Source organism: Massilia phyllosphaerae (assembly GCF_034659755.1).
In the GTDB taxonomy this organism is placed as follows: Bacteria; Pseudomonadota; Gammaproteobacteria; order Burkholderiales; family Burkholderiaceae_D; genus Telluria; species Telluria phyllosphaerae.
In genome coordinates this window covers 1-54,385 of sequence record NZ_JAXSQX010000008.1, presented here as the reverse complement: position 1 = coordinate 54,385, position 54,385 = coordinate 1, and the positions used below count along the sequence as shown (strand labels likewise).

The following is a 54,385-nucleotide window of genomic DNA, read 5'->3' as shown; positions in this document are numbered from 1 at the left end:
CCCCGGTCCGGGTCACTGGAGGGGTGCAAGTCCTTCGGACCCTTGTAGATCGTGTTTGGAGGATGCTTGCCCTGGTGCTGCTCGCTCTTGTCGGATGGGGTTTCCCCTTGCCGGTGCTCGTAGGACGGACCCCTTGCCTCCTTGACCCTGCTGCCTGAGTCATTGCCGGATTTGCCCGTGTCGTTTGCCGTGCCTTTGCTGCCAGAACCTGTCTTCGCGCCCATGTCTGTACTCCTAGAAAGTTGCTTGCCAACGCACCCCGTCTACAGCGAAACCCCGAAGTGACAGGCGTGATCTTGGGGAGCTTCGGTCGATTGCAAGACCGTTTTCGGTACGCGACGACCCGTCCGGAACGCTTCCGGTATCGTTGCGGACGTGCCCGGACAATCCAATCGAACACGTCTTGCTCATGCGTTTCGTGTATATGTCTTCTATAAGATAGATGTGTTGACTGGCGAAGAGGCGCAGGAATACACTCGCCGCCGATTTGGGCATCGATCTCTTCCCTGGTATCCGCCAGGCGTCGGATTGTCATGATAGACCAATCATTTTTGAGAGTAGAACCTAATGAGAGCAGAGAATACGTCCTCGACATTCAAGGTGGCGTCAGCGGTTTTCAATGTGCTGAACCCGATACCTTTCGGTCTTTTCGTGGCGGTGATGATTTTTGATTTCGTCTATGCCAATACCGCCGAGGTGCTGTGGGTGAAAAGCGCGGCCTGGCTGGTCAGCCTGGGCCTGATTGTCGCCATCGTGCCGCGCTTGATCAATCTCGGTTTTGTCTGGTTCGGCAAGCGCCGCGCCGCGCCGGCCGTGAAGCTCGACTTCTGGCTGAACCTGGTTGCTATCGTCACGGCGCTCGTCAACGCGTTCGTGCATAGCCGGGACTCTTATGCGGCGATTCCAGACGCGCTGTGGCTGTCCGTTGCGACGGTGGTCTTGATGGCGATCGGCCGCATCGTGCTGGCTTGGCAAAATATCAGTTTCAAGGAGTTCGGCCATGAATAAGAATAAACATGGTTTGTTGGGTGTGGTGGGCATGGCGGTGGTGTCGTCGCTGGTGCTGAGCGCTTGCGACAATAGCGCGAAGGTGGATATTTCCAAGCAAATCGGCGCCAATCCGGAGATGCCCGGCGCGCAGAACTTCCTGGTGCCGCCGATGCAGGTTCCCGGCGGTGTCGGCTGGAAGGAAGGGCAGGCGCCCAAGGTCGTTGCCGGTCTGGGCATCGAAAAGATCGCCTCCGGACTGCTGCATCCGCGCCAGCTCCTGGCCCTGCCGAATGGCGACATCCTGGTGGTGGAATCGAATGGCCCGGGACAGGAAGCCGTCACGACGCCGAAACAGCTGATTGCCGGTGTCGTCAAAGGCCGTTCCGGCAAGGGCGGCAAGGGCGGCAATCGCATTACCCTGCTGCGCAAGAAAGAGGGTGCTGCCGGTGAATGGGAAAAACACGTCTTCCTCGAAAAACTGCACTCGCCCTTCGGCGTGCAGCTGATCGGCGATACGCTGTATGTTGCCAATACCGGCAATATCATGAAGTATCACTATAATACCGGCGATACCAAGATTACCGATCCGGGCACCGAGCTGGCCGACCTGCCGGATACGGTCAACCACCACTGGACCAAGGCCATGGTGGCAAGTGCGGATGGCAAGAAACTCTACGTCGGCTCGGGTTCCAACAGCAACATCGCCGAAAACAGCATGGCGGTCGAATACCGCCGCGCTGCCGTGCTCGAGGTGGATGTCGAAAGCGGCGCCAGCCGTATCTTCGCTTCGGGCCTGCGCAATCCGACCGGCCTGCAGTTCGAACCGACGAGCGGGAAACTCTGGGCCATCGTCAACGAGCGCGACGAGATCGGCGCGGATCTGGTGCCGGATTACATGACGTCGGTGCAGGAACACGGTTTCTACGGCTGGCCTTACAGCTATTACGGCCAGCACGTCGATACCCGCATCAAGCAACAGCGTCCGGACCTGGTCGCGAAAGCCATCAAGCCGGACTTCGCGCTGGGCTCGCACGTCGCCGCCCTGGGACTGTGGTTCTACACCGGGACCGGCCTGCCAGAGAAATACCGCGGCGGTGCCTTCGTGAGCGAACACGGCAGCTGGGACCGCACGCCCCTGAGCGGTTACCAGGTGGTGTATGTGCCGTTTGCGAATGGCAAGCCCACCGGTAGTGCCGAGCCGATCGTGACCGGTTTCCATTCGGCCGACGAAAAAGACCTGTACGGTGCCCCGGTGGGATTGACCCAGGATGCAGCGGGTGCGCTGCTCATCGCGGATGACGTCGGTAATGTGATCTGGCGCGTGTCGGCCAAGCAATAACAGCTGGTTGCGCACACAGGAAAGCCCGGCATGGCGGTTGACGCCCATGCCGGGCTTTTTGATATCCAATCAGCGTCAAATGTCGCGCGCATGAGCATATGGGTTCGTCCTTTCGCATCCCATACACTGATGAGCGCCATGGGCCTGCAGCACCTTGGTACTAAAGAAATGGTTTAATATTAAAAATATTTCTTGGGGTGTTATATGGCGGAACTTCTTCACTACTTGGACAATGCCGAAAAGGTATTTGTCTTTGACCAGGTCTATCCTCTGAGTGCCGCCACCGAGCAGGCCAATCAGAAAAAATTGAATGCGTTCGGGATGCTGGCGAAATTGAATCCGTTCAAACGTCCCAAGGAAGATACTGTCCTCCTGTCGAAGCACGTCTTGCGTTATGAGCCGTTCTGGCATGTGGTGACGACGCGTTCGGTCGATTACTCACGCGAGCTGACCTACCCTGTAGAGATCGGTAATGCGTATGCAAAAAAAATCCTGATCAATGGTAAGGAGTATTCGATAGCAGAGCAGGGCAATAAACGCTCGATCAACCTGCAGGGCGTCGAGTTCTCCCATAGGAAGCTCAATTACGAAGATCATCTGGATGGGCTATTGCGCGACTTGAAAAAGGGCGCCCTGGCGAATTACATCAACAAATACAAGGTGCAGGAGCATACCGTACTGGAACTGCCCGAAGCGATCGCCCCGCAACTACGTTTGCCGATGCTGCTGCAGAAGATTCGCCAGACGCTGGACGCAGAAGTCATCAATGCCCACGAGTTCCAGGAAGACATCGTTACGATCGAGAAAATCTATCTCTATTACCGGCCCGTGTTTGCATTCGAATTTGCCTGGACCACCGAGGACAAGGTAGGCGTGATCGAAGTTGACGGCCTGACGGGCGAAGTGATCGAAAATGGCCAGTGGTTCAAGGAAAAACTACAGGCGATCACTACCCGGGAAATGCTGTTCGAAATGGGCTCGGAACTGGCGGGCGCTTTCGTGCCCGGCGGTGGAACGGCTATAAAAGTGATCGAAAAGATTACCGCCAGCTGATGCATGAGGTGGCGTGCAAGCTGGTCGTCGAGAGGTGAGCGCGACCGGCCATAAAACCGGGCACAAGAAATACCCCTCGCAAACAAGAACGCCCACTTGCATGCGTGGGCGTTGTATGAACGATGTCCTTCGATCACGCGCGGTCGCACGGCCACCAGCCCGGTTTGGCCAACCCGTTCAGGCCGGAGCACCTGCCTGACGGCTCGGCGTGGCTTTGATGAACGCCGGATGGCTGTCGCAGGCTTCCATGATTCGGTCGATCGTCGGTATATTCGGGATCGTGATCTTAAAAATCCTCACCATTTCCACAATGCTGGCCAGGCAGATATCGGCCATCGTCGGCGTATCGCCGTGACAAAACACGCCGGTCTGCGGCTCGCTGGCGAGACGTTGCTCGAGAGCGGCCAGGCCGGTCCCAAACCACTGGATCTGCCATGCACGCCAAGCCGTGTCGTCCATGCCGGCAGCGGTCGTCAAGTATTTTTTAACGCGCCCCGTGATCAGCGGATGGGTATCGGCAGCCAGCATCGAGGCAATCGAGCGAACCCGGGCGCGCCCATGCAGGTCCTGCGGCAGCAATGGCGGCGCCGGCTGGAATTCGTCCAGGAACTCGAGGATCGCCAGCGACTGCGTCAGCGGCGCATGTCCGCTCTCCACCAGGGCCGGGATCGCACCAAGTGGATTGATCTTCAAGAATTCCTCGTCGTGCTGTTCACCGGCATCGATATTGACGAGCCGTTCGTGCGCTGTCAGCCCCTTCAAATTGAGGGCGACGCGCACCCGGTAAGTGGCCGACGTGCGCCAGTAAGCATACAGTTCGAAAGTGGATGGCGTAGTCATGGATGATTTCCGTTAAGGTTGGAGCCCGGTCCCACCCCGGGCACAAGGATTTTTAATCCGCGGGCGATCGAACAGCCTACCAGGCCAGGCCGGTGGATTGGGGAAGCTGCAGGATCGAGGATTGTTCAGGACGGTCGCCATGGCCTTCGTCTGTGAGTCCGGCTGCAGCGTGGGCGCGCGTACCGCCAAGTGCGCTCAAGATCAGCGCTGCGGTCTCCGTCGGCGCATCCCAGTGCGGAAAATGGCCACAGCGATCGAACCAGTGCAGTCGAGCGTCCGGGAACAGGGCCAGCGCGCGCCTGGCTTGACGCGGAAAGCAGACCCGGTCACGCCGTCCCCAGCCGATGATGAGCGGATGCGCGATGCTGTTGCGAGGCGCGCCTTGTTGCTCCTCGCCATACGCGAGCTGGGCCAGCAGTTCATCGAAGGCCGGCGAGGCCACATAACTGCACAATTCATCGCTCACGATGTCCGGCGCCAGCTTTGTGGGCCGGGCAGAAAATTGTGCCAGCAACAAAGCGCGACCAAGCGGGTTGGCGCAGACTGCCGGCAATACCGGGCGCAGCAGCCGCAGCAGCCGGATCGACAGGTAGATCGAGCTGAAGAATGCGTGACGTTCCCATCCCTGCCAGAAACCGCCTGGATTGAGCGCGACCACGCCGCCGACGATCCCACCGCGCCGCGCCAACTCCAGCGCCAGCCGCGCGCCCATCGAACTGCCGACTGCATCGATGCCGCTCAAGCCATTCGCATGCAGGAAGGCGGCGGTCTCATCCGCCAGGGTGCGGATCGAGGTTTCACCGGCCAGCCTTGGTGTCTGGCCAAAGCCGGGCAGGTCCACCGCGATGACGTCGCGCCTCGTCGCCAGATCGGCCAGAATGGGATGCCAGCTCTGCCAATGGCCGCCAAGGCCGTGAAGCAGTAGCAAAGGCTTGCCGGTGCCGCAACGAATGTAATGCATGGTCGATCCTCCCATCGCACGGGCGTGCGTGTGCTGCCAGCGTACCGCAGCGGGCATAACGGTTGCGTTCGTTAGGAATTCCTGGGGGAGAGGACAAGAGGACCGCGGTATCCACAAACAAAAACGCCAACCGGTGAGGGTTGGCGTTCTGTACGGAATATTCTTGGTGGCCCGGGGCGGAATCGAACCACCGACACAAGGATTTTCAATCCTCTGCTCTACCAACTGAGCTACCAGGCCAAGGCGGCGAATTGTAGCACAGACTTATGAGGTGTCCATAATTTTGTTCCTGACAGCACCATAGTGCGCTGCCGGCACTGCAGCGCGTGCGCCATGCCGCCGGGGTCGCTATAGTCGACATGTCGCTCCAAGAGGCGCAGTGGCGCCAGAAAGCATTCATGACATTGTTTTCCGATTTGCCGGGCGACGAAGGCCTGCCCGGTCCCAGGCGCCGCCTGGCGATGATCGCCCTGACGACGGCGACGGCCATGACGGTGCTGGATGGCAGCATGCTGAACGTCGCGCTGCCGCAGATCGCCCGCGCCCTCGATGCGCCCGCCGGCGGCGCGCTGTGGGTGGCCAACGCTTACCTGCTGGCGGTCGCCATGACGCTGGCGATCTTCGCCGCGCTGGCGGAGCGGCTCGGCTACCGCCGCCTGTTCGCCGGCGGCCTGGCCGTGTTCACGCTGGCGTCGCTGGGTTGCGCACTGTCGTCGTCGCTGGCGATGCTGACGGCGCTGCGCGTGCTGCAGGGGATTGGCGGGGCGGCATGCCTGAGCATCGGGCCGGCGATCCTGCGCACCATCTTCCCGAACCGCCTGCTGGGGCGCATCCTGGGCCTGAACGCGCTGCTGGTCGCCGCCAGCACGGCGGTCGGCCCCACGCTGGGCGGTGCGCTGCTGTCCTGGCTCGGCTGGCCCTGGCTGTTCGCGATCAACGTGCCGCTGGGCGCCATCGCGCTGGCGCTGGGGCGGGCGGTGCCCGACAACCCGCAGCCGGCGTCGGCGCGTTTCGACAGCGCCGGCGCCGTGCTGTCGGCGGCCGCCATGGGCGCCTTCATCATGGCGGCCGATGCCTGCGCCCACCTGGGCACCGCGGACCGGGCGCGCCAGGCATTGGTCATCTATGGATCCATCGCGGTCGCCGCCGGCTGGGCTTTCGTCTGGCGCCAGCGCCGTGCGGCTGCCCCGCTGGTCCCGCTGGACATGTTCGCCTCCAGGCGGTTTTCCATGGCTGCGCTGACCTCGGTGGCGTCCTTCGTCGGACAGGGCATCACCTTCGTCGCCTTGCCCTTCCTGTTCCAGACCGTGTACGGCGATTCCGCCCTGCATTCGGCGCTGCTGTTCACGCCCTGGCCGATCGGCATCATGCTGGCCGCGCCGCATGCCGGCCGGCTCGCCGACCGCTATCCGGCGGCGATCCTGTCGTCGATCGGGCTGGCGCTGCTGGCGGCCGGACTGCTGTCGCTGGCGCTGCTGCCGATGGAAGCGCAAGCCTGGGACATCGCCTGGCGCAACCTGCTGTGCGGGATCGGTTTCGGTTTCTTCCAGAGTCCGAACAACCGCGAGATGCTGTCGAACGTGGCGCGCGCACGCAGCGGCGCGGCGTCCGGCATCCTGGCCATCATGCGCACCTTCGGCCAGTGCTGCGGCACCGCGGTGGTGGGGATCGTGCTGTCGACCTTCGACCGCGACCTGGGCGGAGGCGCGGCCGGCATGCATGCGATCCGGCTCTGCCTTGCGATTGCGGTGGCGTCGACCGTCATGGCGCTGTGCATCAGCGTCGGCCGCATCCGCCACGCGCGCGCCTGAAGCGCAGCCGAGCCTTCAGCCGCGCGCCTTGGCGCGCTCCGCATGCTGCCGGTCCAGCGCCAGGCGCGCTTCCTTGCGGCCCTTGGCTTCCTCGTGGCGGCGCTGCTCGTCCGGCGTGAACGGGCGCAGCGGCGGCACCGGCACCGGCTGCTTGTCCTCGCCGACCGCCACCATCGTGAAGAAGCAGCTGTTCACGTGGCGCACTTCCTGGGTGCGGATATTCTCCGCCAGCACCTTGATGCCGATTTCCATCGAGGTGCGGCCGGTATAGTTGACGGCCGCCAGGAAGGTGACCAGCTCGCCGACCAGGATCGGCTGGCGGAAGGTGACCTGGTCGACGCTCATGGTGACGACGTAGGTGGCGGCGTAGCGGCTGGCGCAGGCGTAGGCCACCTGGTCCAGCAGTTTGAGAATGTGGCCGCCGTGGACGTTGCCGGAAAAGTTCGCGGTGTCCGGCGTCATCAGGACCGTCATCGTGAGTTGGTGGGCGGGCAGGGTCATGGCAGGCTCGTCAAACAATAATGGGTGGAAAGAAGACAGTCTAACGCGTCATGACCCTCCCGCGTCAGAACTCTTCCCAGTCGCCGCTGCCGGCCACCGCTTCCCTGCGCACTGCCGTCTTGCGGGGCGCAGCCGGGGCAGCGGCCGCCGCAGCCGTAGCGGGGGCAGGGCGGACTGCCGCCAGGGCAGGTGCGGTCTTGACCGGTACCGCCGTACGTGCCACCGGCTGTGGCGCAGGCGCCACGCCATCGATCTGGAACAGCGCCACCACCCGCGCCAGCTGGCTGGCCTGCTCCTGCATCGAACGCGTGGCGGCAGCCGATGCCTCGACCAGCGCGGCGTTCTGCTGGGTGGTGCCGTCCATCTGCACGATCGCCTGGTTGACCTGGGCGATGCCGCTGGCCTGCTCGCGGCTGGAGCTGACGATCTCGTTCATGATGCCTGATACGCGCGCGATGCCGTCGACGATGCCTTGCATGGTGTCGCCGGCCTGGCCGGCCAGCGTCGAGCCTTGCGCGACGCGCCGGGTCGAGGCGTCGATCAGGTCCTTGATTTCCTTGGCGGCGCCGGCCGAGCGCTGGGCCAGCGCGCGCACTTCGGCAGCGACGACGGCGAAGCCGCGGCCCTGTTCGCCGGCGCGGGCCGCTTCCACCGCGGCGTTCAGCGCCAGGATGTTGGTCTGGAAGGCGATGCCGTCGATGACCGAAATGATGTCGACGATGCGTGCCGACGAGGCGTCGATCGCGCCCATGGTGTCGACCAGCTGGCCGACCATGGCGCCGCCCTGGCGTGCGACGTCGGCGGCATCCGCCGCCAGGCGGTTGGCCTGCTCGGCGCTGGAAGCGCTGTGGCCGACGGTCTGGGTCAGCTCTTCCATCGAGGAGGCGGTTTCTTCCAGCGCCGACGCCTGGCTTTCGGTGCGCTGCGACAGGTCTTGGGTTTCGCCCGCCATGGTGGCGATCGAGGCGCCGATGCTGGTGGCGCCGTGGCGCACCTGGCCGACGATATCGGCGAGGCTGGCGCGCATGCGTTCCAGCGTCGCCATCAGGCTGTCCTGGTCGCCGGCGCGCAGCGGTACCGCCACGCGCAGGTTGCCGGCGGCGATCTCGCTGGCCACGGCGGCGGCACTGGACGGTTCGCCGCCCAGGCGGCGGAACAGGGCACGCACGAACACGGCGCCTGCCAGAACGCTGAACACCAGCGTCGCCACGCACAGGGCGATCAGGATGTCGCTGCTGCGGTTGGCGCTGGCGAGCACGGTGGCCACGCGGGCATCGATCGCACGCTGCTGCATGCTCAGCAGTTCGTTTGCCTTGGCAACGTAAGTGTCTGCCGCCGGCGTATAAGCCTGGTCGAACAGGGCGCGCGCTTCCTCGTCCTTGCCTTCGGCCTTGAGGGCGGCAACCTGGTTGCGCACCTCGGTGTACTTCTGGCGCAGGGCGGCGATCTGGCCGAGCATCGCGCGCTCTTCCGGGGTGTCGAGCAGCTCGCCGACTTTCTTGAGCATCTCGCCCACGCGCGCCGTCGATTCCCTGGCTTCTTCCGCATACAGCTTGCCCAGGCCGGGATCGGCCGCGCGCGTGATCACGGCGGTGCGCTTGACGCCGACCGAGGTGTTCGTCAACCAGCTGGAGATGAGCCTTTCGGTCGCCAGCGGGCGCTCGGTGAGTGCCCGGGTATCGTTTGCCAGCACCTGCAGGCGCCAGATCGCGACCGCGGTCGAGACGAATGAGAGAACGATAATGATGGCGAACGTCAGCCTGAGCTGGCTGCGGACGCTGGACGTACGGGAAGAGGACACGGTAGTTCCTTGTGGATGCGAGAAGAGCACCGGATCGGCGCAATAGCCAATCATTTTGAACAGAATAATTCCTTAAAGCAATCTATCGTCCTTAATTACAACACTTCGTCGCTTATCGGCTTCTGCTAGGATGCCGCCATGGCTCTGCTACTTGTCCCCGGCTTCATGGCCGACGAAACCCTGTGGAACGACATGAGCGCCGCGCTGGCGCGCTTCGGTCCGATCCTGCATGCCGACCTGCGCCACGACACCTCGGTCGAGGCGATGGCGCGCCGTGCGCTGGCGGCGGCGCCGCCATCCTTCCTGCTGGTCGGCTTTTCGATGGGCGGCTACATCGCGCGTGACATCGCCCGCCTGGCGCCGGCATACGGCAAGCGGGTGGCAGCGCTGGTACTGGTGGCCACCTCGACCCGGCCCGATACCCCGGCCATGCGCCAGCGCAAGGGCGCGGTCGGGCATGCCGCGCCCTCGGTCGCCTTCAGCGGCTTGAGCCGCATCGCGGTGGCCAGCTCACTGCATCCGAAGGACAAGCACAACGAGGCGATGATCGAGCGCGTGCGCGCGATGGGCGTGCGCCTGGGCGGCGAGGTGTTCCGGCGCCAGTCGGTGCTGGAGCGGCCGGGCGACATCGACCGCCTGGATCAGATTCGCTGCCCGACGCTGGTGGTCGCGGCGGCCCAGGATCAGCTGCGCAGCCTGGAAGAGGCCCGGGAGCTGCAGGCCGGCATCCCGGACGCCACCCTGGCCGTCATCGAAGACAGCGGCCACATGATCCCGATCGAGGCACCGCAGCGCCTGCTCGAGGTGATCGTGCCCTGGCTGTCAAGCCACGCGGACTGATGCGGACGGCGCTCATCATGCAGCGCCGCGTGCGTTGACCGGCAGGCGGAACCGGAAGCAGGCGCCGCGCGGCTGGCCCGGCTCGTAGCCGATCTGGCCGCCGTGCGCACGCACGATCGCCAAACTGATCGACAAGCCCATGCCGGTGCTGTTCGGCTTGGTGCTGAACAGGCTGCCGAAGATGCGTGCCTGGTTCTGCTGCGCGATGCCGGGGCCGTTGTCGGCGACGCTGATCTCGACTTCGTCGGTGCCGACGTGGCCGGCCTGTACCGCTACCACGGCGTGCAGTTCGAGCGCACCGACAGCGTGTACGGCCACCCGCTGTATTCCAGCGATGTGCTGGGCCCGATGGCGGCCAGGGATGGCGCGCTCTGGGGCGGCTACCGCTTCGGGGGCGTGACCGTGCTGTGCCCCGGCGGCGCCCGCATCTACATGGAAGCCGACGGATTGCGGGGCGGTTCCATCTTCCACATCGAGGCCGCGCCCGACGGCACGGTCTGAGTGGCGGCGCGCGACGGTATCGCCAGCCTGGCCAGCCTGCTCCTGGGCGCATTCACGCCGGGCGTGGTCACGCTCGTCATCGGCCGGCTGCACGAACTGCTGGCACACGACCACGATGCGCAGCATGCGGCCTGGAGCCGCTCGACCACGATGTTCGCGCTGTCCCAGGCCGTGTCGGGCTATGGCTTTTCCTGGCTGTTCGCGCACAGCGGCGGCGATTACCGCGCGATCTACCTTGTGGCGGTCGCGGCCTTTGCGCTGGCCCTGCTGGCCGACCTCGCGGTGTCGCGGTCGAGGCGGCCGGCAGGATGAAGCTTATGCCCGGTTCAGGATGCGGTTGATCGCAGCCGACACGCCCTGGCCGTAGGCCGGATCGGCCTTCAGGAAGTGGCCGATCTGGCGGTCCTGGATCGCGGCGTCGGCCTGGCTCAGGGCCCCGGCGATGTTCTCGATCAGGTTGCGCCTGCCCTCATCCGTCAACAGGCGGAACAGGTTGCCGGCCTGGGTGTAGTGGTCGTCGGTGGCGCGGGTGTCGTAGCGGCCCGCCGTGCCTTCCAGCTGCCAGCCGGCGTCGCCGTGGCCGAAACCGCCGGCGGCCGGCATCGCGCCGTTCTGGACCGGGTCATAGTTGGGCGCCGCGCCGCCGTTGAAGAGCGCCATCGCGCCGTCGCGCTGCTGGTTGTGGAACGGGCAGCGCGGACGGTTCACCGGCAGGTGCTGGTGGTTGGTGCCGACGCGGTACAGCTGGGCGTCGTGGTAGGCGAACAGGCGCGCCTGCAGCATCTTGTCCGGGCTGTAGCCCAGGCCCGGCACGATGTTCGACGGCGACAGCGCGGCCTGCTCGACGTCCTGGTGGTAGTTGTCCGGGTTGCGGTTCAGTTCCAGGATGCCGACCGGGATGCGCGGGAACTCGCCCTGCGGCCAGACTTTCGTCAGGTCGAACGCGTCCCAGCCGGTCCTGGCTTCCCAGGCGGCGCGCTGGGCGTCGTTCATCACCTGCATCTCGACGCTCCAGCGCGGGAAATCGCCGCGCGCAATCGCGTTGAACAGATCGCGCTGGGCGTAGTCCGGGTCGGTGCCGGCCAGGCGCACCGCGTCGGCAGCGCTGAGGTTCTTGATGCCCTGCTGGGTCTTGAAATGCCATTTCACCCAGTGGCGCTCGCCGTCGGCATTGATCAGGCTGTAGGTGTGGCTGCCGAAGCCGTCCATGTGGCGGTAGCCGTCCGGGGTGCCGCGGTCCGAGAACAGGATCGTTACCTGGTGCAGGCTTTCCGGCGCGCGGCTCCAGAAGTCCCACATCATCTGGGCGGACTTCAGGTTGGTCTGCGGATCGCGTTTCTGGGTATGGATGAAGTCGGGGAACTTGATGCCGTCCTTCAGGAAGAAGGTCGGGGTGTTGTTGCCGACCAGGTCCCAGTTGCCGTCTTCGGTGTAGAAGCGCAGCGCGAAGCCGCGCGGATCGCGCTCGGTATCGGCCGATCCCTTTTCGCCGCCCACGGTCGAGAAGCGCAGGAAGGTCTCGGTCTGCTTGGCAACCACATTGAATAACTTGGCGCTGGTGTAGCGGCTGATGTCGTGCGTCACGATGAAGGTGCCGTAGGCGCCCGAACCTTTTGCATGGACCACGCGCTCGGGGATGCGCTCGCGATTGAAGTGCTGCAGTTTTTCGATCAGGTGGAAATCCTGCAGCAGGACCGGACCGCGCGGGCCGGCGGTGATCGAGTTCTGGTTGTCGACGACGGGGATACCGGAAGCGGTAGTGAGCTTGTTCATGTTCGTCTCTTTCATTGACTGGTCTATTGGCTATCGATTTGTTTTAATTGATAGCTTTGGTCTATAGATGCCATGGTAGAGCTTCTGGTCTATCGGGGCAAACTATCAATTTATATGGCTGAGATAGGTAAAACCAATTTACTTAGGGAATCACATTTGTGTAATGTGTTTCTCAAATTCATCATTTATTAGTATAGAGAAATTGATATGCATGCCGTGCCGACCCCATCCAGCGCCCTGAAACTATCGGAACTGATTGCTGCGCTCAGCTATGCCCTCGACATCACCGAGGGCCAGCCGCCCGGCCATTGCGTGCGCTGCTGCTGGATCGGCATGCACATCGGGCGCCGCATCGGCTTGCCGGAAGCGCAGTTGTGGGAGCTTTACTACACTTTGCTGCTGAAAGACCTGGGCTGCAGCAGCAATGCGGCGCGCATTTGCGAGCTCTACCTCACTGACGACCTCGACTTCAAGCGCGACTACAAGACGGTCGGCGACAGCCTGCCGCAGGTGCTCGGCTTCGTGCTCAAGCACACCGGTTTGAAAGCGGGATTGGCCGAGCGCTTCCGCAGCGTGATGACCATCCTGCGCGACGGTCCGGAAATCGCGCGCGACCTGGTGGCCACGCGCTGCCAGCGTGGCGCCGAGATCGCCAGCCTGCTGCGCTTTCCGCAGGGTGTTTCCGACGGCATCTATTCGCTGGACGAGCATTTCAACGGCAACGGCAAGCCGGCGCGCCTGGCCGGCGAGGCGATCCCCATGTCTTCGCGCATCTCGCTGCTGGCCCAGGTGATCGACGTCTTCCATACCGAAGGCGGGCGCGCCGCGGCACTGGAGGAAGTCCAGGCGCGTAGCGGCCAATGGTTCGATCCGGCGCTGGTGGATGCCTTCGGCCAGGTGGCGCAGTCGGCCGATTTCTGGGCGGTGCTGGCCGGGTCTGGCATCGACGGCGCCGTGGCTGCCATCCATCCGGACGGGCAGGGCCGCGAGCATGCGCTGGACGAGGATTACCTGGACGATATCGCCACCGCCTTCGGCCAGGTGGTCGATGCCAAGAGCCCGTACACCAGCGGCCACAGCGCGCGGGTGGCGCTGTACACCGACATGATCGGCGAAGCACTGGGCCTGTCGAGCCAGCGCCGCCGCTGGCTCAAGCGCGGCGCGCTGCTGCACGATGTCGGCAAGCTGGGCGTCAGCAACAGCGTGCTGGACAAGGCCGGTGCCCTCGACCGCGCCGAGTGGGATGCGGTCAAGCTGCACGCGGAATTTACCGAGACCATCCTCGGCCGTATCGAACCCTTCCGCGAACTGGCGGCGATTGCGGCCGCCCACCACGAGCGCCTCGACGGCAACGGCTACCCGCGCGGACTGACGGCGGAGGACATCCGCATCGAGACCCGCATCATCACCACTGCCGACATCTTCGACGCCATCACCGCAGTGCGCCCCTACCGCGGCGCGATCCCGATCCCGCAGGCGCTCGAGATGATGCGCAAGACGGTGGGCAGCGTGCTCGACCCGGAATGCTTCGAGGCGCTGGTGCGTGCGGTGGAACGTGTACCATTTGCCGAGGCCGCCTGAGGCCAGGGCGCCACAACTGTCAACTTATTACCCCAACGTGCCGCCAACCTTGCAATATTGATGCCGTGCAACATCTTTTGATAGGTATGATATTGCTTTAAGTCATCAAATTTTGATGTTATGGCAGGTTTGCCCGCTATGAATCCACCGCCGTCGCCGTCTTGCACGCTCAAGTTGTCGGAACTGATCGCCTCGCTCAGTTACGCCCTCGACATCACCGAAGGCCAGTCGCCCGGCCATTGCCTGCGCTGCTGCTGGGTCGGCATGCACATCGGCCGCCAGGCCGGGCTTAGCGACAGGGAATTGTGGGAGCTCTACTACGTGGTGCTGCTCAAGGACCTGGGCTGCAGCAGCAATGCCGCGCGCATCTGCGAGATGTACCTCACTGATGACCGCAATTTCAAGCGCGACTGGATGCTGGTCGACGACAGCCTGCACAAGGTGCTCGGCTTCGTGCTCAAGCACACCGGCCTGAAGGCCGGGCTGGCCGAGCGCTTCCGCAACGTGATGCGCATCGTGCGCGACGGCCGTGACCTGCAGGACGAATTCGTCGCCACCCGCTGCCAGCGCGGCGCCGAGATCGCGCGCCTGCTGCGCTTCCCGGAAGCGGTATCGCAGGGCATCTACAGCCTGGACGAGCATTTCAACGGCAACGGCAAGCCGGAACGGCTGCAAGGCGAAGACATTCCACTGTATTCGCGCATCGCGCTGATGGCGCAGGTGGTCGACGTGTTCCACACCGAAAGCGGGCGCGAGGCCGCGCTGAAGGAGGTGCGCAGCCGCGCCGGCCAGTGGTTCGACCCGCGCCTGGTGGCGGCCTTCGAGCAGGTCGCCGCCGCGGACACGTTCTGGCACACGCTGGGCGCTCCCGACATCGAGCGCGCCGTGACCGCGCTGCCGGCGGCCGCCCTCGACCGCCAGTACGTCCTCGACGACGACTACCTGGACGACATCGCCACCGCCTTCGGCCAGGTGGTCGATGCCAAGAGCCCCTACACGGGCGGCCACAGCGCGCGCGTCGCGCTGTACACCGACATGATCGCCGAATCGCTGGGACTCTCGGAAGAACGGCGCCGCTGGCTCAAGCGTGGCGCGCTGCTGCACGACGTCGGCAAGCTGGGCGTCAGCAACAGCGTGCTGGACAAGGCCGGCAAGCTCGATCCGGACGAGTGGGAAGCGGTCAAGGAACACGCGCGCTACACCGAGACCATCCTCGGCAGCATCGGCGCCTTCCGCGAACTGGCGGCCATCGCCGGCGCCCACCACGAAAAACTGGACGGCACCGGCTACCCGCGCGGCCTCAGCGCCGACCAGATTCCGATCGAGACGCGCATCATCACCACCGCCGACATCTTCGACGCGATCACGGCCGAGCGTCCCTACCGCGGCGCGATCCCGATCCCGCAGGCGCTGGAGATCATGCGCAAGACGGTCGGCACGGCGCTCGATGCCGATTGCTTCGAGGCGCTGGTGCGGGCGGTGGAAGCGGTGCCGTTTCCAGCAGCGGCCTGAGGGCAGGTGCGCGCGTGGTAGCGCGCATGCCAAGGAAATAGACAGACTATCGACAAGAAAAAAGGCGCCGTCCCTGGCAGGGATGGCGCCTTTTTTTATCGTTGGGGCGAGGAGGGGATCTCGCCAAGCCCCGCACGTTGCGGGGTGATCGTAAAACTTATACGACGGTCAGGGTCACGTCGATGTTGCCGCGGGTCGCGTTCGAGTACGGGCAGACGACGTGGGCGGCCTCGACCAGTTCCTGCGCAGCGGCGCGGTCCATGCCCGGCAGGCTCACGGCCAGTTCCACGGCCAGGCCGAAGCCGTTGGGGATCGGGCCGATTTCAACGCTGGCGTCGACGGCGGTATCGGCCGGCACCGCGATTTTCTTCTGGCCGGCCACGAACTTCAGGGCGCCGATGAAGCAGGCCGAGTAACCGGCCGCGAACAGCTGTTCCGGGTTGGTCGCGCCACCCTTGCCGCCCATTTCCTTCGGCGGCTGCAGGGTCACGTCGAGCAGGCCGTCGTCGGTGGTCGCACGGCCTTCGCGGCCGCCGGTGGTGTGGGCTTTGGCGGTGTACAGGACTTTGTCGAGCTTGGTGGTCATGGCGTTACCCTTTCAATAATTGAAGAATTGTGTCGTGATTCTAGTGGAGGTGCCAACGATGTGGCGCTTCCATGGGTAGAACTATAGCGCACAATTAAATAGCGCGCTATTTATTATTTTTGATGACAGCGATAGCCGGGATCGATGCGGTGTATCAGCCGGGTTGAATGCAGCCTGGCTCAGCGCGGCCGCGCGAACACCTGGGTCCAGTAGGGCGTGCGGTTCTCGTTCTCCGGATTGATCGCATACGCCGCCCCCATCTCGGTGAAATTCGGGTTCATGATGTTGGCGCAATGGCCCGGACTATCGAGCCAGGCCGCCACCGCTTCCTGCGGCGTGCGGTTGCCGGAGGCGATGTTCTCGCCCACCGTGCGCCAGGTGTAGCCGGCGCGGGTGGCGCGGTCGGCCGGCTCGCTGCCGTCTTTTTCCTGGTGGCTGAAATAATGGCCCTCGGCCATGTTGGTGCTGTGGGCCAGCGCGGCCAGGCCCAGGCGCCTATTCCACACGACCGGCGGCGCCGCCGCGAACGACTGCGTGCCGCAGCTGCGCGGCTGCGCCCGCGCGCGGTTGACGCCGTCGAGGATCTCGGCCCCGGCGGTTTCCCAGCCGGGCAGCTCGGGCAGGATCAGCGGATGCGCCAGCACCACCTGCCAGGCGTCGCCGCGGCGCGCGGTGCCGATCGCGGCCAGGCCCGGGTCGAGCAGCGTGACGCAGTATTTCTGGCGCAGCACCGCCATCGCCGCCGGCGCATCCCTGGGGCCGGTCAGCGAGATCGCTTCGGCACGGTCGGCGCGGTAGCCCAGGCGCTGCAGCGCCGATTCGAGGAAGGTGCCGGTGCCGACTTCCACGCGCGCCAGCGCGGTTTCCGGCACCAGCGGCGGCGCCGCGGGACGGCCATCGCAACCGGCGGGCGCGGCGCGGTAGGCGTTCACCAGGTCGGCCAGTTCGTCGGCATGCGCCGGGGTGGGGGCCAGCAGCGCGGCGGCGGCGCCGAACAGGACGAGGCTGGCGATGGCAGGGGGCAGGAAGGCGGGAAGGGGAATAGCGCGCGACATGCATAGGCAGGTGGGGGCGCCCGCCCTACCCACAATGAATCCTTGGCAAGGGGTGGGGATTAATTTAGCATTCCCTGCTTCATTGATGAGGAGACATTGTATGAAGCCTACCCTGGGCAGCGCCCTGATTGCCGGCCTGTTCGCCGGCGCAGCCTTTGCCGCTCCGACGGCTGCGTTGCCAACTGCGGTGGCCGCCACTGCGGTGGCCGCCACTGCGGTGGCCGCCACTGCGGTGGCCGCCACTGCGGTGTCTGCCGCCACCCCGGCGGCCCCCTCCGGCGCGACTGCCGCCGCGCCGGTGTCCGGCGTCGACAAGAGCGCGCTCGACGCGGCGGTGCGTCCGCAGGACGACTTTTTCCGTTATTCGCAGGGCACCTGGCTGAAGGACGTCGAGATCCCGAACGACCGCTCGAGCTGGGGCGCTTTTAACATCGCACAGGAAAACGTCGAAGGCCAGATCCGCACGCTGATCGAGGGGGCGGCGCAGGACAAGGCGGCGAAGACCGGTTCCGACAACCAGAAGATGGGCGATTACTACGCCAGCTACGTCGACCAGGCGCAGCGCAATGCGCTCGGCGCGACGCCCCTGAAGGCCGAGCTGGCGCGCATCGCCGCGTTGAATGACAAGCGGGGCCTGGGCGCGCTGGCCGCGCATGCCGGCCGCATCGGCGCCGGCAGCCCAATCGCCATGAGCGTGGGCCAGGACAGCAAGCAGTCGACGCGCTACCTGGTCGATATTTCGCAGTCGGGCCTGGGCATGCCGAACCGCGATTTCTATATCCAGACCGGCGACGCCAAGCTGATGGACACCCGCGCCAAATACCAGGCGCACGTCGAAAAACTGCTGGCGCTGGCCGGCCAGCCCGACCCGGCCGGCCAGGCCGCGCGCATCGTGGCGCTCGAAACCGCGATCGCCATGGCCCAGTGGAGCGCGGTGCAGAACCGCGACCCGGTCAAGACCTACAACAAGGTGACGATCGCCGGGCTGAAGGCGCTGGCGCCCGGCTTCGACTGGGATGGCTGGATGAAGGAACAGGGCATTGCCGGCAAGGTGAGCGAGGTCAACGTCAGCCAGCCGACTTATATCCAGGCGCTGGACGGGATCGTCGCCGCCACCCCGGTCGACACCTGGAAATCCTATTTCACGTTCCGCCTGTTGAGCACTTACGCACCTTACCTGTCGCAGCCCTTCGTGGACGAGAGCTTCGCCTTCCGCGGCAGCGTGCTGTCGGGCGCCAAGGTCAACCGTCCGGTCGAGAAGCTGGCGATCGCCCAGATCAACCGCGACCTCGGCGAAGTCGTCGGCAAGGTCTATGTGAAAAACTACTTCCCTGCCGAGCGCAAGGCACAGGTCCAGGACATGGTGAACAACTTCCTGCTGGCCTACAAGGAGCGCATCGAGACCCTCGACTGGATGAGCCCCGAGACCAAGAAGCAGGCGCAGGCCAAGCTGGCCAAGATTTCGGTCAAGGTGGGTTATCCGGACCAGTGGCGCGATTATGCGGCGCTGGTCATCAAGCGCAGCGACCTCGCCGGCAACGTGATGCGTTCGCGCGAGTTCGCCCACCAGTACGGCGTGAACAAGCTGGGCCAGCCGGTCAACCGCGGCGAATGGCACATGACGCCGCAGACCGTGAACGCCTACTACAGCCCGGAGATGAACGAAGTCGTGTTCCCGGCCGCGCGCCTGCAGTCGCCGCTCTACGATGCGAATGCCGAGCCGGCCATCAACTACGGCGCGGTCGGCATCTCGATCGGCCACGAGATCAGCCACGCCTTCGACGACCAGGGCGCCCAGTACGACGGCGACGGCAATTTGCGCAACTGGTGGACGAAAGAAGACGGCGAGAAATTCGCCGCCAAGGGCAAGGTGCTGGTGTCGCAATACAACGGCTACAGCCCGGTCGACGGCTACCACCTGAACGGCGAGCTGACGCTGGGCGAGAACATCGCCGACAACGCCGGCGCCATCATGGCCAGCCGCGCCTACCGGATCTCGCTGAAGGGCAAGCCGGCGCCGGTGATCGACGGCTACAGCGCCGAACAGCGCATCTTCATGGGCATGGCCCAGGCGCGCCGCGGCAAGGCGCGCGACGCCGCCCTGATCGCACAGGTGAAATCGGACCCGCATTCGCCATCCGAATTCCGCGTCAACGGCAGCCTGCGCAACCACCCCGGCTATTACGAGGCCTTCGACGTCAAGCCGGGCGACAAAATGTACCTGGCACCGGAACAGCGCGTGATCTTCTGGTAACCGGCAGCGCCGATGTGAGCGACGCCAGCCTGGAGGCTGGCGTTTTTCATTCCGCGCATCCTGTTGGCGCATCTCGTTAGCTTTAAGATTGGCTTCATCCATTCAACGTAAGGTCGGCCGGCATGCGTATCCTGCTCGTAGAAGACGACATTTCCCTCGGCGACACCATCCAGGCCTGGCTGCGCCTGGACGGTCACGCCGTCGATTGGGTCGAGCGCGGCGATTCGGCCGACACCGCCCTCATGACCCACCATTACGACTGCGTGCTGCTCGACCGCGGCTTGCCCGGCCTGAGCGGCGATGCCCTGCTCGCCAGCCTGCGCACGGCCGGCAACGCCGTGCCCGTGATCCTGATTACCGCCTTCAATGCGCTGGCGGACCGCATCGAAGGACTCGACCTGGGCGCCGACGATTACCTGGTCAAGCCCTTCGAGCTGGAAGAGATGTCGGCGCGCATCCGGGCCGCGGCACGGCGCGGCGTCAACCGGGCCAGCAATGCGCTGGCGCACGGCGCCATCGCGCTCGATCCCGACACCAGGCAGGTCACCCTGGCCGGCCAGGCGGTGGCGCTGACCGCGCGCGAATACCATGTGCTGTACGCGCTGCTGCTGCGCAGGAATGCGATCGTGACCCGCGCCCAGATCGAGGAAACGCTGTACGGCTGGGGAGACGAGGTCGAGAGCAATACGATCGAGGTGTATATCCACAACCTGCGCAAGAAACTGGGCGGCGACAGCATCGTCACCGTGCGCGGCCTTGGCTACCGCATGAAGCACGATGAAGCCTGAATCCGCATCCTGGTCGCTGCGGCGGCGCCTGCTGGGGGCGATCCTGTCCGCCAGCGCCGTGTTGTGGCTGGCCAGTCTCGGCATCGCCACCGCGATCGCGTGGCAGGAAACCAGCGAGGTGTTCGACGACGCGCTGGAGGAGGCGGGCTACCTGATCATGGCCGCCACCACCGACTGGAACGAACGCGGCCTGGCCATCCCGCCGCGTCCGGGCGCCGCCGCGCGCAAGGCCGACATGCAGTACCAGGTCGTGTTCCGCGGCCGGGTACTGCAGCGCACCGGCGGCGCGCCGGCCGCGCCTTTTGTCGTCGATAGCGAGGACAGCGACGACAGCCACGGCTTTGCCGACGCGGACGCCGACGGCCACCGCTGGCGCGTGTTCGTGGTGCGCGACCAGGACCGCCACGTCGAGGTGCAGGTCGGCCAGCGCGCGTCGGACCGCTACGAGATCCTGGAGGAACTGGCCGAACACCTGTGGCCGCCGGTGCTGGGCATGCTGGCGCTGCTGGCCCTGGTCTGCTGGTTCCTGATCGGGCGCGTGCTGAAGCCGCTGCGCCGTACCGCCGCGGCCATCGCCGCCAAGACCCCCGGCGACCTGGCGCTGGTGCCGGCCACCGGCCAGCCACGCGAGGTACTGCCGATCGTGCAGGCGTTGAACGGCGTGCTGGGGCGGCTGGAAGCGGCGCTGCAGGCCGAGCGCCGCTTCACCGCCGACGCCGCCCACGAATTGCGCACGCCGCTGGCCGGCCTGCACATGCACGTGCAGCTGCTGCAGCGCCAGCATCCGCAGCCCGCGCTGGCGGCGCCGTTCCGGAAGCTGCGCCAGGACATCGCGCGCATCACGGCCCTCGTCGACAGCCTGCTGCTGCTGGCGCGCCTGGATCCGCTGGCCCCTACCCAGCTGGCGCGCCAGGAGGTAGCGCTGGCGCCCTTGCTGGAGCGCCTGCTGGCGATTCACGCGCCGGAGGCGGCGCGGCGTAACATCCGGGTGGAAGGTCGCTGCGAGCTGGATGCGGTACAGGCCGATCCCGCGATGCTCGAGATCGTGCTGCGCAACCTGCTCGACAATGCCCTGCGCTATTGCCCGGACGGCAGCCGGATCGAGATCGAAGCCGGCCATGAAGGTGGCAGCGGCCGCGCCCGCATCGCCGTGCGCGACGACGGCGCCGGCGTCGACGAGGCCAGCCGCGCACGCCTGACCGAGCGTTTCTTCCGCGTGCTGGGGCAGGGCCAGGCCGGCAGCGGGCTCGGGCTGTCGATCGTCAAGCGCATCGCCGACCTGCACGGCATCGCGCTCGGCTTCGGCAGCGGCCTGGACGGGCGCGGGCTGGGCGTGTTCCTGGACTTTCCTGCGGCACCTTAAGATACATTTAATGTCGGCTGCGTGTAATGGCCCCATTCCCACACGACAGGAGCCGACCATGACAACCATCACCCGCATCGCCTGCATCGCCACCCTGCTGGCCGCCTCGGCCACCGCCAGCGCCCAGTCCGGGGGCTACAGCGGCCCATCGACCCAGGCCGCACCAAGCGGCTACACCGGCCCCTCGAGCGTGCCGCTGATGAGCGCCAAGGCCTTGCTGGACAGCGGCAAGGATGACCAGTACGCGCGCCTGCGCGGCAAGCTGACGGGCCACAAGGGTGGCGAAGACTACGAGTTCAGCGACGCCAGCGGCAAGATGACGGTCGAGATCGACGCCAAGCACTTTCCGGCGGGCGTGAAGATCGACCAGAACACCCAGGTCGAGCTGGTCGGCGAATTCGACAAGGAAACCTTCGGCGAATCGACGCTCGAGGTCAAGCAGATCAAGGTCGTCGGCCAATGACGGTAGGGGGACGCAAGCGGATTGATTGTTACGCCATGCGTAACGAATAATCTTTCCAGCCGCTATTTTTCGATGCGGAGTCGAGGATTACCATTTCCTGGTCAACACTCACCGGATCGAACACAATGAAATCCCCACTGCTCCTGGCTGCATTGCTCGTTACCACCCTGGCCGCCGGTGCGGCCGAACAACCGGCCAGCTTCCTCGGCAACGCGGCGCCGGCCCAGGCCAGGCCCGACCGGGTCATCGTCCTGACCGACGCCACCCGCTACATCAACGTCACCGGCGGCCAGACCGTGCGCTTCGTCGCCGGCGACCGCAGCTTCGCCTGGACCTTCGAGAATGGCAGCGCCCACCTGGCCCCGTTCGACCTCGAACGCATCCTTCCGAAGGACGTGCTGCATCACCGCGTGACCGCCTACGTGGCCGACAACCCGCTGTACGCGAATAACTGATCTAGCCGGGCCGGGTAGAATACTGGGCCTATGCGCAAGGATCTCGATTACGGCCTGCTGCATGCCATGAGCGCCTTCGTGCACGTCATGGACGGCGGCAGCTTCACCGCTGCGGCGCAGCACATGGGCATTACCAAGGCCCAGGTGTCGCGCCTGGTGACCCTGCTGGAAAACCGCCTGCAGACCAAGCTGTTGCAGCGGACCACCCGCCGCATCGCCGCCACCAGCGTCGGCGAACGCTATGCCGAACAATGCAAGACCATCCTCGACCTGGTGGCCGAGGCCGAAGGCGAGGCCGGCGGCGCCGCGCACCAGTCGAGCGGCCGGCTGCGGGTGATGAGCATGACCGGCTTCGGCAACCGCTACATCACGCCGCTGGTCGCCACCTATTGCGCGGCGAATCCACGCGTCACCATCGAATACCATTCCTCGCAAGACCCGCCCGACCTGCTGGCCGAAGGCATCGACGTCAGCATCTACCTGGCGCAGGCGCTGCCCGATTCGGCGCTGGTCGCGCTCAGGCTCGGGCGCATGTTCTCGGTGCTGTGCGCGGCGCCCGGCTACCTGGCGCGCCAGGGCGTGCCGCAATCGCCGCAGGCGCTCGCCGGCCACACCTGCCTGCGCCTGGTGAATGCCTCGTTCAGCTCGACCTGGGAACTGGAGCAGGGCCGGCAGCGCTTCACGCTCGACCCCGAAGGCCCGCTGGTCGGGAACACCGTCGAAGTGCTGCTGGACGGCGCGCTGAGCGGCCTCGGCATCGTCATGCTGCCGGCCTACAGCGTGGTCGACGACCTGCGGCGCGGCCGCCTGGTGCAGGTGCTGCCGGACTGGCGCTCGCCCGAGATCGGCATCTTTGCGCTGCTGCCCTCGGGCCGCTTCGTGGATGCCAAGACGCGCGCCTGGATAGCCCTGCTCAAGCAGCACCTGCCGCCGGCGGTCGCGCGCGATACGGCGTATTTCGAGGCATCCGGGGCAGCAAGCCAGGCGAACGACTGATCTTGCCAACATGGCATTACAATCAGGCATCCAACTGAAAACCAAGGGAAGCCTGTCATGCGTCGCTCCATTCTCCTCCCATGCCTGTTCGTCCTCGCCGCCGCGCCCGCCGTGCAGGCCCAGACGACCGTAAAGATCGGCACGGTGTCGCCGCTGTCCGGCTCCGGCGCCCACCAGGGCAAGGACATCGAAAACGGCGCGCGCATGGCGATCGACGAACTCAACGCCAAGGGCACGCCGGTCGGCGGCAAGCAGGTGAAATGGGTGCTGCAGCCCGAGGACGACGGCGCCGACCCGAAGATGGGCACCGCCGCCGCGCAGAAGCTGGTCGACGCCGGCGCCGTGGCCGTGGTGGGGCACCTGAACTCGGGCACCACGGTGCCGGCCTCGAAGATCTACAACAGCGCCGGCATTCCGCAAATCTCGCCGGCGGCCACCACGCCGCTGTACACCCGCCAGAGTTATAAAACCGCCTTCCGCGTGGTCGCCAACGACGGCCTGGTCGGGCGCACGCTGGCCACGTATTCGATCAAGACCCTGCACGCGACGAAGATTGCCGTGATCGACGACCGCACCGCCTTCGGCCAGGGCCTGGCCGACGAATTCGTGAAGGGCGTCAAGGCGGCCGGCGGGGCCGAGCTGGTCAGCCGCCAGTTCACCAACGACAAGGCGACCGACTTCAATGCGATCCTGACCCAGATCCGCGCGCGCAAGCCGGACGTGGTGTTCTACGGCGGCATGGACGCGGTGGCCGGTCCGCTGCTGAAGCAGATGAAGGCGCTCGGCATGGGGGCGAAGCTGGTGTCGGGCGACGGCATCTGCTCGGAAAAGCTGCCGCAGCTGGCGGGCGACGCGCTCGGCAACGACCACGTCCTGTGCGTCGTGGCGGGCGGCGTCACCGGTCCCGAGGAGGCGGCGGCCAAGGCCTTCAGCGACCGCTACCGCCAGCGCTACAAGATGGAACTGCAGACCTACGCGCCCTACGCCTACGACGCCGTGATGGTGTTTGCGCAGGCGATGCAGCAGGCCGGTTCCAGCGACCCTGCGAAATTCCTGCCGGCGCTGGCGAAGGTCAAGCACCAGGGCGTTACCGGCACCATCGCCTTCGACCCCCACGGCGACCTGCTGAATGCCGCGCTGACCCTGTACACCTACCGCGACGGCAAGAAGGTCAAGCTGCAAGTCATGCGCTGATCGGCACCCCTCAGCGCGCGTTCGGCTGCGCCAGCTGCGCGGCGGCAATGCGCTGCAGGGCCATGGCGGTGGCCGGATCGATGCCGAGTTCACGCGCCGCGTGCTCGCTGGCGCCGAGCGAACGCGGGTCCTTGCCGGTGACGGCACCGAAGACGGTCAGCGCTTCCAGGTAATAGCCGTGGACGCTGCCGTGGTAGTTGTCCGGCGCCCACAGGTTGATCTGGCCGGCGGTAATGCCGTCGTACGGGTTCGGATCGGCCAGGCCGCCGGCAATCGCGCGGTTCCAGGCTTCGCCGACCGGAATCACGCCGTCGATCAGGGGCGAGGCGGCGTCGGCGGCATCGTAGCCGTGGCGCACGTCCGTTGCCATCTGGGCGATCGGCTTGCCGTACCAGGCGCCGTCCGGCTTCCAGGTCTGGTCCGCACGCGACCAGGTCGCGGTCAGCATCACGCGCACCTTGGGGTTCTTGTCGTGGAAGGCTTCGGCCAGCAGGCCCGAATATTTGATCAGTATCTCCGGATTGCCGGGCCGCTTGGCGTCGAGCGTGCTGTAGCTCTGCAGCAGCACCAGGTCCCAGGCTTTCGCGATGGTGCCCAGCTTCTTGTCGTAATGGTCGTGCAGGCCGGCGCCGGGGATGGTTTCCAGGCTGACGTCGTAGTGCAGCCCGGCTTCCTCGGTGAAGGTCTTGAACAGGGCCGGCACGCCGCCGATGCCGGCGCCGTTCAGGTCGGTGACCGTGTCCGGCCGGTAGGCCTTGACCGACGGCGCCGGTGCGCCGGCGGGGTCGCCGTAGGTGAAACTGTTGCCGACGAACAGGACGGTGGTGGCAGGCGCTGCGCCGGCGCCGGCAGTGAGGGCGGCGAGGGCAGCGCCGCCGAGCAGGCGGCGCACGGGAGGCGGGACAGTAAGGTGGGCCAGCATGATGGTCCTAGTGAAAGTTACAAACAAGTATTCCGCCTGCCGGCCGTTTTGTCCAGCCGGATCAGCCGCGCGGCGCTTTGCGGCGGCGCGCCACGCACATCAGGCCACCCAGCGTCAGGAACATCGCCACTGTACCCGGTTCCGGCACTTCGGCGGCCAGCTGCTCGGATGCAAAGCGCTGCAGTGCGGCGGCATGCGCGGCGCTGATGCCGAGGTCGCGTGCGACGGTGTCGCCGGCGCCGAGCGAGGTCGGGTCGAGGCCGGTGATGCTGCCGAACATGGTCAGCGCTTCCAGATAGTAGCCGTAGGGGCTGGCATGGTAGTTCTCCGGCGCCCACAGGTCGATCTGGCCATCGCCGATGCCGTCGTACGGGTTGGCGTCGGCCAGGCCGCCGGCGATGGCACGGTTCCAGGCCTGGCCGACCGGGATCACGCCGTCGATCAGGTCGGACGCGGCGTCGGCGGCGTCGTAGCCCTTGCGGATGTCGAGCGCCATCTGGAAGATCGACTGGCCCAGCCACGGGCTATTGGTCCGGTAGGTGAGGTCGGCGCGCGACCAGGTCGCGTCCAGCAGGATGTTCACGTCCGGGTTGAGGCTGTGGAAAGCTTGCGCCAGCAGGCCGGAATACTGGATCAGCTTGGCGGGATCGCCGGGCTTCGCGGCATCCAGCGTGCTGTAGCTCTGCATGACCACCTTGTCGTAGGGGGCGAGTATGGTGTCCAGCTTGGTGTTGTAGTGGGTGTCGAGGCCGACGCCGGGAATGGTTTCCAGGCTGACCTTGTAATCCAGGCCGGCCTGGACGGTCATGGCCTTGAACAGGGCCGGGACGCCGCCGATGCCGGAGCCGTTCAGGTCGGTGACCGTATTCGGCTGGTAATACTGGACGGTGGGCGCGGCGCCGGCCGGCTCGCCATAAGTAAAGCTGTTGCCGATGAACAGGATGGTCGTAGTGGCCGAGGCTGGTACAGCAACAGCGCCGAAAGCCAGGCCGGCAAACAGGGCGGTGCCGAGGCGGCGCAGGGTACGAGGGGTGTGCATGTTGTCTCCTGATAATTTAGATTCCCGCGCTCTCAAGATGAGGCGAAGTCGTCTCTCATGTGCAAATTTCATGCCTCGCGACCGGTTCTCCTGGATGGACGGGCTTTGTTCAAGGCGCCGCCGATTGAGGTTGCGGAAATTTGTAAAAATTACCGACACTCGAAAGACAAGATATATCGTCAATGTGTAAATACGAAAAGTTACATTTTGGCAGCATGTTCGTGTGCTAACGTTGGCGCTGCCGCACGGCCGCTACACTACAGCTTGCATGATGACCTGGAGTGAATGTGCGCTACCTGGATTTCAGTTCCTGGCAGGCGGTCCTGACGACCTTCCTCAGCCTTGCCGTGTTTACCCTGCTCGGCGTCGGCATTCGCGTGCTGATGATGCAGACCGTGCAGCAGCGCCGCGAGCGCATGAACCGCCAGATCAACGAGCGCCTGCGCACGCTGATCTCGGCCTACCGCACGCTGGGCGGCTCGTTCACCGGCCAGCTGACGGTGGACCCGACCCACCTGCGCGAGCTGCGCATGGCGCCGCCGGCGGAGGTCGACGAAGGCCGGCTCGACGCGGCCCGGCCTGACGCGGCCCGGCCTGAGGCGTCCCTCACCAATTCCGACCGCGCACGGCGCATCCGCGACGCGGTCGAAGCGGCCCTGGCCGACATCCTGCTGCTCGGCACCGAAGAGCACTGCCGCCTGGCGGCGCAAGCCGCGCGCGACATGGCGGCCGGGCGCCCGATCCACACCGCCGACCTGGTGATCTCGCTGCGCAGCTTCGTCCGCGAAGCGCTCGACCTGGGGCCGCTGCCGGAGGATGCGCGCGTGCCGCTGCAGGGGCCGACGCGGACCCAGGGGAGTGGCGGCGGACGCGCCAAGGGCGATGGCGACAAGGGCGGCGGCGGTAAAGGCGGCGGTGGAGGAGGTGGAGGTGGAGGAGGTGGGGGCGGCATGGAGGGCGGCGGTGCCGGGATCGACCTGGGGCACCACGGCGCCGACCCCCACGCCGGCTAGCAGCGCTTATTTTGGCTGCGTATTCTGCTCGGCAATCAGCTTGGCGACCGGCGAATCGGCTTTCACCGGCTCGATCAGGAGCACCTGCCGGCGGCTGATCAGCATGCGGTCCGGCTGGTGCGGTTCGGCGCCGCGCTTGACCAGCACGTTGGCGACCGCGCGTGTCTCCGGGTTCTGCCGGGTCTGGACGTAGAACACGTCGCGCAGCGACAGGTAGTCGCCGGCAGCCTCCAGCCGGCCGAAGTACAACTGGCCGTTGATCAGCGCCACCGACTGGTAGGCGCTGCCGGTATCGGGGACCTTGCCGTGCTGTGCCGTCTGCCAGCCGATCCAGCACAGGGCCGCCGCGATGACGGCGAGGGCCAGCGCGATCGTGCGCACGGCGAATGTCTGCATGTCTGCTCCGCTTCGGTAGGGAAAGTGCGGCGCAGTGTAGCAGGAAGGGATTCTCGTCGAATAGCCCCATCCCGCGTAACTGAACAACATCGTTTTCGGGTCATTTCGTTGTCATAAATATAGTCTATGGTTGTCGCTACACTCCATGGATGATCTTATGTCACGTTCGGCGCCGCTATTCCAACCTCTGTTGTTCAAACCCCTTGCCCTGGCATTGGCACTGGCCCTCGGCAGCGCCGGCGCCTCCGCCACCCCGTTCCTGATCACGACGCCGAGCACCGCGGCGCAAGTCCTCGGCACGGCCGGCGGCGAAACCGGCACCGTCGCGCAGGGCGCTTCGCTGACCGTGGCCGGCTCGACGGTGGCGGTGGGCATCACCGGCAACAACGCCGTGTTGAACAACCTGGGCAGCATCGTCCAGACCGGCAGCGGCCGCGCGATCCGCGACAACCGCGGCGTGAGCGGGCTGGTCGTCAATAACGGCAGCAGCACCAACCGCGCTGCGCTGATCCGCACCGCGGACGCCGACGTCATCCAGATGAACGTGCCGGCCGCCAGCGTCACCTTGAACAACTACGGCACTCTGCTGTCGCTGAACGCGTCCAACGGCGGCGCGCAAGCCGTGGATTTCGCCTCGGTGACGGGTGCGAACGTGGTCAACAATTACGCCGGCGGCGTGCTGCAGGCGAACGAAGCCGACGCCGTCCGCCCCGGCGCCAACGGCGTGGTCAACAATGCAGGCACGATCCGCTCCAGCGCCGCTACTGGCGGCGGCAGCGACGGCGTCGACGGCCAGAACAACAGCGGCATCGTGGTCGCGAACAGCGGCCTGATCCAGGGCGGACGGCATGGCATCACCGGCGGCCAGCTCGACAGTGCCAGCGCCTTCAGCATGACGGTGACCAACACTGCCGGCGCGACCATCGCCGGCAGCAACGGTTCCGGCCTCAACATCGATGGCTTCAATGGCCGCCAGGTGCTGACCGTGGTGAATGGCGGCACCATCGTCGGCGCCGGCGTCAGCGGCGACGGCGACGGCATCGACGTCGACGGCATCGCCAACATCACCAACAGCGGCGTGATCCGTTCGACCAACGCGGTGGAGCCGGCGTCCGCCGGCCTGGCCTACAGCGAAGGCATCAGCGTCGGCGGCGGCCGCATCGTCAACAGCGGCACCATCGAAGGCCTGGTCGCCGCCGGCAACGCCAATGCGGTGGGGCGCGGCATCACGCTGGCCGGTAACGACATCGCCGGCGGCGCCCAGGCCGGCACCCGCGAAGGCCTGTACGGCAACGCCGCCATCGTCAACCAGGCCGGCGGCACCATCCGCGGGCAAAGCGATTCGGCGATCGTGGCGGTGGGCGCGGCCAGCGGCTTCACGGTCACCATCGACAACAATGCCGGCGCCCTGATCCTGGGTGGCGGCAGCGCCAATGCCGCCATCAAGGCCGGCGCCGACAACACCATCGTCACGAATGCCGGCACCATCGACGGCAGCAGCAGCGGCAAGGCGATCCAGATGGGGAGCGGCACCAACCGCATCGTGATCCAGGGCGGGGCGGCGCGGGTGCTGGGCGCCATCGACGGCGGCAGCGGCAGCACCGGCGTCGTCATCGATGCCGGCGCCGGCCATGCCTTCGCCTACGCGGGCGCGATCTCGAACGTGAACAGCGTCGAAATCCGCAGCGGCGACGTGACCCTGTCCGGCAAGAGCAGCTACGGCGGCGCCACGATCCTGAGCGGCGGCGCGCTGACCCTCGACGGCGCCGACCGCATCGCCGCCGACAGCGCGCTGGTGCTGGCCGGCGGCCTGCTGAAACTGGGCGGCGCCGGCGGCCAGGGCTTCGCCAGCCTGTCGCTGACGGACGATTCGGGCATCGACTTCGGCGTCGGCGGGCTGACCTTCGGCGGCCTGGGCGAGATCGCCGCCGGCAAGACCCTGGCCTTGAGCGGCATCCTGGGCACGCCGGATTACCTGCTGCGCTTCGCCGGCGACCTGGCCGGCGACAGCGCCTTCCAGGCCTTGGTGCGCGCCGCCAGCACCGACCGCTTGCCGCTGCGCGTCAGCTTCGACGGCACTTATACCAGGGTGAACGTCAATGCCGGCGAGGTGCCGGAGCCGGCCAGCGTCGCGCTGGTGCTCGGCGGCCTGGGCCTGCTGGGTGCGATGGGCCGGCGCCGCAAACAGCCGGCCTGACCGGCATTGCACAGCGCGGCCGCCGGGGAGTCTGCATGAGGGATAGTGGCATACGGGGCAGCATGGGCGCGAAAAAAATCCTTCTGTTGAGCGTGCCGGCCGGCGCCGGCCACACCCGGGTCGCCGAGGCGATCCGCGCCTACGCGGCCGGGCAGGACGAGCTCGAGGTTACCCACCTCGACGCCACCGCCTTCGCCACGGCGCGCCTGCGCACCGCCTACACCGGCCTGTACCTTTATCTGGTGCGGCGCGCGCCGGGCCTGTGGGCACGCCTGTACCGGCTGACCAACCAAGCCCGCCCCGACGGTGCGCTGCACCGCCTGCGGCGCCGCGTCGAACGCCACGAGAGCCGCGCCCTGGTCGCGAAGATCGCCGCGATCCAGCCGGACATCGTCGTGTGCACGCACTTCCTTCCGGCCGAGCTGCTGTCGCACGAGATCGCGGCGGGACGGCTCGCCTGCGCGCTGTGGGTGCAGGTGACCGATTTCGACCTGCACCGCATGTGGCTGCACCCGCACGTCACCGGCTACTTCGCGCCCAACGAGGAAGTGGCCTTCCGCATGCGCGCGCAGGGCATTCCGGCGCAGGCGGTGCACGTCAGCGGCATCCCGACCATGCCGGCGTTTGCCTGCCTGCCCGATCGCGTGGCGTGCGCCCGTGCGCTCGGCCTCGACCCGGCGCGCATGACCTTCCTGCTGATGGGCGGCGGCGCCGGCCTCGGCGGTTTGAGCGGGGTCGCGCAGGCGCTGCTGGCGCTGCCCGGCGACTTCCAGCTGATCGTTTTGGCGGGAAAAAATGCCGAAGAACTGGCGGCGCTGCGGCGCCTGGCGGCGGCGCATCCTGGCCGGCTGTCGCCGCAGGGCTACAGCGACCGGGTCGAGCGGCTGATGGCCTGCGCCGACCTGGTCATCACCAAGCCGGGTGGCGCCACCAGCGCCGAATGCCTGGCGCTGGGCTTGCCCATGATCGTGCATGCGCCGATCCCGGGCCAGGAGGAGTGCAATGCCAACTTCCTGCTCGAACAGGGTGTGGCCCTGCAGGCGCATGCGCTCGACACCCTGGCCTACCGGATCCGTCACCTGATGGACCATCCCGAACAACTGGAGGCAATGCGCATTCGGGCCCGTTCCCTGGGCCGCCCGCATGCGGGCTTGCGCGTGCTCGAGACCGTCCTCCGGCAACATGAAAGCGAAGATGCACGTATTTGAATTGTCTGTCATTGGCCAGCTGGTCTCGACGCTGGCCGCGGTGCTGGTGCTGGCCTACCTGTTTGCGCGGGTCGAAGTCGAAATCGAGGGCGATGCCGGCTGGGCCGCGAACCTGCCGACCTGGCGCATCGAAAGCCACCCCTTGCTGGATATCTTCTGGGGCGGCCGCGCCATGACCGGCTATCACCTGTGGATGTTTTCCTTCGTCGGCCTGTGCTTCCACTTCCCGTTGTTCTTCATGGGGCAGTGGTCGCTGCCGCTGGAAGCCCGGGCGCTGGCTTCCATCATGCTGTTCTGGATCGCCGAGGATTTTCTCTGGTTTATCGTGAATCCGGCTTTCGGCTGGCGCCGCTTCAAGCCGCAGTACGTGACCTGGCACAAGCGCTGGGCGGGCGGCGCGCCGATCGACTACTGGATCTTCGGCGTGCTTGCCGTCGTGCTGCTGGTTTACGCGTTCTGAGTTGCGCCTTCCGCGCCGGCTTCTCGGCCGGATCCCAGGTCGAGCGCGTGGCGAACACGGCGGCACAATTCGCCGGAGGTGCGCGAGATCACTTCGTTCGGGATGTCGAACTTGGTGGTCAGCCGGTCGTGGTCCTCGAAGCCGTACGAGACCATGAACGGGTGCATGCCGGTGCCGATCGCCGCCCTGAAATCCTTGTGCTCGTCGCCGCAGATGTAGGCGCGCGCCGGATTGATGTCGAACTGCTCGCGGATCGCGCGGAAATGGCTGGTCTTCTTTTCGCTCAGCGGGATGTGCACGAAAAAGTCGAGTGCATCGATATCGATGTCGTGGCGCGCGAACAGCTGGCGCAGCGTCACCAGCGGCTCGTTCGTGATGTTGCGGGTGACCATGCCGACCATGACGTCGGGTGTCGCGATGAGTTCCCGGACCAGCTCGGGAATGCCGGCATACAGGCGCGCTTCCTCGCGATACACCTCGGTCAGGCTGTCGACCAGCTTGGCACGGCTGTTCTTGCGCAGGTTCTTCTTGATGATCGACGGGAATTCCTTCAGGCCGCCGAGATACTTCAGCAGGTGACGGCGTTTCTGGAAACTGGTCTCGTCGCCGATGTCCAGGCCGTGCCGCGCGAAGGCTTGCCGGATTGCCGCAAAGGCATCGATGGTGGTACCGTCGGCGTCGAGGATCAGCAGCCGCTTGTTGGTCTTGTATCCGCTAATGTACTCGTTCATGTACTCGCTGTTGGACATGGATGCGCTCTTGGCCGAGGTGGTGCTTGCGAGCTTGCCTGAGCCATATGACCGGGCTGTGACAGGGCGGCTATAATGCCTCCCCCAGGCCGCTTCCTGTCTTTTTCCAACGCTGTCGATGACGATCGATTGGTTCTCGCCGGCGCAATGCGTCGGTTATATTGCGTTCGTGCTCGGCGTGACGGCCTTCATGCAAAGGGATGACCGCCGCTTCAAGCAATACATGGCGGCGGAATGCTTCGCCTACATCGTCCATTTTGCGCTGCTCGGCAATCCGACCGCGGTTGCCAGCTCGACCATGTCGCTGCTGCGCTCGGTGCTGGCGCTGCGCACGCGCGCGCTGTGGGTGGCGCTGGTCATCGTTGCCGCCAACATCGCCCTCGGCCTCGCCCTGGCCACCAGCGCCGCCGCCTGGCTGCCGCTGGCGGCCTCCTGCATCGGCACGCTGGCCCTGTTCCTGCTGCGCGGCGTGCCGATGCGCCTGGTCATGCTGTGCGGGACCTTCCTGTGGATCGGCAACAACCTGATGTCGGGTTCGGTCGGCGGAACCGCGCTGGAGACCGTGATCGCGATCGTCAACATGCGCACCATCTGGCTGATGGCGCGCGAAGAGAAACGGTTGCGGGCGACTCAGGCGGCCTGAACACTAACGCCGACGAACGGCGATGCCGCCTGCCGGCGCTCAGTCGGTCACGGCGTGCCAGGCATTCATTGCCTTGTCGCCGCTCTTGTCGCCCGGTTTCTTGTCCTTGACGAAGGTGTACAGCGGCTTGCCCTTGTAGGCCAGCTGCTTGCTGCCGTCCTCGCGCGTGACGGTGGAATAGGGCGCTGCCGGCTGCGCCTCGGTTGCCGGCACCGGCGGCCAGTTCTCGGCGCAGCGGCCGGTGCAGGCGCTCTTGCCGCTGTCGGCGCTGTCCTTGGCGAAGGTGTAGACCGTCATGCCCTTGGCATCGACGAGGACGCCATCCGCTTTCTTGAGCGGCGCCTGGGCGGCGGCGAGGAGGGGAAAGCTGAGCAAGCCCAGCAGACAGGCAAGCGCGGGAAGGACTGGTTTCATGGAGGCTCCGGTCAGCGTTCAATGCACACAGCGTTTGGACTGCTCTGCCATACCCGGGTTCCCATCGACATGCCATCCGCAGGCGGCATGTTGACGGGGATCGTGCTCGATATTTAGCTCAATGCGACTTGGCCTGCTGCTCGCGCAGTTGCTCACGCAATTGCTGCGGGTTGGAATGCGTGTAATCCTTGTTGACTTCCAGCTTGATCAGGGATTTCAGCTGCGGATCGAAGTTGGCGCGCAGGGTGCCCAGGAATTCGGGCGACGCCACCACCACCAGCTGCTTGTAGCGGCCGTCGCGGTGCGCCTCCAGCAGGTACTGCGAAATATCCTTGGCGAATTTCTCGGCTGCATGCTGGGCCGGGGTCTGGGCTGGCTGGTATTGCTTGTTGGGTGCGCCTGCCTGGCCGTTGTGCGCAGCGCCCGTGCCCTGGGGGTTGCCGATATTGTGGCTGCTGCCACTGGCCGAGGTCGGGCCGAGCCTGTCGGTTTCGGTATCCGCCGTACGCAGGTGCGCGACGGAATTCACCATGTCATCGAGTTCTTGCAATGGTTCAGCGGAATCGGCTTCGGAAAAGAACCTTGCCCGGCCAGCATTGGCCGCAATAATCCAGGTTGTTTGCATATTACCCCCTGTCAAAAACGTGAACGTGGTTGGCCACGCTGCAAACGAGCGCAGCCGCTATGGACCGGCAATCGCCTGTGGCAACATCATCGCCGTGGCGAAATGGTTACAACTCAGTATAGCCCGGGTTCACGATTGGCCGGCGCACTGGCGTGCGCCGGCCCGGCGGCAGAGGGATGGCTCAGTGATCGCTCAGTGATAGAAATAGGGTGCCAGCACCGATACTTCGGTAATGCTGTTGACCGGCAAGCCATTGCGTTCGGCAACCTGGCGGATGGCCTCGGGCGTGGGCGCATCGTAGATGCAGAAGGTGCGGGTCTTGTCGCCGCTGACGTAGGAATGGACCCAGGTGACGCCCTGTTCGCTGTTGGCCTGGACAATCTTGCTCAAGGCTTCTGCCCCGGTCGCGTCGACCGGGACGTTGAGGCCATCCGGAAAAGTGCGTTCAACCATATAGCGTGGCATGTCTTGTCTCCTTGTAATGGGAAGTGAGGTTCGCCCAGGACGCAGCGTGCCGGATCGTTCCGGCCGGGCGCGCTTCGTGCATGACCGGAATTACAAGTTAGACCATAAATATGCGGGGTGCAATGCTGAGCTGCAGCAAACGCCGGTCACGCCTTGCGCACGAATTCCGTCTTGAGACTCATCGCGCCGAAGCCGTCGATCTTGCAGTCGATATCGTGGTCGGCGTCGACCAGGCGGATGTTCTTGACCTTGGTGCCCTGCTTGATGACGCCGCCGGAACCCTTGGGCTTCAGGTCCTTGATGACGGTGACCGTATCGCCGTCCTGCAGGATCGTGCCGGACGCATCGCGCCAGACCCGGCCGGCTTGGGGCGCGGCGGCCTGCACCGGCCACTCGTGCGCGCATTCGGGACAGGCGTATTGGCCGCTGCCGTCTTCATAGGTATAAACGGACTGGCATGCGGGGCAGGGCGGCAGGGTGGACATGGGGGGAACCTTGAAAACAAAAACGCCACCCGGAGGTGGCGTCTTGCAGGCAGCGCAGGTGCTGCGGAATTCTTGGTGGCCCGGGGCGGAATTGAACCACCGACACAAGGATTTTCAATCCTCTGCTCTACCAACTGAGCTACCAGGCCAAGAGAGGCATGATTATAGCCAGCGCTTCCCGCACCCGCAAGTCCTGTCAGGCAATTTTTTCATGAAAGCGTCCGATCAGGCCGTCCAGCCCGGCGAAAAGTGCGCGCAACGAAGGGGCTATAATGGTGTCATGACCACACAAATCACTTCCACCGCACAAGTGCGCAATAGCCGTAACGAGCTTCGCGGTAGCGACCGCCGCAGCAGCGACGTCTGCATCGTCGGCGACGGCGCGATTGCCAAGACCGCTGCCCTGGGCTTGTCGCAGGCCGGACACAGCGTCACGCTCCTGACGCCGCCGCGCCGCCCCGCGGCCGTGGCGGGCGAGGCTCCCTGGGACGTGCGCGTGTACGCGCTCAACCATACGGCGCACGAACTGCTGTCCTCGCTGAAGGTGTGGGGCGCGCTCGACCTGGCGCGCGTGGCGCCGGTCGATGCGATGGACGTGCATGGCGACGGCGAGAACGGCGGCCAGCTCGGCTTCGATGCCTTCGGCGCCCACACCGGCACGCTGGCCTGGATCGTCGAGGACAGCAACTTGAACGCGGCGCTGGATGCCGCGCTGCGCTTCGCCCAGAACGTCGAGGTGGTCGGCGGCCGTGCCGTCCGGCTGGCCTGCAGCACCGACGGTGCCCGCATCGAGCTGGAAGACGGCAGCCACATCGACGCGCAACTGGTGGTCGGCGCCGACGGGCGCGAATCCTGGGTGCGCGGCCAATGCGACATCGGCATCGATTACCGCGCGTATCACCAGCGCGCGATCGTCGCCAATTTTTCTTGCGAGAAGCCGCACCACAACGTCGCCCACCAGTGGTTCACCTGCAAGGAAGGCATCATCGCCTTGCTGCCGCTGCCGGGCAACCAGGTGTCGCTGGTGTGGTCGGCGCCGGACACCCTGGCCGACACCATCATGAACGAATCGCTGGGCGAGCTCGCGATCCGCCTCGGCGAACACGCCGACGACAAGCTCGGCCTGCTCAAGCCGCTGCAGCCGGAAGCGGTGAAGGCGCTGCCGCTGGCGCTGGTGCGTCCGCATGCGGTGACGGCGCCGCACGTGGTGCTGATCGGCGATGCCGCCCACGTGGTGCATCCGCTGGCCGGCCATGGCATGAACTTGGGCTTCGGCGACATCGTCGACCTGCTGGAAGTGCTTGGCGCACGCGAAGCGCACCACGGCATCGGCGACGAGCGCGTGCTGGCGCGCTACGCCCGCGCGCGCAAGGAAGATGTGTTGCTGATGCAACTTGCTACCGACGGCCTCGAGCGTTTGTTCAGTACTAACCTGGAACCGTTGCGCGTGGTCCGCAATTTGGGCTTAAACTTGCTGGATAAATTGCCTCTGGTCAAGCGTCGTTTGATTGCCCATGCACTCGGCAACCCGGCCGGCAAATAATTTCCACATACCGTCATTAGGAATTCAGTCATGTTCAAAACCAAGCTCGCCCTCTTGCTGGCGACCGGCCTGATCACGTCCTGCGTCGAGGCGCAGAACTCGGTCGAGGCGACCATCAAGAAGAACATCGAGCCGCGCCTGGGCGGGGCCAAGATCGAGTCGATCAAGGAAACCCCGTATTCTGGCCTGTACGAGCTGCGCGTTGCCGGCGACATCATGTACACCGACAAGAAGGGCGAATACCTGGTCATCGGCCATGTCTACGATGCCAAGACCACGCGCGACCTGACCAGCGAACGCATCCAGGACATCAACAAGATCAAGTTCTCCGATCTGCCGCTGAGCTCGGCGATCAAGCAGGTCAAGGGCGACGGCAAGCGCGTGATCGCCGTGTTCGAGGACCCGAACTGCGGTTACTGCAAGCGCCTGCGCCAGACCACGCTCAAGAACCTGGACAACGTGACGGTCTACACCTTCATGTACAACATCCTGTCGGACGACTCGTTCGTGAAATCGAAGAACATCTGGTGTTCGCCGGACCGCGCCAAGGCCTGGGATGACTGGATGATCAGCGGCAAGGCAGCGCCGGCGGCCCCCGCCAGCTGCGACACCCCGAACGACAAGATCGTGGCACTCGGCCAGCAACTGCGGATCACCGGCACGCCGGCGATCTTCTTTACCGACGGCAGCCGCATCCCGGGCGCGGTCGACCTGCCGACGCTCGAGAAGAAACTGCAGTCGATCAAGCAGTAATCCCGCGAGCATGGGCGCCCTCGGCTCTGCGCCGGTTGGAATCCTGATGGCCGCGGGCAGGGGACGGCGCTTCGATCCTGCCGGCGCCCGCAACAAGCTGCTGCAAGTGCTGCCCTCGGGCGACCCGCTGGTGGTGGCCGGCGCGCGCAAGCTGCTGGCCGTCATGCCGCGCGTGGTCGCGGTGGTGCCGCCTCTTGACGGCGGCGTGGCCGCGCTGCTGGCGGGGCTGGGCTGCGACGTTACCGTGTGCGCGGATGCGGACAGCGGCATGGCTGCGTCGCTGGTGCACGCATTGCACTATTCGTTGCGTCATTCCCCGTCCGCTGCGGGCGGAGCGCCGGATGCCTGGCTGGTGGCGCTGGGCGACATGCCGCATGTGGCACCGTCCACCCTGGCCGCATTGCGCGACGCCCTGGCCGCCGGCGCGCCGATCGTGGCCCCGGTCCAGGATGGCCGGCGCGGCAATCCGGTCGGCTTCGGCCGCGTGCACCTGGACGCGCTGCTGGCACTGCAGGGCGACCAGGGCGCGCGTCGCCTGCTGCAAACCTGCCCGGTAACCGAGGTGGCGGTGCAGGATCGCGGCATCTTTCTCGATATCGACACGCCCGCCGACTTGTCCACGGTGTGAACGATCCATGGCGTGAACTCGCTCCGGCTGAAGAATCCGATTACACTTGGGCGTATCGGAGAGAGTTTGTTCACAAACATGAAAAAAGCCAAACAAAAAAACCCAGCGGCAGTCCAGTACACCATCGTGCCCAAGGATCTTGCCGGGCACCTGTTCACCGTCACCGTCACGGTCGCCGCCCCGGCCAGCGAGGGCCAGGTCTTCGCGCTGCCGGCCTGGATCCCGGGCAGCTACATGATCCGCGAATTCGCCCGCAACATCGTGCGCATCCGCGCCGAGTCGGGCGGGCAGGCGGTGCCGTTGACCAAGCTCGACAAGCATGCCTGGCAGGCCGCCCCCGTCGACGGCCCGCTCAGCCTGCACTATGAAGTGTATGCCTGGGACCTGTCGGTGCGCGCCGCCCACCTCGACCAGACCCACGGCTTCTTCAACGGCACCAGCGTGTTCCTGCGCGTGCTGGGCCAGGAAAACACGCCGCACCAGGTCGACATCCAGCGTCCGGGCGACCCGGCGGCCAGCGACTGGCGCGTCGCCACCTCGCTGCCCGAACTGGGCGCCAAGCGCTACGGCTTCGGCACCTACATCGCGGCCGACTACGATGAACTGATCGACCACCCGGTCGAGATGGCCGATTTCGCGCTCGGCACCTTCAAGGCCCATGGCGTCCAGCACGACATCGTGATCACCGGACGCGTGCCGAATCTCGACATGGCGCGCCTGCAGCAAGACCTGAAAGCGATCTGCGAAGCGCAGATCGCGTTCTTCGAGCCGAAGACGAAAAAGGCGCCGATGGAGCGCTACGTGTTCCTGACGATGGCGGTCGGCGACGGCTACGGCGGCCTCGAACACCGCGCCTCGACTGCGCTGATCTGCGCCCGCGCCGACCTGCCGACCACGGCCGCGCCGAAGACCGCCGAGCCGAACGAGGGCTACACCAAATTCCTCGGCCTGTGCAGCCACGAATACTTCCACACCTGGAACGTCAAGCGCATCAAGCCGGCGGTATTCGCGCCCTACGACCTGCAGGTCGAGAACTACACGCCGCTGCTGTGGCTGTTCGAAGGTTTTACCAGCTATTACGACGACCTGATGCTGGTGCGCAGCGGCATCATCAGCGAAGCGACGTATTTCAAGTTGCTGGGTAAAACCGTGGGCAGCGTCCTGCGCGGCAGCGGCCGCACCAAGCAGAGCGTGGCCGAGTCCAGCTTCGATGCCTGGAGCAAGTATTACCGCCAGGACGAGAACGCGCCGAATGCCATCATCAGCTATTACACCAAGGGTTCGCTGGTCGGCCTGGCCTTCGACCTGACGATCCGGGCCAAGACCGGCGGCGCCAGGTCGCTGGACGACGTGATGCGGGCGCTGTGGGAGCGCTATGGCCGCGACTTTTACGAGGGCGGCGGGTTGGGCCAAGGACGGGGCGTGACCGAGAAGGAAGTCGAGGCCCTGTTCGACGAAGTCAGCGGCGTGCGCCTGAAAAGCATTTTCGAGCGCTACATCCGCGGTACCGAGGACGTCCCGCTGGCCAAGTTGTACGCGCCCTTCGGCGTCAAGGTCAGCGACGAGCGCAAGAACAGCAAGCCCTCGCTCGATGCCGGCATCGGCCGCGACGCCGGCGGCGCCAAACTGACGCAAGTCCACGAGGGCGGCGCGGCGCACCAGGCCGGCCTGTCGGCCGGCGACATCGTGATCGCCGTCGACAGCCTGCGCGTCAACGGCAATCCGTGCAACCTGGACAGCCTGTTCGCGCGCTACCGCGTCGGCGACAAGGTGACCGTGCACGCCTTCCGGCGCGACGAGCTGATGCGCTTCGAGGTGACGCTGCAGGGCGACCGCGTGCCGGGCATCACGATCGCACCGATGCCGGGGACGCGCAAGACGCAGGGCTTGCTGCGGCCTAGCACGGGCTGAACATCGCGGTCTCGAAGGCCGGCTGGGCGTGCCGCCGTCATTCCGAGGCTTGCGGCCCGGCCAGGCTGCGCAACTGGTAGCGCTCGCGGTCGGCGAACAGGAAGGTCTCGGAAAACGTGAGCTTGCCGGTCGCCTGCGCTAGCTGCTGGGGCTTTGGCAAGGGCGTACTGCGGCGCATGGCGGCCAGCGCGACCTCGGACGCGTCCGGGTTGCGCGAACGCTGCACGGCGACCCTGGCCAACTGGCCGTCGCGGTCGACCGTGATTTCCAGCACGACGATGGCAGGCAGCAGCGGCGGCAACTGGCCACTGAAATTGTGCTCGGGATTGTGGCGCACCACGTGCTGGGCGACTTCGGTCTTGTAACTGTCGAGACCGGCGGATGAGGAAAGATAGGGCGAGGTGGCCGGCTCGGGATGGGCGATGCGTTCGACGACGCTGCCGATCGAGGCGGTGACGCTGGAGGCGGCTGTCTGGACGGTCGCGCATCCGCTCAGGCCCGCCGACAGCAGCAGGCAAGCTGCAACGCAGCTGGCAACGGATCTAGCAATGGATATTGCAAGCTCGGCGCCGACAATCGTCTTCATGACAGGATCCCTCGAAAAACCCGCAGCGCCGGTTTTTCGAGAGCCTGCCGCTACAGGCTCAGTCGAACAGGCGCCGCAATTCCATGCCAGGATCGGGCGCGCGCATGAAAGCCTCGCCCACCAGGAAGGCATGCACGTTGGCGTCGCGCATGCGCTTGACGTCGGCCTGCCCGAGGATGCCCGACTCGGTAACGACCAGGCGCTCCGCCGGGATGCGCGGCAGCAGGCCGATGGTTGTGTCGAGCGTGACTTCGAAGGTGCGCAGGTTGCGGTTGTTGATGCCGAGCAGGCGCGTTTTCAGGCGCAGTGCCGCGGTCAACTCATCGCCGTCATGCACTTCGACCAGCACGTCCATACCGAGTTCCTGCGCACATGCCTCAAGGTCCGCCATCAAGCCATGATCCAGCGCAGAGACGATCAACAGGATCGCGTCGGCGCCCATCACGCGCGCTTCGTACACCTGGTACGGATCGACGATGAAATCCTTGCGGATCACCGGCAGCGCACAGGCGGCGCGCGCCTGCTGCAGGTAGGCAGGGGCGCCCTGGAAGAACTGGCGGTCGGTCAGCACCGACAGGCAGGACGCGCCGCCTTGCTCATAGCTCTCGGCGATGGCCGCCGGCTGGAAATCGGCGCGCAGCACGCCCTTCGACGGCGACGCCTTCTTGACTTCGGCGATCACGCCGGCGCGGCCCGCCTCGATGCTGCGGCGCAGGCCGGCTTCGAAGCCGCGCAGGCCGGCGCGCAGTTCGGCATTGCTTTCGACGTCGCGGCGCAGGCTGTTGAAGTCCTGGTATTTCTTGGCAGCGGCGACCTCGTCGGCCTTGACCGCGAGGATCTTGTTGAGGATGTCGGACATGGTGGAATCTTATGGATTGTTCGCGCCCAGCTGGCGCGTGACGCTGACGAACTGGTCCAGCTTGGCCAGCGCCGCACCGGAGTCGATGGCGGCGCGTGCTTTCTGCAAGCCGTCTTCGATCGAGCCGGCGACGCCCGCCGCGTACAGCGCGGTGCCGGCGTTGAGGGCCACGATGTCGGTTGCCGGGCCCGGTTCGCCGCGCAGCGCTTCCAGCACGCGCAGCTTGGATTCGGCGGCATCCGCCACCTTCAAATTACGGCTGGCGATCATCGAGAGGCCGAAGTCTTCCGGATGGATCTCGTATTCGCGGATCTCGCCGTTCACCAGTTCGCCGACCAGGGTGCCGGCGCCGAGCGAGACTTCATCCATGTTGTCGCGGCCCCAGACCACCACCGCATGCTGGGCGCCGAGGCGCTGCAGCACGCGCACCTGGATGCCGACCAGGTCGGGGTGGAACACGCCCATCAGGATATTCGGGGCGCCGGCAGGATTGGTCAGCGGGCCCAGGATGTTGAAGATACTGCGCACGCCGAGTTCCTTGCGCACCGGCGCCACGTGGCGCATGGCGGCGTGGTGGTTGGGCGCGAACATGAAGCCGATCCCGGTCTGGGCGATCGATTGCGCGATCTGCTCGGGTTTCAGGTCGATCTGCGCACCCAGCGATTCGATCAGGTCGGCGCTGCCGCTCGACGACGACACGCTGCGTCCGCCATGCTTGGCCACGCGCGCGCCGGCCGCCGCGGCCACGAACATCGAGGCGGTCGAAATGTTGAAGGTGTGCGCGCCGTCGCCCCCGGTGCCGACGATGTCGAGCAGGTTGGTGGTGTCGGCCATCGGCACCTTGGTCGAAAACTCGCGCATCACCTGCGCCGCGGCGGTGATCTCGCCGATGGTTTCCTTCTTTACGCGCAGGCCCAGGGTGAGGGCGGCGACCATGGTCGGCGACATCTCGCCCGACATGATCTGGCGGAACAGGTGCAGCATCTCGTCGTGGAAGATTTCACGGTGTTCGATGCAGCGTAGTAAAGCTTCTTGGGGGGTAATCATGGCGGGTCCAGTGTTAGCGTCGCCCCTGCGAAGGCAGGGGTCCAAGTTTGTCGATATGCCGCGAACTTGGGCCCCTGCCTGCGCAGGGGCGACGTGCATGAATACGTAGCGAGTCTTAGCGCTCGAGGAAATTCTTCAGCATCGCGTGTCCGTGCTCGGACAGGATCGACTCGGGGTGGAACTGCACGCCCTCGATGTCGAATTCCTTGTGGCGCACGCCCATGATCTCGCCGTCGTCGGTCCATGCCGTCACTTCCAGGCAGGCCGGCAGCGACGCGCGTTCGATCGCCAGCGAGTGGTAGCGGATCACGGTGAAGGGGCTGGGCAAGCCCTTGAACACGCCTTCGCCGGTGTGGGCGATCTTCGAGGTCTTGCCGTGCATGACCTGCTTGGCGCGGATGATCTTGCCGCCAAAGGCTTCGCCGATGGCCTGGTGGCCCAGGCACACGCCGAGGATCGGCTTCTTGCCCGCGAACTCCTTCAGCACGTCGACCGAGACGCCGGCATCCTTGGGCGACTTCGGGCCCGGCGACACGCAGATGCGGTCCGGGTTGAGGTCGGCGATCTGCTCCAGCGAGATTTCGTCGTTGCGCACGGTGCGCACGTCTTCACCCAGCTCGCCGAAGTACTGGACGATGTTGTAGGTGAAGGAATCGTAGTTGTCGATCATGAGCAGCATGTCAGATCTCCCCGTCCAGGCCGTCCTGGACTTGCTCGGCGGCGCGCAGCACGGCGCGCGCCTTGTTTTCGGTTTCCAGCCATTCCATCTCGGGGATGGAATCGGCCACGATGCCTGCCGCCGCCTGCACGTACAGGTTGCCGTCCTTGATCACGCCGGTGCGGATCGCGATCGCCACGTCCATCTCGCCGCCGAAGGAGAGATAGCCGCAGGCGCCGCCGTAGATGCCGCGCTTGACCGGCTCGAGCTCGTCGATGATTTCCATCGCGCGCACCTTGGGCGCGCCGGTCAGTGTGCCGGCCGGGAAGGTGGCGCGCAGCACGTCCAGGTTCGACAGGCCGCCCTTCAGGGTGCCCTCGACGTTGGAGACGATGTGCTGCACGTGCGAGTACTTCTCGATCACCATCTTGTCGGTGACCTTGACGCTGCCCGTCGTGGCGATGCGGCCGATGTCGTTGCGTGCCAGGTCGATCAGCATCACGTGCTCGGCCACTTCCTTCGGGTCGTTCAGCAGTTCGTGCGCCAGTTCGGCGTCGCGCTCCGGGGTCGCGCCGCGGGTACGCGTGCCGGCGATCGGGCGCAGCGTGACCTTGCGCTGGCCGTCCGCTTCCTGTTCGTTCCTGACCAGGATCTCGGGCGACGAACCCACGATCTGCATGTCGCCGAAGTTGTAGTAATACATATACGGCGACGGGTTCAGCGAACGCAGCGAGCGGTACAGCGACAGCGGCGAATCCACGTAGGGCTTGCGGATGCGCTGGCCGATCTGCACCTGCATCAGGTCGCCGGCCATCACGTATTCCTTGGCCACCGCCACCGCCTTCAGGTAATCCTCCTTGCTGAAGTCGCGGATCGCTTCGGTGCGCACCGAGCTCGACGTCACCGGCGCATCCACGCTCCGGCGCAGCATCATGCGCAGGTCCTTCAGGCGCTGCTTGGCCTTCGAATAGGCTTCGGGCTGGGCCGGGTCGGCGTAGACGATCAGGTACAGCTTGCCCGACAGGTTGTCGATCACCGCCAGCTCTTCGGTCAGCATCAGCTGGATTTCCGGCAGGCCGAGATCGTCCTTCGGCGCGGAATCCGCCAGCTTCTTCTCGATGTGGCGCACGGTGTCGTAGCCGAAGTAGCCGGCCAGGCCACCGCAGAAGCGCGGCATGCCGGGACGCAGCGCGACCTTGAAGCGCGCCTGGTAGCTTTCGATGAAGTCGAGCGGATTGCCCTCATGCGTCTCGATGACGCGGCCATCCCTTTCGATCGTGGTCACGTCGCCGTGCGTGCGCAGCAGCGTCTTCGCGGGCAGGCCGATGAAGGAGTAGCGCCCGAAGCGCTCGCCGCCGACGACGGACTCCAGCAGGAAGGTATGCTTGCCCGCACCCTGGCTCTGTGCCAGCTTCAGGTACAGCGTAAGCGGCGTTTCCAGGTCGGCGAATGCTTCCGCGATCAGGGGAATACGGTTGTAGCCTTGCGTGGCAAGCGATTTGAATTCGAGTTCGGTCATGCTTTTCTCCGGGCCGGCCGAAAAGGGGAGGTCGGGCGGCGTTTTCTACAAAAAACCTGCCGGTGATGCACATCGGGTGCGCACCGGCAGCAATCAGCGTGGGTCAGTCGGCCCAGGATTGCCAGCGTCGCCACAGCCAGGCCTCGAGGGCGCCGGTTTGGTTGACGGTGTGTTTTTTGGTGAAAAACATGTATAGATAAGTTAGTGTGAAGTGCTGTTGTGAACAGAGATCAGCTTCGCCGCATCGAGCAGCGAATCAACTATACCATCGGAATTAATAGTTTGCACAGGCTTGCCGTGGTTATAACCATATGGCACCGTCAGCACGAAGCAACCGGCCGCCCGCGCCGCTTCGGCATCGTTGCTGGAGTCGCCGATCGCCACCACCTGCGATGGGGCCAGGTCGAAGTCGCGGCAGACCTGCAGCAGCGGCAGCGGATCGGGCTTCTTTTTCGGCAGCGAATCGCCGCCGTAGACCAGCTCGAAATGCGGCGCCAGGCCTTTTTGCGCCAGCAGCGGGGTGGTGAAGGCGATCGGCTTGTTGGTCACGCAGGCCAGGCGCAGGCCCAGCGCTTTCAGGGCTTGCAAGCCTTCGACCACGTCCGGGTACAGCGTGCTGCGCGCGCCGTTGATGGCCAGGTAGTGGCGCTGGTAGGCGGCCATGGCATCGTTGAACACGGCGTCGATGCGCGCCGCGTCGTAGTCGAGCGCCAGCACGTCGCGGATCAGCTTTTCCGAACCCTTGCCGACCATCGGTTCGATGATCTCCGCCGTGACCGGCGCCAGGCCGAAGTCGGCGCGCATGCCGTTCAAGGCCAGTTCGAAATCCGGCACGGTGTGCAGCATGGTGCCGTCCAGGTCGATGATGGCGGCCTTGATGGCCTTGGCGCCCGCCCGCATTACAGCGACGCCTGGACGTTGGTGCCGGCCAGTTCGGCGCGCATGGCGTCGATCACCGCCTTGTAGTCCGGCTTGCCGAAGATGGCGGAGCCGGCCACGAAGGTGTCGGCGCCGGCGGCTGCCGCGGCGGCGATGTTGTCGGCCTTGATGCCGCCGTCGACTTCCAGCATGATGTCACGGCCGGATTCGTCGATCATGCGGCGTGCGATCGCGATCTTTTTCAGCGCTTCCGGAATGAAGGACTGGCCGCCGAAGCCCGGGTTGACCGACATGATCAGGATGATGTCGATCTTGTCCATCACATGTTCCAGGTAGTGCATCGGCGTGCCCGGGTTGAATACCAGGCCGGCCTTGCAGCCGTTGTCGCGGATCAGCTGCAGGGTGCGGTCGATGTGTTCCGAGGCCTCCGGGTGGAAGGTGATGATGTCGGCGCCGGCCTTGGCGAAATCCGGGATGATGCGGTCGACCGGCTTGACCATCAGGTGGACGTCGATCGGCACCTGCACGTGCGGACGGATGGCCTGGCACACCAGCGGGCCGATGGTCAGGTTCGGGACATAGTGGTTGTCCATCACGTCGAAGTGGATGATGTCGGCGCCGGCGGCGACGACATTGCGCACTTCCTCGCCGAGGCGGGCGAAGTCTGCGGACAGGATGCTGGGAGCGATGCGGTAGGTGGTCATGGTGGCTGCCGGGTTTGCTAATGAATTCTGAGACCGCCATTGTACTTCGCTCCGCATGGACGCGGCCGCGCCGCCGCGCTTTTTGCCGGCGTTGTATGATGTCGGGTGCCGTTTTGTTATCGCTTGTTTTGATACCGCTTATAAGGAAAACCATGCCCGCCTACGATTTCGCGATCACCGTCAGGACCCAATACCTGCCGGAACAGTCCAGCCCGGATCGGATGCAGCACGTGTTTTCCTACACGATCACGATCAAGAACACCGGCACGGTCGCGGCCCAGCTGATCTCGCGCCACTGGGTGATCACCGACGCCAACAACAAGGTGCAGGAAGTGAAGGGCCTGGGCGTGGTCGGCCACCAGCCGCTGCTGCAGCCGGGCGAACAGTTCGAATACTCGAGCGGCACCCAGTTCGAGACCAATTACGGCTCGATGACCGGCGAATACTTCTTCGTGGCCGAGGATGGGCACCGCTTCGAGGTGACGATTCCCGAATTCGTGCTGTCGCTGCCGCGCAGCCTGCACTGAGTCAAGCGGCCGGCGGCTCTTCGCCGTCGCGCTGGCGCACCTGCGGCGGCGCCGGCGGCCGCGCTGCCGGCTTGCGGCCGGCAAACATGGTCCACCATACGATGAACACCAGCAGGAACAGCGCCACGCCTGCTTCCAGCATCAGTATCCACATCACAGGTTCCTCATGATTTCGACACGTCGCAGTGTACCTGCTTTATTGACGCTGGCCGCCTTGTTGGCCGCCTGTACCACCACGCCGCAGCAGCAGCCGCAACCGCAACCGAAGCCGCCGGTGCAGCTGCCGCCGCCGGTCGGGCCGGTGACGGTGCCGCCGACCACCCCGCCCGCGCCGCCCGCCCAGCCGCCCGCGCCGCTGTTCACGCCGGTCAGCTTCGAGGTGCTGCCGGGCTGGCAACAGGACGACCTGCGCCAGGCCTGGCCGGCCTTCCAGGCATCCTGCCGCGCGCTGGCCGCCAAGGCCGACTGGAAGAGCGTATGCGCAGCGTCCAAAACGGTCGACGCCGCCGACGGCAGCGCCATCCGCCGCTACTTCGAGACGAATTTCGTGCCCAACCTGGTGCGCGCCGCAGACGGCGCCGACAGCGGCCTGATCACCGGCTACTACGAACCCTTCCTGCGCGGGGCGCGCAAGCGCGGCGGCGCCAACCAGACGCCCCTGTACAAAGTGCCGGACGACCTGATCACGGTCGACCTGGCCAGCGTCTACCCGGCGCTGAAGGGCATGCGCCTGCGCGGCCGCCTGTCCGGCAAGACCGTGGTGCCCTACAACAGCCGCGCCGAGATCGAACGTGCGCGCCTGCCGGGCAAGGAACTGGTCTGGGTCGACGACCCGGTCGAAGCCTTCTTCCTCGAGGTGCAGGGCTCGGGCCGGGTCCAGCTGGACGACGGCGAGACCGTGCGCATCGCCTACGCCGACCAGAACGGCCATCCCTATAAAGCCATCGGGCGCTGGCTGGTCGAGCAGGGCGAATTGACGTCGGGCGAGGCGACCGCCCAGGGCATCAAGGCCTGGATCGCGGCGCACCCGGAACGGCGCCAGGAACTCTTCAACGTCAACCCGAGCTATATCTTCTTCCGCGAAGAGCGCCTGCCCGACCCGGGCGTCGGGCCTAAAGGCGCGCTCGGCGTGCCCTTGACGCCGACCCGCTCGGTGGCGGTCGATCCATCCTTCCTGCCGCTGGGTGCGCCGATCTTCCTGGCGACCACCGAGCCGGCCAGCACGGCGCCCTTGCAGCGCCTGGTGATGGGGCAGGACACCGGCGGCGCGATCCGCGGCGCGGTGCGGGCCGACTTCTTCTTCGGCTTCGGCGGCCAGGCGCCCGACAATGCCGGCCGCATGAAGCAGCGCGGGCAGTTGTGGGTGTTGCTGCCGCGCGCGGCGGTGGCGGCGCGCTGATCGTCTGATTCCGGCGTTTCAACTTGGGGGCGGTTCGCCCGCCGCCGCGGCGAGGCGATCGCGCAGCCACACGTGGGCCGGATCGCGGTGCACGCGCTCGGGCCACAGCATCAGCATCTCGAAGCCCGGCACCTCGAGCGGCGGCTCGACCGCGCGCAGTCCCGGCGCGTCGGCCAGCAGGCGCGAGGGCAGCAGGGCCACCAGGTCGGTACGCGCCAGCACCGCTGTCAACAACAGGAAATTCTGGACCGACAGCACCACCCGGCGCGTGAGGTCGAGCCGCGCGAGCGCGCTGTCGGCGCCGCCCTGGAAGCCGCCGCCCTCGGGCGACATGATCACGTGTTCCAGTGCGCGGAATTGTTCCAGCGTGGGCGGCGTATGCAGGCGCGGATGGTCCGCCCGTCCCGCCAGCAGGTAATGCTCGCTGAACAGGACGCGCCGGCGCATGCCTTCGGGCGCTTCGCCAGCGATATGGAAGGCGAGGTCGATCGCGCCCTGCTCGGCCTGGCGCGCGATCTCCCCCGGTGGCACGCCGAGCACGGCCAGCCGGGTGCCGGGCGCCGCCGCGCGCAGGCCGGCCAGCGCCGGCAGCACGATGGTCGAGGCGCCGTAATCGGAGGCGGCCACCTGCCAAGTATGGGTGGCGCCGGCCGGGTCGAACGGACTTGCAGGGGCGAGCGCCTGCTGCAGCGCTTCCAGCGCCTGGCGCAGCGGCGCGCGCAGCGCGTCGGCACGGGCCGTGGGACGCATGCCGCGCGGGCCGGGCAGCAGCAGCGGATCGCCGAGCAGGTCGCGCAGCCTGCCCAGCTGCACGCTGACCGCCGGCTGCGACAGGTGCAGGCGCGCGGCCGCACGCGTGACGTTGCGCTCTTCGAGCAGCACGTCGAGGGTGAGCAGCAGGTTCAGGTCGAGCCGGCGTAGTGAATCGAGCATACGGAATCAATCATATTAATACCAGGTGTAACAGCAATTCATTTCTAATATACCAGCGCGCTTCCTATCATGGCTGTCATCCCAACCGGAGTGACCGACCATGCATATCCTTCTCGTCCATGCCCATCCCGAAGCGCGTTCGCTGAACGGCGCGCTCACCCGCTTCATCGTCGGCCGCCTCGAGCGGCAACACCATAGCGTCGAGGTCTCGGACCTGTACGCGATGCGCTGGAACGCCGTGCTCGATCGCGCCGACCGGCTCGACATCGATCCCGACCAGCGCTTCGACCCCTCGCTCGATTCGCGCGAGGCCTATGCCCGCGGTACCCAGAGCCCGGACATCGCCCGCGAGCAGGACAAGCTGCGCCGGGCCGACGCCGTCATCCTGCAATTCCCGCTGTGGTGGTTCTCGATGCCGGCGATCCTGAAAGGCTGGGTCGAGCGCGTGTATGCCTACGGCTTCGCCTACGGCGTCGGCGAACACTCGGACGCGCGCTGGGGCGATCGCTATGGCGAGGGCAGCATGGCCGGCAAGCGCGCCATGCTGGTGGTGACCGCCGGCGGCTGGGAATCGCATTACGGCCCGCGCGGCATCAACGGCCCGATCGACGACATCCTGTTCCCGATCCAGCACGGCATCCTGCATTACCCGGGCTTCGACGTGCTGCCGCCTTATGTGGTGTACCGGACCGGCAAGACCGACGCCGCCCGGTTCGAGCGCATCTGCGCGGCGCTGGGAGAACGTCTCGACACCCTGTTCAGCACGCCGCCGCTGCCGTTCCGGCACCAGAACGGCGGCGATTACACCATCCCCGAACTCGGCCTGCGCGACGACATCTGCCCCGGCCGCGCAGGCTTCGGCATCCACCTGGCGCGGCGCTGAGGAAGTGCGCTACTCCTTCACGTGGCGCAGCCGGGTGAAGGCCAGGGTGCCCAGCGTAAGCAGGATGGCGCCGGCGGCCACGAAACCGAGACCGCTGCGCACGCCGAAATGCTCGCCCAGCAGGCCGGCACCGGCCGCGCCCAGCGGCGCCGTCGCCACCGTCAGGAAGCGCATGGTCGAGGTCATGCGGCCGAGGAAGGCGTCCGGCGTGACGCGCTGGCGCAGCGCCAGGTAGGGCAGGAAGAACAGCAGCGCGCCGCAATCGAGCCAGAACACGACCACGGCGTAGGCCATCGCGCTGGCGGCGCGGCTGCCGAACAGGTCCTGCGGAATCAGCGGCATCAGCGCGAAGCCGATGCCGGATGCGCACAGGCCGATCACGGTCGTGCCGCCCGAGCCGAAACGCTGCGTCAGCGGCTTGAGCAGCATCGAGGCGACGAACACGCCGACGCCGCCCAGCATCTGCGCGGTGCCCATCATCCCCGGCGACATGCCGAGCACGCGGGTGGCGAACAGCACGTACAGCGCGGTGTAGCCGTAGAACAGCAGGTGCCAGCAGGCCGAGACCCAGGCCAGCAAACGCAGCGTCGGATGGCCCCAGACGAAGGACAAGCCGTCCAGCATGTCGCGCAGCGCGTGCGACTGCGGCGGGTGCGGCGCCGGTTCCTGCTTGCGGATCTGGCGCAGGTTCCAGATCGACACCGCGAAGCCGCCCACATTGCACAGGATCGCGAACGGCGCCCCCAGCGCCTGCACAAGCAGGCCGGCCAGGCCAGGGCCGAGCAGGCGCGAGGCCGATTCGGTGGCGCCGAACTTGGCCTGGGCATCGATCAGGCCCGCGCGCCCGACCAGGAAGGTGAGGAACACCTGCTCGGCGCCACCGCCCACCACATAACCCGTGCCGATCACGAACTGCACCGCGTACACCCAGTGCACCGACAGCCAGCCCTGCCACCAGGCCAGCGGGATGCTGGCCAGGCTGAGGGCGACCATCGCATCGCTGCACAGCATCACCGGCAGGCGCCGGCTGCGCTCGAGCAGCACGCCGGTCGGCAATCCGAACAGCAGGAATGGCAGCGAACCCACCGCGGCCAGGCCGCCCATTTCGGCCGGCGTCGCATGCAGCAGCAGGGCGGCGCAGATCGGCAGGGCCAGCAACGTGATCTGGGCACCGAAGTTGGTGAGGATGCTGCTGAACCAGAAGCGGCGGAAGTCGGGGTCGCGCAACTGCCTGTCGTGACGCAGCTGGCGTAAAAAGGCGAGGGGCGACAAAGTGGGAATGCCTGGGCTGGTGTATTTTGATCGGTTCCGGATGATAGCAAAGCGGACTTGCAATTTACGCTACGGCAGGCGCTACAATCGGACGGTCATCTTATATTTAACAGGAGTGTCCCGTGGAATATGCCGACCTGCTCATCGAAAACCATGGCAAGGTGGCCGTGGTTCGCCTGAACCGTCCGAAGGCGATGAATGCCCTGAACGACAACATGATGAACGAACTCGGCCAGGCACTGCGCGGCTTCGACGCCGACCCGGCCGTCAACGTCATCATCCTGACCGGCAGCGAAAAAGTGTTCGCGGCGGGCGCCGACATCGCCGCCATGGCCAACTACACCTACGCCGACACCTATCCGGGCAACTACATCGGCCGCAACTGGGAACACATCCTCGATATCCGCAAGCCGGTGATCGGCGTCGTGTCCGGCTATGCGCTGGGCGGCGGCTGCGAGCTGGCGATGATGTGCGACTTCCTGATCGCGGCCGACAATGCAAAATTCGGCCAGCCGGAGATCAAGGTCGGCGTGACCCCGGGCGCTGGCGGCACCCAGCGCCTGCCGCGCGCGATCGGCAAGTCCAAGGCCATGGACATGCTGCTGACCACGCGCATGATCGATGCGGCGGAAGCCGAGCGCACCGGGCTGGTGTCGCGCGTGTTCCCGGCCGATAAAGTCATGGACGAAGCGCTGGCGGTGGCCCAGACCATCGCCCAGATGCCGGTGTCGGTCGCCATGCAGATCAAGGACGCGGTCAACCGCGCATTTGAAACCACGCTGACCGAAGGCGTGCGCTACGAGCGCCGCTTCTTCCATGCCGGCTTCGGCACGCCGGCCCAGAAAGAGGGCATGGCGGCCTTCCTCGAAAAGCGCAAGCCGGATTTCGAAGGCATGTAATCGCCATGCGGACGGGCGCATTCCTCAAGGGAAGTGCGGCGCTCGTCCCGGTCGCGGCGGCGGTGTTCGGCTGTGCTTCGCTGTCGCCGCTGCCGCAGCTTGAGCCGCGCGTCGCATCGAGCGCCTTCACCGATACCGGCGCGACCCGCCTGGGTAGCGCCATCGCACCGCTGGTGCAAGCCCATCCGGCGCTGTCCGGCATCTACCCGCTGGCCGAGGGACATGATGCCTTCGCGGCGCGGATCTTGCTGGCGCAGCGCGCCGAACGCAGTCTCGACCTCCAATACTATGTATGGCGCAACGACCTTACCGGGGTGCTGATGCTGGATGCCTTGCGCGCCGCGGCCGCGCGTGGCGTCCGGGTACGTCTGTTGCTGGACGATAACAACACGGCCGGCCTGGATGGGCTGCTGCTGGCGCTGGACCGCGATCCCAACATCGAGGTGCGGCTGTTCAATCCCTTTACCACGCGTGCGTGGCGCGGGCTTGGCTATCTTACCGATTTCGCGCGCCTGAACCGGCGCATGCACAATAAATCGTTCACGGTGGACAACCAGGTCACCCTCGTCGGCGGACGCAATATCGGCGACGAATACTTTGGCGCGGCCAACGATGTGCTGTTCGCCGATCTCGACGTGATGGCGATCGGGCCGGCGGTGCAGGCGGTGTCGCAGGATTTCGACCGCTACTGGAACAGTGTGTCGGCCTATCCGGTCGGCGCACTAGTCGACGCCGGCGCGGGGCAGCCGGAGCAGGGGTTGGCCGAGCGTGCCGCCGCCTTGCGCAGGGCGCCCGCGGCACAGGCTTATCTGCAGGCCTTGCGCGCCCTGCCGTTTGTCGAGCAGCTGGCGCAGCGTCGCCTGCCGCTCGAGTGGGGTGAAGCGCGCCTGGTCAGCGACGATCCGGCCAAGGTCAGGGGCGAAGGGACGACGCAAGCGCGGGTGGGCGTGCGCTTGCGCAGCCTGCTGGGCGAGCCGCAACGCCAGCTCGACCTGGTCTCGCCGTATTTCGTACCGGGCAAGGCGACGACGGCGGAGCTGGCGGGAATCGCCTCCAGGGGCACCGCGGTCAGGGTGTTGACCAATTCGCTGGAAGCCACCGATGTCCCGGCGGTGCACGCGGGTTACGCGAAATGGCGGCGCGAGCTGCTGCAGGCCGGCGTGGTCCTGTATGAACTACGCCGCGAAGGCATGGCCGAGCCGGCGGAACGCGGCAGCGGCTTGGGCAGCTCATCGTCCAGCCTGCATGCCAAGACCTTTGCCGTGGACCGGCAGCGCATCTTCGTCGGCTCCTTCAATTTCGATCCGCGTTCGCTCGACCTGAATACCGAAATGGGCCTCGTCATCGACAGCCCGGCGCTGGCGACCGCGCTCGATACGCGGCTGACCCAATCCATGCCGCGGCATGCCTACCGGGTGCAGATCGAGCCGGACGGCAGGATGGTCTGGCTCGAGCAGACAAGGCAGGGCGTGCGCAGGCATGAGGAAGAGCCGGGTACCGGCTTCTGGAAACGTGCCGGCGTGCGCATCCTGGGTTGGCTGCCGATCGACTGGCTTCTCTAAAACTTTCCACGCGAAGGACTTGCGCGGCCGTGCCGCGTTTTGCTATAGTTCGCCTCCTGCTTCTGCAGCGCAGTAAAAACTGAACGAAATCAAGTAGTTGAGTTGGGTGTTTTGATAACACCGCTGGCGCTGAAGAAAAAGATGGGGTTGACGAGTTAAGCGATGTAGTGCATAATCTTCTTCCTCTGCTGCTGACGAACAAAACGATTCGCAGAATGCAGCAAGGCAGTACAGAACAAGGTTCTTTAAAAATTAACAGTCGATAAGTGTGGGCGTTTGATGAAGGTGCCGGCTGACTAGTTCAGCTGATTACTTAAATTATCAAATGTTCACAAAAGTATTAAGCGTTGTCCCGGCAATGGGATGACGGTCAGTATCTTGAGTGAGCGACTCGGTAGCAATACCGATGGCAGCAATGCCAACAAACAGAGATTAAACTGAAGAGTTTGATCCTGGCTCAGATTGAACGCTGGCGGCATGCTTTACACATGCAAGTCGAACGGCAGCGCGGGGCAACCTGGCGGCGAGTGGCGAACGGGTGAGTAATATA

57 protein-coding genes, 2 tRNA genes and 1 rRNA gene (1 of these 60 cut by a window edge) are annotated in these 54,385 nt (G+C 65.7%); 31 read left to right on the top strand and 29 right to left on the bottom strand.

Annotation, left to right across the window (positions count from 1 at the left end; translation table 11 throughout):
• Positions 1-224 carry the 5' portion of a hypothetical protein gene (locus U1H99_RS25365; RefSeq protein ID WP_141834885.1) on the bottom strand. Its footprint begins 25 nt before the window's first position, so the window shows 224 of its 249 coding nt (coding positions 1-224); it begins with the start codon at positions 222-224; the stop codon falls past the left edge of the window.
• Between the two features lie 343 nt (positions 225-567).
• Here U1H99_RS25365 and U1H99_RS25360 point away from each other — a divergent pair, with 343 nt between their 5' ends.
• The 3 genes from U1H99_RS25360 to U1H99_RS25350 all read left to right on the top strand — a co-directional run bounded on the left by U1H99_RS25360 (position 568) and on the right by U1H99_RS25350 (position 3,382).
• The gene (locus tag U1H99_RS25360; protein ID WP_323144455.1) at positions 568-1,008 is read left to right on the top strand and encodes a DUF2231 domain-containing protein; all 441 of its coding nucleotides are present in this window, start codon (positions 568-570) and stop codon (positions 1,006-1,008) included.
• A complete protein-coding gene (locus tag U1H99_RS25355; RefSeq protein ID WP_323144454.1) occupies positions 1,001-2,329 on the top strand; it encodes a PQQ-dependent sugar dehydrogenase in 1,329 nt (442 codons plus the stop codon). The genes U1H99_RS25360 and U1H99_RS25355 overlap by 8 nt, the downstream gene beginning before the upstream one ends.
• A 204-nt stretch (positions 2,330-2,533) precedes the next feature.
• A complete protein-coding gene (locus tag U1H99_RS25350; protein ID WP_323144453.1) occupies positions 2,534-3,382 on the top strand; it encodes a hypothetical protein in 849 nt (282 codons plus the stop codon).
• A gap of 177 nt (positions 3,383-3,559) precedes the next feature.
• On the opposite strand, the gene maiA is transcribed toward U1H99_RS25350, so the two are convergent.
• From maiA to U1H99_RS25335, 3 genes are all read right to left on the bottom strand, one after another.
• Positions 3,560-4,222 carry a maleylacetoacetate isomerase gene (maiA, locus tag U1H99_RS25345; RefSeq protein ID WP_323144452.1) on the bottom strand — a complete coding sequence of 221 codons (663 nt, stop codon included), beginning with the start codon at positions 4,220-4,222 and terminating at the stop codon, positions 3,560-3,562.
• A gap of 76 nt (positions 4,223-4,298) precedes the next feature.
• Positions 4,299-5,183 (bottom strand): alpha/beta fold hydrolase, encoded by an 885-nt coding sequence (locus U1H99_RS25340; RefSeq protein WP_323144451.1) that lies wholly within the window; start codon positions 5,181-5,183, stop codon positions 4,299-4,301.
• Between the two features lie 164 nt (positions 5,184-5,347).
• Positions 5,348-5,423 (bottom strand) — tRNA-Phe (locus tag U1H99_RS25335).
• A gap of 158 nt (positions 5,424-5,581) precedes the next feature.
• On the opposite strand from U1H99_RS25335, the gene U1H99_RS25330 reads away from it, so the two are divergent.
• Positions 5,582-6,994 (top strand): MFS transporter, encoded by a 1,413-nt coding sequence (locus U1H99_RS25330; RefSeq protein ID WP_323144450.1) that lies wholly within the window; start codon positions 5,582-5,584, stop codon positions 6,992-6,994.
• 15 nt (positions 6,995-7,009) lie between these two features.
• On the opposite strand, the gene U1H99_RS25325 is transcribed toward U1H99_RS25330, so the two are convergent.
• Positions 7,010-7,495 carry an acyl-CoA thioesterase gene (locus U1H99_RS25325; RefSeq protein ID WP_141834870.1) on the bottom strand — a complete coding sequence of 162 codons (486 nt, stop codon included), beginning with the start codon at positions 7,493-7,495 and terminating at the stop codon, positions 7,010-7,012.
• 64 nt (positions 7,496-7,559) lie between these two features.
• Positions 7,560-9,296: a methyl-accepting chemotaxis protein gene (locus U1H99_RS25320; RefSeq protein ID WP_323144449.1), complete on the bottom strand. Its 1,737-nt coding sequence runs from the start codon at positions 9,294-9,296 to the stop codon at positions 7,560-7,562.
• A 138-nt stretch (positions 9,297-9,434) separates the two neighbouring features.
• Between U1H99_RS25320 and U1H99_RS25315 the strand changes: the two genes are divergently transcribed.
• Positions 9,435-10,136 carry an alpha/beta fold hydrolase gene (locus tag U1H99_RS25315; RefSeq protein ID WP_323144448.1) on the top strand — a complete coding sequence of 234 codons (702 nt, stop codon included), beginning with the start codon at positions 9,435-9,437 and terminating at the stop codon, positions 10,134-10,136.
• A 15-nt stretch (positions 10,137-10,151) separates the two neighbouring features.
• Here the strand turns inward: U1H99_RS25315 and U1H99_RS25310 are convergent, their stop codons facing one another.
• On the bottom strand, positions 10,152-10,415 hold the full coding sequence (locus tag U1H99_RS25310; protein WP_323144447.1) for an ATP-binding protein: 264 nt from the start codon (positions 10,413-10,415) through the stop codon (positions 10,152-10,154).
• Between U1H99_RS25310 and U1H99_RS25305 the strand changes: the two genes are divergently transcribed.
• A complete protein-coding gene (locus U1H99_RS25305) occupies positions 10,392-10,637 on the top strand; it encodes a hypothetical protein (RefSeq protein ID WP_323144446.1) in 246 nt (81 codons plus the stop codon). The genes U1H99_RS25310 and U1H99_RS25305 overlap by 24 nt on opposite strands.
• A complete protein-coding gene (locus U1H99_RS25300; protein WP_323144445.1) occupies positions 10,638-10,949 on the top strand; it encodes a YbfB/YjiJ family MFS transporter in 312 nt (103 codons plus the stop codon).
• 3 nt (positions 10,950-10,952) lie between these two features.
• Here U1H99_RS25300 and U1H99_RS25295 read toward each other — a convergent pair whose 3' ends face one another.
• A complete protein-coding gene (locus U1H99_RS25295; RefSeq protein WP_323144444.1) occupies positions 10,953-12,410 on the bottom strand; it encodes a catalase in 1,458 nt (485 codons plus the stop codon).
• 207 nt (positions 12,411-12,617) lie between these two features.
• Between U1H99_RS25295 and U1H99_RS25290 the strand changes: the two genes are divergently transcribed.
• The gene (locus U1H99_RS25290) at positions 12,618-13,991 is read left to right on the top strand and encodes an HD-GYP domain-containing protein (protein ID WP_375341650.1); all 1,374 of its coding nucleotides are present in this window, start codon (positions 12,618-12,620) and stop codon (positions 13,989-13,991) included.
• Positions 13,992-14,129: 138 nt separating this feature from the next.
• On the top strand, positions 14,130-15,503 hold the full coding sequence (locus tag U1H99_RS25285; RefSeq protein ID WP_323144442.1) for an HD-GYP domain-containing protein: 1,374 nt from the start codon (positions 14,130-14,132) through the stop codon (positions 15,501-15,503).
• A gap of 157 nt (positions 15,504-15,660) precedes the next feature.
• Here the strand turns inward: U1H99_RS25285 and U1H99_RS25280 are convergent, their stop codons facing one another.
• Both U1H99_RS25280 and U1H99_RS25275 read right to left on the bottom strand, forming a co-directional pair.
• The gene (locus U1H99_RS25280; RefSeq protein WP_323144441.1) at positions 15,661-16,089 is read right to left on the bottom strand and encodes an organic hydroperoxide resistance protein; all 429 of its coding nucleotides are present in this window, start codon (positions 16,087-16,089) and stop codon (positions 15,661-15,663) included.
• Positions 16,090-16,268: 179 nt separating this feature from the next.
• Entirely contained in the window at positions 16,269-17,144 is an 876-nt protein-coding gene (locus tag U1H99_RS25275) for a CAP domain-containing protein (RefSeq protein ID WP_323144440.1), read from the bottom strand.
• Positions 17,145-17,244: 100 nt separating this feature from the next.
• Between U1H99_RS25275 and U1H99_RS25270 the strand changes: the two genes are divergently transcribed.
• The 7 genes from U1H99_RS25270 (at position 17,245) to U1H99_RS25240 (ending at position 24,657) form a co-directional block, all read left to right on the top strand.
• Positions 17,245-19,398 carry a M13 family metallopeptidase gene (locus U1H99_RS25270; RefSeq protein ID WP_323144439.1) on the top strand — a complete coding sequence of 718 codons (2,154 nt, stop codon included), beginning with the start codon at positions 17,245-17,247 and terminating at the stop codon, positions 19,396-19,398.
• A 122-nt stretch (positions 19,399-19,520) separates the two neighbouring features.
• The gene (locus U1H99_RS25265) at positions 19,521-20,186 is read left to right on the top strand and encodes a response regulator (protein ID WP_323144438.1); all 666 of its coding nucleotides are present in this window, start codon (positions 19,521-19,523) and stop codon (positions 20,184-20,186) included.
• Entirely contained in the window at positions 20,176-21,549 is a 1,374-nt protein-coding gene (locus U1H99_RS25260) for an ATP-binding protein (RefSeq protein WP_323144437.1), read from the top strand. Before U1H99_RS25265 ends, U1H99_RS25260 begins: the two co-directional genes overlap by 11 nt.
• A gap of 58 nt (positions 21,550-21,607) precedes the next feature.
• The gene (locus U1H99_RS25255) at positions 21,608-22,012 is read left to right on the top strand and encodes a YgiW/YdeI family stress tolerance OB fold protein (protein ID WP_323144436.1); all 405 of its coding nucleotides are present in this window, start codon (positions 21,608-21,610) and stop codon (positions 22,010-22,012) included.
• A 125-nt stretch (positions 22,013-22,137) separates the two neighbouring features.
• Positions 22,138-22,467, top strand: a complete 330-nt coding sequence (locus U1H99_RS25250) for a CzcE family metal-binding protein (protein WP_323144435.1) — start codon at positions 22,138-22,140, stop codon at positions 22,465-22,467.
• 30 nt (positions 22,468-22,497) lie between these two features.
• On the top strand, positions 22,498-23,463 hold the full coding sequence (locus U1H99_RS25245; protein ID WP_323144434.1) for a LysR family transcriptional regulator: 966 nt from the start codon (positions 22,498-22,500) through the stop codon (positions 23,461-23,463).
• 57 nt (positions 23,464-23,520) lie between these two features.
• Positions 23,521-24,657, top strand: coding sequence for a branched-chain amino acid ABC transporter substrate-binding protein (locus U1H99_RS25240; RefSeq protein ID WP_323144433.1), 1,137 nt, complete (start codon positions 23,521-23,523; stop codon positions 24,655-24,657).
• A 10-nt stretch (positions 24,658-24,667) separates the two neighbouring features.
• Here U1H99_RS25240 and U1H99_RS25235 read toward each other — a convergent pair whose 3' ends face one another.
• Positions 24,668-25,579: a DUF4886 domain-containing protein gene (locus U1H99_RS25235; protein WP_323144432.1), complete on the bottom strand. Its 912-nt coding sequence runs from the start codon at positions 25,577-25,579 to the stop codon at positions 24,668-24,670.
• A gap of 61 nt (positions 25,580-25,640) precedes the next feature.
• Positions 25,641-26,618, bottom strand: a complete 978-nt coding sequence (locus U1H99_RS25230) for a PEP-CTERM sorting domain-containing protein (protein WP_323144431.1) — start codon at positions 26,616-26,618, stop codon at positions 25,641-25,643.
• 287 nt (positions 26,619-26,905) lie between these two features.
• Here U1H99_RS25230 and U1H99_RS25225 point away from each other — a divergent pair, with 287 nt between their 5' ends.
• Positions 26,906-27,631 carry a hypothetical protein gene (locus U1H99_RS25225; RefSeq protein ID WP_323144430.1) on the top strand — a complete coding sequence of 242 codons (726 nt, stop codon included), beginning with the start codon at positions 26,906-26,908 and terminating at the stop codon, positions 27,629-27,631.
• A gap of 6 nt (positions 27,632-27,637) precedes the next feature.
• Here U1H99_RS25225 and U1H99_RS25220 read toward each other — a convergent pair whose 3' ends face one another.
• Entirely contained in the window at positions 27,638-28,027 is a 390-nt protein-coding gene (locus tag U1H99_RS25220) for a hypothetical protein (protein WP_323144429.1), read from the bottom strand.
• A gap of 190 nt (positions 28,028-28,217) precedes the next feature.
• Between U1H99_RS25220 and U1H99_RS25215 the strand changes: the two genes are divergently transcribed.
• From U1H99_RS25215 to U1H99_RS25205, 3 genes are all read left to right on the top strand, one after another.
• Positions 28,218-30,224, top strand: coding sequence for a beta strand repeat-containing protein (locus U1H99_RS25215; RefSeq protein ID WP_323144428.1), 2,007 nt, complete (start codon positions 28,218-28,220; stop codon positions 30,222-30,224).
• A 62-nt stretch (positions 30,225-30,286) separates the two neighbouring features.
• Positions 30,287-31,432, top strand: coding sequence for an MGDG synthase family glycosyltransferase (locus U1H99_RS25210; protein WP_323144427.1), 1,146 nt, complete (start codon positions 30,287-30,289; stop codon positions 31,430-31,432).
• A complete protein-coding gene (locus tag U1H99_RS25205) occupies positions 31,419-31,892 on the top strand; it encodes a hypothetical protein (RefSeq protein WP_323144426.1) in 474 nt (157 codons plus the stop codon). The genes U1H99_RS25210 and U1H99_RS25205 overlap by 14 nt, the downstream gene beginning before the upstream one ends.
• Here U1H99_RS25205 and U1H99_RS25200 read toward each other — a convergent pair.
• Positions 31,880-32,641 (bottom strand): HAD family hydrolase, encoded by a 762-nt coding sequence (locus U1H99_RS25200; RefSeq protein WP_323144425.1) that lies wholly within the window; start codon positions 32,639-32,641, stop codon positions 31,880-31,882. The two genes, U1H99_RS25205 and U1H99_RS25200, sit on opposite strands and share 13 nt — an antisense overlap.
• Before the next feature lie 118 nt (positions 32,642-32,759).
• Between U1H99_RS25200 and U1H99_RS25195 the strand changes: the two genes are divergently transcribed.
• Positions 32,760-33,284, top strand: coding sequence for a YgjV family protein (locus tag U1H99_RS25195; RefSeq protein ID WP_323144424.1), 525 nt, complete (start codon positions 32,760-32,762; stop codon positions 33,282-33,284).
• A gap of 39 nt (positions 33,285-33,323) precedes the next feature.
• Here U1H99_RS25195 and U1H99_RS25190 read toward each other — a convergent pair whose 3' ends face one another.
• The 5 genes from U1H99_RS25190 to U1H99_RS25170 all read right to left on the bottom strand — a co-directional run bounded on the left by U1H99_RS25190 (position 33,324) and on the right by U1H99_RS25170 (position 35,422).
• A complete protein-coding gene (locus tag U1H99_RS25190) occupies positions 33,324-33,698 on the bottom strand; it encodes a COG4315 family predicted lipoprotein (RefSeq protein ID WP_323144423.1) in 375 nt (124 codons plus the stop codon).
• A gap of 118 nt (positions 33,699-33,816) precedes the next feature.
• A complete protein-coding gene (locus U1H99_RS25185) occupies positions 33,817-34,323 on the bottom strand; it encodes a host attachment protein (protein ID WP_323144422.1) in 507 nt (168 codons plus the stop codon).
• Between the two features lie 192 nt (positions 34,324-34,515).
• Complete coding sequence (locus tag U1H99_RS25180) at positions 34,516-34,788, bottom strand: DUF4242 domain-containing protein (protein ID WP_323144421.1); 273 nt, start codon at positions 34,786-34,788, stop codon at positions 34,516-34,518.
• 146 nt (positions 34,789-34,934) lie between these two features.
• Positions 34,935-35,273 (bottom strand): zinc ribbon domain-containing protein YjdM, encoded by a 339-nt coding sequence (locus tag U1H99_RS25175; RefSeq protein WP_323144420.1) that lies wholly within the window; start codon positions 35,271-35,273, stop codon positions 34,935-34,937.
• 73 nt (positions 35,274-35,346) lie between these two features.
• A tRNA-Phe gene (locus U1H99_RS25170) sits at positions 35,347-35,422 on the bottom strand.
• Positions 35,423-35,553: 131 nt separating this feature from the next.
• Between U1H99_RS25170 and U1H99_RS25165 the strand changes: the two genes are divergently transcribed.
• The 4 genes from U1H99_RS25165 (at position 35,554) to U1H99_RS25150 (ending at position 40,108) form a co-directional block, all read left to right on the top strand.
• Positions 35,554-36,816 (top strand): FAD-dependent monooxygenase, encoded by a 1,263-nt coding sequence (locus tag U1H99_RS25165; protein WP_323144419.1) that lies wholly within the window; start codon positions 35,554-35,556, stop codon positions 36,814-36,816.
• A 30-nt stretch (positions 36,817-36,846) separates the two neighbouring features.
• On the top strand, positions 36,847-37,569 hold the full coding sequence (locus U1H99_RS25160) for a DsbC family protein (RefSeq protein WP_323144418.1): 723 nt from the start codon (positions 36,847-36,849) through the stop codon (positions 37,567-37,569).
• A 46-nt stretch (positions 37,570-37,615) separates the two neighbouring features.
• Positions 37,616-38,197: a nucleotidyltransferase family protein gene (locus U1H99_RS25155; protein WP_323144417.1), complete on the top strand. Its 582-nt coding sequence runs from the start codon at positions 37,616-37,618 to the stop codon at positions 38,195-38,197.
• Between the two features lie 78 nt (positions 38,198-38,275).
• The gene (locus U1H99_RS25150; RefSeq protein ID WP_323144416.1) at positions 38,276-40,108 is read left to right on the top strand and encodes a M61 family metallopeptidase; all 1,833 of its coding nucleotides are present in this window, start codon (positions 38,276-38,278) and stop codon (positions 40,106-40,108) included.
• Positions 40,109-40,145: 37 nt separating this feature from the next.
• On the opposite strand, the gene U1H99_RS25145 is transcribed toward U1H99_RS25150, so the two are convergent.
• The 7 genes from U1H99_RS25145 to rpe all read right to left on the bottom strand — a co-directional run bounded on the left by U1H99_RS25145 (position 40,146) and on the right by rpe (position 46,360).
• Positions 40,146-40,694 carry a TonB C-terminal domain-containing protein gene (locus U1H99_RS25145; RefSeq protein WP_323144415.1) on the bottom strand — a complete coding sequence of 183 codons (549 nt, stop codon included), beginning with the start codon at positions 40,692-40,694 and terminating at the stop codon, positions 40,146-40,148.
• A 58-nt stretch (positions 40,695-40,752) separates the two neighbouring features.
• A complete protein-coding gene (trpC, locus tag U1H99_RS25140; protein ID WP_323144414.1) occupies positions 40,753-41,553 on the bottom strand; it encodes an indole-3-glycerol phosphate synthase TrpC in 801 nt (266 codons plus the stop codon).
• 9 nt (positions 41,554-41,562) lie between these two features.
• On the bottom strand, positions 41,563-42,600 hold the full coding sequence (gene trpD / locus U1H99_RS25135) for an anthranilate phosphoribosyltransferase (RefSeq protein ID WP_323144413.1): 1,038 nt from the start codon (positions 42,598-42,600) through the stop codon (positions 41,563-41,565).
• 115 nt (positions 42,601-42,715) lie between these two features.
• Positions 42,716-43,279, bottom strand: coding sequence for an anthranilate synthase component II (locus U1H99_RS25130; RefSeq protein WP_323144412.1), 564 nt, complete (start codon positions 43,277-43,279; stop codon positions 42,716-42,718).
• A gap of 1 nt (position 43,280) precedes the next feature.
• A complete protein-coding gene (gene trpE, locus U1H99_RS25125) occupies positions 43,281-44,777 on the bottom strand; it encodes an anthranilate synthase component I (protein WP_323144411.1) in 1,497 nt (498 codons plus the stop codon).
• A gap of 201 nt (positions 44,778-44,978) precedes the next feature.
• A complete protein-coding gene (locus U1H99_RS25120; RefSeq protein ID WP_323144410.1) occupies positions 44,979-45,677 on the bottom strand; it encodes a phosphoglycolate phosphatase in 699 nt (232 codons plus the stop codon).
• Positions 45,677-46,360 carry a ribulose-phosphate 3-epimerase gene (rpe, locus tag U1H99_RS25115; RefSeq protein WP_141834706.1) on the bottom strand — a complete coding sequence of 228 codons (684 nt, stop codon included), beginning with the start codon at positions 46,358-46,360 and terminating at the stop codon, positions 45,677-45,679. The genes U1H99_RS25120 and rpe overlap by 1 nt, the downstream gene beginning before the upstream one ends.
• Positions 46,361-46,512: 152 nt before the next feature.
• Here rpe and apaG point away from each other — a divergent pair, with 152 nt between their 5' ends.
• Positions 46,513-46,887 carry a Co2+/Mg2+ efflux facilitator ApaG/CorD gene (gene apaG / locus U1H99_RS25110; protein WP_141834703.1) on the top strand — a complete coding sequence of 125 codons (375 nt, stop codon included), beginning with the start codon at positions 46,513-46,515 and terminating at the stop codon, positions 46,885-46,887.
• Between the two features lies 1 nt (position 46,888).
• Here the strand turns inward: apaG and U1H99_RS25105 are convergent, their stop codons facing one another.
• On the bottom strand, positions 46,889-47,041 hold the full coding sequence (locus tag U1H99_RS25105; RefSeq protein ID WP_323144409.1) for a hypothetical protein: 153 nt from the start codon (positions 47,039-47,041) through the stop codon (positions 46,889-46,891).
• Between the two features lie 12 nt (positions 47,042-47,053).
• Between U1H99_RS25105 and mltA the strand changes: the two genes are divergently transcribed.
• Positions 47,054-48,286 (top strand): murein transglycosylase A, encoded by a 1,233-nt coding sequence (mltA, locus tag U1H99_RS25100; protein WP_323144408.1) that lies wholly within the window; start codon positions 47,054-47,056, stop codon positions 48,284-48,286.
• An 18-nt stretch (positions 48,287-48,304) separates the two neighbouring features.
• Here the strand turns inward: mltA and U1H99_RS25095 are convergent, their stop codons facing one another.
• Positions 48,305-49,219: a LysR family transcriptional regulator gene (locus tag U1H99_RS25095; RefSeq protein WP_323144407.1), complete on the bottom strand. Its 915-nt coding sequence runs from the start codon at positions 49,217-49,219 to the stop codon at positions 48,305-48,307.
• 100 nt (positions 49,220-49,319) lie between these two features.
• Between U1H99_RS25095 and U1H99_RS25090 the strand changes: the two genes are divergently transcribed.
• Complete coding sequence (locus U1H99_RS25090; RefSeq protein ID WP_323144406.1) at positions 49,320-50,102, top strand: NAD(P)H-dependent oxidoreductase; 783 nt, start codon at positions 49,320-49,322, stop codon at positions 50,100-50,102.
• 9 nt (positions 50,103-50,111) lie between these two features.
• Here U1H99_RS25090 and U1H99_RS25085 read toward each other — a convergent pair whose 3' ends face one another.
• A complete protein-coding gene (locus tag U1H99_RS25085; RefSeq protein WP_323144405.1) occupies positions 50,112-51,329 on the bottom strand; it encodes an MFS transporter in 1,218 nt (405 codons plus the stop codon).
• Between the two features lie 167 nt (positions 51,330-51,496).
• Between U1H99_RS25085 and U1H99_RS25080 the strand changes: the two genes are divergently transcribed.
• From U1H99_RS25080 to U1H99_RS25070, 3 genes are all read left to right on the top strand, one after another.
• Positions 51,497-52,273: an enoyl-CoA hydratase gene (locus tag U1H99_RS25080; RefSeq protein ID WP_323144404.1), complete on the top strand. Its 777-nt coding sequence runs from the start codon at positions 51,497-51,499 to the stop codon at positions 52,271-52,273.
• A 5-nt stretch (positions 52,274-52,278) separates the two neighbouring features.
• Entirely contained in the window at positions 52,279-53,835 is a 1,557-nt protein-coding gene (locus U1H99_RS25075; protein ID WP_323144403.1) for a phospholipase D family protein, read from the top strand.
• A 434-nt stretch (positions 53,836-54,269) separates the two neighbouring features.
• Positions 54,270-54,385: ribosomal RNA gene (locus tag U1H99_RS25070) — 16S ribosomal RNA — on the top strand; the annotation flags it as partial.

Excerpts from the sequence above, each read along its gene's own strand:
- trpD (WP_323144413.1), bottom strand. The coding sequence starts at position 42,600 with ATGATTACCCCCCAAGAAGCTTTACTACGCTGCATCGAACACCGTGAA.
- U1H99_RS25250 (WP_323144435.1), top strand. The coding sequence starts at position 22,138 with ATGAAATCCCCACTGCTCCTGGCTGCATTGCTCGTTACCACCCTGGCC.
- U1H99_RS25205 (WP_323144426.1), top strand. The coding sequence starts at position 31,419 with ATGCACGTATTTGAATTGTCTGTCATTGGCCAGCTGGTCTCGACGCTG.
- rpe (WP_141834706.1), bottom strand. The coding sequence starts at position 46,360 with ATGACCACCTACCGCATCGCTCCCAGCATCCTGTCCGCAGACTTCGCC.
- U1H99_RS25165 (WP_323144419.1), top strand. The coding sequence starts at position 35,554 with ATGACCACACAAATCACTTCCACCGCACAAGTGCGCAATAGCCGTAAC.
- U1H99_RS25280 (WP_323144441.1), bottom strand. The coding sequence starts at position 16,089 with ATGACCACCAAGCTCGACAAAGTCCTGTACACCGCCAAAGCCCACACC.
- U1H99_RS25325 (WP_141834870.1), bottom strand. The coding sequence starts at position 7,495 with ATGACCCTGCCCGCCCACCAACTCACGATGACGGTCCTGATGACGCCG.
- U1H99_RS25190 (WP_323144423.1), bottom strand. The coding sequence starts at position 33,698 with ATGAAACCAGTCCTTCCCGCGCTTGCCTGTCTGCTGGGCTTGCTCAGC.
- U1H99_RS25195 (WP_323144424.1), top strand. The coding sequence starts at position 32,760 with ATGACGATCGATTGGTTCTCGCCGGCGCAATGCGTCGGTTATATTGCG.
- U1H99_RS25315 (WP_323144448.1), top strand. The coding sequence starts at position 9,435 with ATGGCTCTGCTACTTGTCCCCGGCTTCATGGCCGACGAAACCCTGTGG.
- U1H99_RS25120 (WP_323144410.1), bottom strand. The coding sequence starts at position 45,677 with ATGCGGGCGGGCGCCAAGGCCATCAAGGCCGCCATCATCGACCTGGAC.
- U1H99_RS25175 (WP_323144420.1), bottom strand. The coding sequence starts at position 35,273 with ATGTCCACCCTGCCGCCCTGCCCCGCATGCCAGTCCGTTTATACCTAT.
- trpE (WP_323144411.1), bottom strand. The coding sequence starts at position 44,777 with ATGACCGAACTCGAATTCAAATCGCTTGCCACGCAAGGCTACAACCGT.
- U1H99_RS25105 (WP_323144409.1), bottom strand. The coding sequence starts at position 47,041 with ATGTGGATACTGATGCTGGAAGCAGGCGTGGCGCTGTTCCTGCTGGTG.
- U1H99_RS25145 (WP_323144415.1), bottom strand. The coding sequence starts at position 40,694 with ATGAAGACGATTGTCGGCGCCGAGCTTGCAATATCCATTGCTAGATCC.
- U1H99_RS25330 (WP_323144450.1), top strand. The coding sequence starts at position 5,582 with ATGACATTGTTTTCCGATTTGCCGGGCGACGAAGGCCTGCCCGGTCCC.
- U1H99_RS25360 (WP_323144455.1), top strand. The coding sequence starts at position 568 with ATGAGAGCAGAGAATACGTCCTCGACATTCAAGGTGGCGTCAGCGGTT.
- mltA (WP_323144408.1), top strand. The coding sequence starts at position 47,054 with ATGATTTCGACACGTCGCAGTGTACCTGCTTTATTGACGCTGGCCGCC.
- U1H99_RS25075 (WP_323144403.1), top strand. The coding sequence starts at position 52,279 with ATGCGGACGGGCGCATTCCTCAAGGGAAGTGCGGCGCTCGTCCCGGTC.
- apaG (WP_141834703.1), top strand. The coding sequence starts at position 46,513 with ATGCCCGCCTACGATTTCGCGATCACCGTCAGGACCCAATACCTGCCG.
- U1H99_RS25180 (WP_323144421.1), bottom strand. The coding sequence starts at position 34,788 with ATGCCACGCTATATGGTTGAACGCACTTTTCCGGATGGCCTCAACGTC.
- U1H99_RS25200 (WP_323144425.1), bottom strand. The coding sequence starts at position 32,641 with ATGTCCAACAGCGAGTACATGAACGAGTACATTAGCGGATACAAGACC.
- U1H99_RS25130 (WP_323144412.1), bottom strand. The coding sequence starts at position 43,279 with ATGCTGCTCATGATCGACAACTACGATTCCTTCACCTACAACATCGTC.
- U1H99_RS25285 (WP_323144442.1), top strand. The coding sequence starts at position 14,130 with ATGAATCCACCGCCGTCGCCGTCTTGCACGCTCAAGTTGTCGGAACTG.
- U1H99_RS25220 (WP_323144429.1), bottom strand. The coding sequence starts at position 28,027 with ATGCAGACATTCGCCGTGCGCACGATCGCGCTGGCCCTCGCCGTCATC.
- U1H99_RS25350 (WP_323144453.1), top strand. The coding sequence starts at position 2,534 with ATGGCGGAACTTCTTCACTACTTGGACAATGCCGAAAAGGTATTTGTC.
- U1H99_RS25155 (WP_323144417.1), top strand. The coding sequence starts at position 37,616 with ATGGCCGCGGGCAGGGGACGGCGCTTCGATCCTGCCGGCGCCCGCAAC.
- U1H99_RS25245 (WP_323144434.1), top strand. The coding sequence starts at position 22,498 with ATGCGCAAGGATCTCGATTACGGCCTGCTGCATGCCATGAGCGCCTTC.
- U1H99_RS25235 (WP_323144432.1), bottom strand. The coding sequence starts at position 25,579 with ATGCTGGCCCACCTTACTGTCCCGCCTCCCGTGCGCCGCCTGCTCGGC.
- U1H99_RS25160 (WP_323144418.1), top strand. The coding sequence starts at position 36,847 with ATGTTCAAAACCAAGCTCGCCCTCTTGCTGGCGACCGGCCTGATCACG.
- U1H99_RS25270 (WP_323144439.1), top strand. The coding sequence starts at position 17,245 with ATGAAGCCTACCCTGGGCAGCGCCCTGATTGCCGGCCTGTTCGCCGGC.
- U1H99_RS25260 (WP_323144437.1), top strand. The coding sequence starts at position 20,176 with ATGAAGCCTGAATCCGCATCCTGGTCGCTGCGGCGGCGCCTGCTGGGG.
- U1H99_RS25090 (WP_323144406.1), top strand. The coding sequence starts at position 49,320 with ATGCATATCCTTCTCGTCCATGCCCATCCCGAAGCGCGTTCGCTGAAC.
- trpC (WP_323144414.1), bottom strand. The coding sequence starts at position 41,553 with ATGTCCGACATCCTCAACAAGATCCTCGCGGTCAAGGCCGACGAGGTC.
- U1H99_RS25240 (WP_323144433.1), top strand. The coding sequence starts at position 23,521 with ATGCGTCGCTCCATTCTCCTCCCATGCCTGTTCGTCCTCGCCGCCGCG.
- U1H99_RS25210 (WP_323144427.1), top strand. The coding sequence starts at position 30,287 with ATGGGCGCGAAAAAAATCCTTCTGTTGAGCGTGCCGGCCGGCGCCGGC.
- U1H99_RS25275 (WP_323144440.1), bottom strand. The coding sequence starts at position 17,144 with ATGTCGCGCGCTATTCCCCTTCCCGCCTTCCTGCCCCCTGCCATCGCC.
- U1H99_RS25255 (WP_323144436.1), top strand. The coding sequence starts at position 21,608 with ATGACAACCATCACCCGCATCGCCTGCATCGCCACCCTGCTGGCCGCC.
- U1H99_RS25185 (WP_323144422.1), bottom strand. The coding sequence starts at position 34,323 with ATGCAAACAACCTGGATTATTGCGGCCAATGCTGGCCGGGCAAGGTTC.
- U1H99_RS25295 (WP_323144444.1), bottom strand. The coding sequence starts at position 12,410 with ATGAACAAGCTCACTACCGCTTCCGGTATCCCCGTCGTCGACAACCAG.
- U1H99_RS25095 (WP_323144407.1), bottom strand. The coding sequence starts at position 49,219 with ATGCTCGATTCACTACGCCGGCTCGACCTGAACCTGCTGCTCACCCTC.
- U1H99_RS25150 (WP_323144416.1), top strand. The coding sequence starts at position 38,276 with ATGAAAAAAGCCAAACAAAAAAACCCAGCGGCAGTCCAGTACACCATC.
- maiA (WP_323144452.1), bottom strand. The coding sequence starts at position 4,222 with ATGACTACGCCATCCACTTTCGAACTGTATGCTTACTGGCGCACGTCG.
- U1H99_RS25355 (WP_323144454.1), top strand. The coding sequence starts at position 1,001 with ATGAATAAGAATAAACATGGTTTGTTGGGTGTGGTGGGCATGGCGGTG.
- U1H99_RS25290 (WP_375341650.1), top strand. The coding sequence starts at position 12,618 with ATGCATGCCGTGCCGACCCCATCCAGCGCCCTGAAACTATCGGAACTG.
- U1H99_RS25340 (WP_323144451.1), bottom strand. The coding sequence starts at position 5,183 with ATGCATTACATTCGTTGCGGCACCGGCAAGCCTTTGCTACTGCTTCAC.
- U1H99_RS25230 (WP_323144431.1), bottom strand. The coding sequence starts at position 26,618 with ATGCACACCCCTCGTACCCTGCGCCGCCTCGGCACCGCCCTGTTTGCC.
- U1H99_RS25265 (WP_323144438.1), top strand. The coding sequence starts at position 19,521 with ATGCGTATCCTGCTCGTAGAAGACGACATTTCCCTCGGCGACACCATC.